The organism is Chryseobacterium sp. (assembly GCF_045629545.1).
In the GTDB taxonomy this organism is placed as follows: domain Bacteria; phylum Bacteroidota; class Bacteroidia; order Flavobacteriales; family Weeksellaceae; genus Chryseobacterium.
Window position 1 is genome coordinate 1 of record NZ_JAZQRK010000055.1, and the last position, 48318, is coordinate 48318.

The 48318-nt window shown below is 32.7% G+C and carries 49 protein-coding genes and 2 tRNA genes; 30 read left to right on the forward strand and 21 right to left on the reverse strand.

Annotation, left to right across the window (positions count from 1 at the left end):
- Positions 1-195: 195 nt before the first annotated feature.
- Both ACKI42_RS13485 and ACKI42_RS13490 read left to right on the forward strand, forming a co-directional pair.
- Positions 196-471, forward strand: coding sequence for a hypothetical protein (locus ACKI42_RS13485; protein ID WP_407406097.1), 276 nt, complete (start codon positions 196-198; stop codon positions 469-471).
- 47 nt (positions 472-518) lie between these two features.
- Entirely contained in the window at positions 519-2981 is a 2463-nt protein-coding gene (locus ACKI42_RS13490) for an NACHT domain-containing protein (protein ID WP_407406098.1), read from the forward strand.
- 32 nt (positions 2982-3013) lie between these two features.
- Here the strand turns inward: ACKI42_RS13490 and ACKI42_RS13495 are convergent, their stop codons facing one another.
- From ACKI42_RS13495 to ACKI42_RS13525, 7 genes are all read right to left on the reverse strand, one after another.
- Entirely contained in the window at positions 3014-4240 is a 1227-nt protein-coding gene (locus ACKI42_RS13495; protein WP_407406099.1) for a DUF3871 family protein, read from the reverse strand.
- Positions 4218-5225 carry an AAA family ATPase gene (locus tag ACKI42_RS13500; RefSeq protein WP_407406100.1) on the reverse strand — a complete coding sequence of 336 codons (1008 nt, stop codon included), beginning with the start codon at positions 5223-5225 and terminating at the stop codon, positions 4218-4220. The genes ACKI42_RS13495 and ACKI42_RS13500 overlap by 23 nt, the downstream gene beginning before the upstream one ends.
- Before the next feature lie 106 nt (positions 5226-5331).
- On the reverse strand, positions 5332-7569 hold the full coding sequence (locus ACKI42_RS13505) for a DEAD/DEAH box helicase (protein WP_407406101.1): 2238 nt from the start codon (positions 7567-7569) through the stop codon (positions 5332-5334).
- A 60-nt stretch (positions 7570-7629) separates the two neighbouring features.
- Entirely contained in the window at positions 7630-8823 is a 1194-nt protein-coding gene (locus ACKI42_RS13510) for a site-specific integrase (protein ID WP_407406102.1), read from the reverse strand.
- A 310-nt stretch (positions 8824-9133) separates the two neighbouring features.
- Positions 9134-9211, reverse strand: a tRNA-Val gene (locus ACKI42_RS13515).
- Between the two features lie 30 nt (positions 9212-9241).
- Positions 9242-9316, reverse strand: a tRNA-Val gene (locus tag ACKI42_RS13520).
- A 43-nt stretch (positions 9317-9359) separates the two neighbouring features.
- Positions 9360-10604 (reverse strand): bifunctional folylpolyglutamate synthase/dihydrofolate synthase, encoded by a 1245-nt coding sequence (locus ACKI42_RS13525; RefSeq protein ID WP_407406103.1) that lies wholly within the window; start codon positions 10602-10604, stop codon positions 9360-9362.
- A gap of 99 nt (positions 10605-10703) precedes the next feature.
- On the opposite strand from ACKI42_RS13525, the gene ACKI42_RS13530 reads away from it, so the two are divergent.
- From ACKI42_RS13530 to ACKI42_RS13545, 4 genes are read left to right on the forward strand one after another with little or no spacing between them, the layout of a single operon-like run.
- Positions 10704-12044, forward strand: a complete 1341-nt coding sequence (locus ACKI42_RS13530) for a TolC family protein (protein ID WP_407406104.1) — start codon at positions 10704-10706, stop codon at positions 12042-12044.
- Between the two features lie 2 nt (positions 12045-12046).
- Positions 12047-12637, forward strand: coding sequence for a SprT-like domain-containing protein (locus ACKI42_RS13535; RefSeq protein ID WP_407406105.1), 591 nt, complete (start codon positions 12047-12049; stop codon positions 12635-12637).
- Positions 12638-12639: 2 nt separating this feature from the next.
- The gene (locus tag ACKI42_RS13540) at positions 12640-13722 is read left to right on the forward strand and encodes a mannose-1-phosphate guanylyltransferase (RefSeq protein WP_407406106.1); all 1083 of its coding nucleotides are present in this window, start codon (positions 12640-12642) and stop codon (positions 13720-13722) included.
- Positions 13723-13754: 32 nt separating this feature from the next.
- Complete coding sequence (locus ACKI42_RS13545; RefSeq protein ID WP_407406107.1) at positions 13755-14417, forward strand: hypothetical protein; 663 nt, start codon at positions 13755-13757, stop codon at positions 14415-14417.
- Between the two features lie 52 nt (positions 14418-14469).
- Here the strand turns inward: ACKI42_RS13545 and bcp are convergent, their stop codons facing one another.
- Positions 14470-14922 (reverse strand): thioredoxin-dependent thiol peroxidase, encoded by a 453-nt coding sequence (bcp, locus tag ACKI42_RS13550; RefSeq protein WP_407406108.1) that lies wholly within the window; start codon positions 14920-14922, stop codon positions 14470-14472.
- 32 nt (positions 14923-14954) lie between these two features.
- Here bcp and nth point away from each other — a divergent pair, with 32 nt between their 5' ends.
- The 4 genes from nth (at position 14955) to ACKI42_RS13570 (ending at position 18426) form a co-directional block, all read left to right on the forward strand.
- Complete coding sequence (gene nth, locus ACKI42_RS13555) at positions 14955-15578, forward strand: endonuclease III domain-containing protein (RefSeq protein WP_407406109.1); 624 nt, start codon at positions 14955-14957, stop codon at positions 15576-15578.
- Positions 15579-15679: 101 nt separating this feature from the next.
- On the forward strand, positions 15680-16882 hold the full coding sequence (locus ACKI42_RS13560) for an NAD(P)/FAD-dependent oxidoreductase (protein ID WP_407406110.1): 1203 nt from the start codon (positions 15680-15682) through the stop codon (positions 16880-16882).
- A 3-nt stretch (positions 16883-16885) separates the two neighbouring features.
- On the forward strand, positions 16886-17524 hold the full coding sequence (locus ACKI42_RS13565) for a DUF2306 domain-containing protein (RefSeq protein ID WP_407406111.1): 639 nt from the start codon (positions 16886-16888) through the stop codon (positions 17522-17524).
- Positions 17521-18426, forward strand: coding sequence for a YARHG domain-containing protein (locus tag ACKI42_RS13570; RefSeq protein WP_407406112.1), 906 nt, complete (start codon positions 17521-17523; stop codon positions 18424-18426). The genes ACKI42_RS13565 and ACKI42_RS13570 overlap by 4 nt, the downstream gene beginning before the upstream one ends.
- Here ACKI42_RS13570 and ACKI42_RS13575 read toward each other — a convergent pair.
- Positions 18412-18801 carry a DUF2809 domain-containing protein gene (locus ACKI42_RS13575; RefSeq protein ID WP_407406113.1) on the reverse strand — a complete coding sequence of 130 codons (390 nt, stop codon included), beginning with the start codon at positions 18799-18801 and terminating at the stop codon, positions 18412-18414. The genes ACKI42_RS13570 and ACKI42_RS13575 overlap by 15 nt on opposite strands.
- A 242-nt stretch (positions 18802-19043) precedes the next feature.
- Between ACKI42_RS13575 and ACKI42_RS13580 the strand changes: the two genes are divergently transcribed.
- The 5 genes from ACKI42_RS13580 (at position 19044) to ACKI42_RS13600 (ending at position 23074) form a co-directional block, all read left to right on the forward strand.
- Complete coding sequence (locus ACKI42_RS13580) at positions 19044-20516, forward strand: phytoene desaturase family protein (protein WP_407406114.1); 1473 nt, start codon at positions 19044-19046, stop codon at positions 20514-20516.
- 5 nt (positions 20517-20521) lie between these two features.
- Positions 20522-21358: a phytoene/squalene synthase family protein gene (locus ACKI42_RS13585; protein ID WP_407406115.1), complete on the forward strand. Its 837-nt coding sequence runs from the start codon at positions 20522-20524 to the stop codon at positions 21356-21358.
- Positions 21359-21435: 77 nt separating this feature from the next.
- The gene (locus ACKI42_RS13590; protein ID WP_407406116.1) at positions 21436-21906 is read left to right on the forward strand and encodes an SRPBCC family protein; all 471 of its coding nucleotides are present in this window, start codon (positions 21436-21438) and stop codon (positions 21904-21906) included.
- Positions 21903-22361: a beta-carotene hydroxylase gene (locus ACKI42_RS13595; RefSeq protein WP_407406117.1), complete on the forward strand. Its 459-nt coding sequence runs from the start codon at positions 21903-21905 to the stop codon at positions 22359-22361. Before ACKI42_RS13590 ends, ACKI42_RS13595 begins: the two co-directional genes overlap by 4 nt.
- Entirely contained in the window at positions 22358-23074 is a 717-nt protein-coding gene (locus tag ACKI42_RS13600; RefSeq protein WP_407406118.1) for a lycopene cyclase domain-containing protein, read from the forward strand. The genes ACKI42_RS13595 and ACKI42_RS13600 overlap by 4 nt, the downstream gene beginning before the upstream one ends.
- A 22-nt stretch (positions 23075-23096) precedes the next feature.
- Here the strand turns inward: ACKI42_RS13600 and ACKI42_RS13605 are convergent, their stop codons facing one another.
- The 4 genes from ACKI42_RS13605 to ACKI42_RS13620 form a co-directional block, all read right to left on the reverse strand.
- Positions 23097-24110 carry a hypothetical protein gene (locus tag ACKI42_RS13605; RefSeq protein ID WP_407406119.1) on the reverse strand — a complete coding sequence of 338 codons (1014 nt, stop codon included), beginning with the start codon at positions 24108-24110 and terminating at the stop codon, positions 23097-23099.
- Between the two features lie 112 nt (positions 24111-24222).
- Positions 24223-24729, reverse strand: a complete 507-nt coding sequence (locus ACKI42_RS13610; protein WP_407406120.1) for a hypothetical protein — start codon at positions 24727-24729, stop codon at positions 24223-24225.
- Between the two features lie 7 nt (positions 24730-24736).
- On the reverse strand, positions 24737-25354 hold the full coding sequence (locus tag ACKI42_RS13615; protein WP_407406121.1) for a hypothetical protein: 618 nt from the start codon (positions 25352-25354) through the stop codon (positions 24737-24739).
- A 15-nt stretch (positions 25355-25369) separates the two neighbouring features.
- Positions 25370-25921 carry an RNA polymerase sigma factor gene (locus tag ACKI42_RS13620; protein WP_407406122.1) on the reverse strand — a complete coding sequence of 184 codons (552 nt, stop codon included), beginning with the start codon at positions 25919-25921 and terminating at the stop codon, positions 25370-25372.
- A 96-nt stretch (positions 25922-26017) separates the two neighbouring features.
- On the opposite strand from ACKI42_RS13620, the gene ACKI42_RS13625 reads away from it, so the two are divergent.
- The 4 genes from ACKI42_RS13625 (at position 26018) to ACKI42_RS13640 (ending at position 30484) form a co-directional block, all read left to right on the forward strand.
- Positions 26018-26767, forward strand: coding sequence for a Rossmann-like and DUF2520 domain-containing protein (locus tag ACKI42_RS13625; protein WP_407406144.1), 750 nt, complete (start codon positions 26018-26020; stop codon positions 26765-26767).
- Positions 26757-27275: a KdsC family phosphatase gene (locus ACKI42_RS13630; protein ID WP_407406123.1), complete on the forward strand. Its 519-nt coding sequence runs from the start codon at positions 26757-26759 to the stop codon at positions 27273-27275. Before ACKI42_RS13625 ends, ACKI42_RS13630 begins: the two co-directional genes overlap by 11 nt.
- A gap of 12 nt (positions 27276-27287) precedes the next feature.
- The gene (locus ACKI42_RS13635) at positions 27288-27842 is read left to right on the forward strand and encodes a Maf family protein (protein ID WP_407406124.1); all 555 of its coding nucleotides are present in this window, start codon (positions 27288-27290) and stop codon (positions 27840-27842) included.
- A gap of 86 nt (positions 27843-27928) precedes the next feature.
- A complete protein-coding gene (locus ACKI42_RS13640) occupies positions 27929-30484 on the forward strand; it encodes a tetratricopeptide repeat protein (RefSeq protein ID WP_407406125.1) in 2556 nt (851 codons plus the stop codon).
- 15 nt (positions 30485-30499) lie between these two features.
- On the opposite strand, the gene tsaB is transcribed toward ACKI42_RS13640, so the two are convergent.
- Both tsaB and ACKI42_RS13650 read right to left on the reverse strand, forming a co-directional pair.
- Positions 30500-31180 carry a tRNA (adenosine(37)-N6)-threonylcarbamoyltransferase complex dimerization subunit type 1 TsaB gene (gene tsaB / locus ACKI42_RS13645; RefSeq protein WP_407406126.1) on the reverse strand — a complete coding sequence of 227 codons (681 nt, stop codon included), beginning with the start codon at positions 31178-31180 and terminating at the stop codon, positions 30500-30502.
- A gap of 90 nt (positions 31181-31270) precedes the next feature.
- Positions 31271-32023, reverse strand: coding sequence for an SDR family NAD(P)-dependent oxidoreductase (locus tag ACKI42_RS13650; protein WP_407406127.1), 753 nt, complete (start codon positions 32021-32023; stop codon positions 31271-31273).
- A gap of 402 nt (positions 32024-32425) precedes the next feature.
- On the opposite strand from ACKI42_RS13650, the gene hflX reads away from it, so the two are divergent.
- The 6 genes from hflX to ACKI42_RS13680 all read left to right on the forward strand — a co-directional run bounded on the left by hflX (position 32426) and on the right by ACKI42_RS13680 (position 37763).
- The gene (hflX, locus tag ACKI42_RS13655) at positions 32426-33652 is read left to right on the forward strand and encodes a GTPase HflX (RefSeq protein WP_407406128.1); all 1227 of its coding nucleotides are present in this window, start codon (positions 32426-32428) and stop codon (positions 33650-33652) included.
- Positions 33653-33726: 74 nt separating this feature from the next.
- Positions 33727-34278, forward strand: a complete 552-nt coding sequence (locus ACKI42_RS13660; RefSeq protein ID WP_407406129.1) for a DUF4919 domain-containing protein — start codon at positions 33727-33729, stop codon at positions 34276-34278.
- A gap of 20 nt (positions 34279-34298) precedes the next feature.
- Positions 34299-35573: a cation:proton antiporter gene (locus ACKI42_RS13665; RefSeq protein WP_407406130.1), complete on the forward strand. Its 1275-nt coding sequence runs from the start codon at positions 34299-34301 to the stop codon at positions 35571-35573.
- A gap of 7 nt (positions 35574-35580) precedes the next feature.
- Positions 35581-36297: a DNA alkylation repair protein gene (locus ACKI42_RS13670; protein ID WP_407406131.1), complete on the forward strand. Its 717-nt coding sequence runs from the start codon at positions 35581-35583 to the stop codon at positions 36295-36297.
- 1 nt (position 36298) lies between these two features.
- Complete coding sequence (locus ACKI42_RS13675) at positions 36299-36628, forward strand: DUF6122 family protein (RefSeq protein WP_407406132.1); 330 nt, start codon at positions 36299-36301, stop codon at positions 36626-36628.
- A gap of 64 nt (positions 36629-36692) precedes the next feature.
- A complete protein-coding gene (locus tag ACKI42_RS13680) occupies positions 36693-37763 on the forward strand; it encodes a calcium:proton antiporter (RefSeq protein ID WP_407406133.1) in 1071 nt (356 codons plus the stop codon).
- A 13-nt stretch (positions 37764-37776) separates the two neighbouring features.
- On the opposite strand, the gene ACKI42_RS13685 is transcribed toward ACKI42_RS13680, so the two are convergent.
- Positions 37777-38157: a group III truncated hemoglobin gene (locus ACKI42_RS13685; RefSeq protein WP_407406134.1), complete on the reverse strand. Its 381-nt coding sequence runs from the start codon at positions 38155-38157 to the stop codon at positions 37777-37779.
- Between the two features lie 143 nt (positions 38158-38300).
- On the opposite strand from ACKI42_RS13685, the gene ACKI42_RS13690 reads away from it, so the two are divergent.
- Positions 38301-38789, forward strand: coding sequence for a YkgJ family cysteine cluster protein (locus ACKI42_RS13690; RefSeq protein WP_407406135.1), 489 nt, complete (start codon positions 38301-38303; stop codon positions 38787-38789).
- Between the two features lie 143 nt (positions 38790-38932).
- Here the strand turns inward: ACKI42_RS13690 and gdhA are convergent, their stop codons facing one another.
- From gdhA to ACKI42_RS13705, 3 genes are all read right to left on the reverse strand, one after another.
- Positions 38933-40291, reverse strand: coding sequence for an NADP-specific glutamate dehydrogenase (gdhA, locus tag ACKI42_RS13695; protein ID WP_407406136.1), 1359 nt, complete (start codon positions 40289-40291; stop codon positions 38933-38935).
- 186 nt (positions 40292-40477) lie between these two features.
- The gene (dprA, locus tag ACKI42_RS13700) at positions 40478-41590 is read right to left on the reverse strand and encodes a DNA-processing protein DprA (protein ID WP_407406137.1); all 1113 of its coding nucleotides are present in this window, start codon (positions 41588-41590) and stop codon (positions 40478-40480) included.
- A gap of 145 nt (positions 41591-41735) precedes the next feature.
- A complete protein-coding gene (locus tag ACKI42_RS13705) occupies positions 41736-42686 on the reverse strand; it encodes an isopenicillin N synthase family dioxygenase (protein WP_407406138.1) in 951 nt (316 codons plus the stop codon).
- A gap of 87 nt (positions 42687-42773) precedes the next feature.
- Between ACKI42_RS13705 and menD the strand changes: the two genes are divergently transcribed.
- Entirely contained in the window at positions 42774-44453 is a 1680-nt protein-coding gene (gene menD, locus ACKI42_RS13710; protein WP_407406139.1) for a 2-succinyl-5-enolpyruvyl-6-hydroxy-3-cyclohexene-1-carboxylic-acid synthase, read from the forward strand.
- A 66-nt stretch (positions 44454-44519) separates the two neighbouring features.
- On the opposite strand, the gene ACKI42_RS13715 is transcribed toward menD, so the two are convergent.
- Entirely contained in the window at positions 44520-45143 is a 624-nt protein-coding gene (locus ACKI42_RS13715) for an aminotransferase class IV (protein WP_407406140.1), read from the reverse strand.
- Positions 45127-46104, reverse strand: coding sequence for an aminodeoxychorismate synthase component I (locus ACKI42_RS13720; RefSeq protein WP_407406141.1), 978 nt, complete (start codon positions 46102-46104; stop codon positions 45127-45129). The genes ACKI42_RS13715 and ACKI42_RS13720 overlap by 17 nt, the downstream gene beginning before the upstream one ends.
- 48 nt (positions 46105-46152) lie before the next feature.
- On the opposite strand from ACKI42_RS13720, the gene ACKI42_RS13725 reads away from it, so the two are divergent.
- From ACKI42_RS13725 to ACKI42_RS13735, 3 genes are all read left to right on the forward strand, one after another.
- Positions 46153-46887 (forward strand): hypothetical protein, encoded by a 735-nt coding sequence (locus tag ACKI42_RS13725; protein ID WP_407406142.1) that lies wholly within the window; start codon positions 46153-46155, stop codon positions 46885-46887.
- 68 nt (positions 46888-46955) lie between these two features.
- The gene (locus ACKI42_RS13730; RefSeq protein WP_407406143.1) at positions 46956-48044 is read left to right on the forward strand and encodes an AI-2E family transporter; all 1089 of its coding nucleotides are present in this window, start codon (positions 46956-46958) and stop codon (positions 48042-48044) included.
- Positions 48045-48063: 19 nt separating this feature from the next.
- A complete protein-coding gene (locus ACKI42_RS13735; protein WP_407406145.1) occupies positions 48064-48318 on the forward strand; it encodes a DUF3820 family protein in 255 nt (84 codons plus the stop codon).

Genomic DNA, 48318 nt, shown 5'->3' on the forward strand with positions numbered 1-48318 from the left:
AATAAAACAATGGCTAGAAAAATATCATTATCGAAAGCATCAAGGAATTAAAAATAAACCCCAAAATAAATACACCAAAGCAGCTTAAAATCCAACTAAGAAATACTAATTTTTGGTCCAGTGAAACGAGGGTAACTTATATTTCCCACTAAATTAGTTGAAACCTATGAATTAAAAGATGAAGTTAAAAAAGTTTTGAACTTTGATGTAAGCTTAGAAAATATAAGATTGCAAATAAGGGATTTAAGATATAAAGGAATTTTAATAATTTCGAAAGCAGGGAAAAGTGGTTATAAAATAGCAGTTAATGAAGATGATATTAGTTCCTATTTTCAACACTATTTGTCATATATAATTCCTATGCTAGAAAAAGCTAATATTGCTGATGAGGCATTGAAAATAAGTTTGGATTTAGGTAACTATAATAAGATTCATAAGTTTATTAAGGCATTAAAGGAACCTGATATCTAATTTTTTTATCTATTAAATAAATTATTACAATAAACTATTAAACATTTATGATTGAAGAATTATCTATTGCAAAAATACTAATTTTTACAGGAGGGGGGATATTAACCATAACAGGTTGGATATTTAAAGATGTAATCTCAGTAAATGTAAAACCAATAATTGAAAAATATTTAAAGGTTGATACAGATAAGATTGGGAAAAAGAAAAAGTATTTTAAAACTCTTTATAATGAACTTTCAAAAATGCCTTTTGTACTACATGATTTTGAATTAGATATTGAAAGCAATTATGTTAATGTAAATGAAAGGAAAATTGACATTTCAACACTTCAGGTTGATTCCAAGACTTCTATTTATGGAGATTATAATATTAAGTCAATTGTATTAATATTGGGTAATGCTGGAATAGGAAAAACAACTTATACTAGAAACATAATCCTGAAGATTATCCACAATAAAGAAGGTGTTTTAAATTATAGTAAAAATGATCTTAAAAGAATTATTCCAATATATGTACCCTTAAAGATTGTAGATAATTCAAGAAAGAATCCAATAATAAGCTATATATTGGAAAATAACAAATACTATGAAGCTGACTACAATAAACTGTTATCTGATGTCAAAGAAAGAAAAATACTTCTTTTTTTGGATGGTTATGATGAAATAAGCACAATAGCTAATAAAAATTACATAAGAGAAGAATTGGTTTTGATACTGGGTTCTGGTTCAAACACTTATAGGCTATTGTACAATGATAACTATAATGAGTTTTATGAATCTTTGTATTTATCAAAAGTATGGTTAACATCAAGAAAGGAGTTTTATAGGTCAAATCTGCCAATACCATTAAATCATTTTACAAAATATAAAGAAAATATAGCTGGAGTAGTTTTAGAAGGTGTCTTTGATGAAAGAATTAAATTGGTTGATACCCTATTTAATAAGTACAAAAAAGACAATTCAAAATTACAGGACTTACTAAATGCAGAATATTTTATATATGAAATCAATAAATCTAAAGATCAAGAGTTAATAGCACTTTCAAATGTTCCGCTATTTCTTACAGTAATGTGTTATATATATATTAATGATGTTAAAGAAACCAATCAAATTACTATAAATTTTCTTGCTGATTATTCATTACTTATCAACAAATTTATTGAGTTACTTCTTTTAGAGCTTGATCAGGAGAAAGTCAAAAATGAGAAAATGGGGATGAGAAGTGCTTATTTAACTAGAAGAAATAATTTCACTAATGAAAAATTGCAATTCATTAAATACTTTGCTTTTAAAAATTATGATAATAAGTTAAACACCTTTACAATTGATAAATTAAAAGAAACAGCTAAAGAATTTTTTAAAAATCAAAATGATATTATTGATGATTTATCAAATGATAATATAGATATTATAGATGAAATAATTAATAATGGTATTTTCTCATTTATTGGGGTTAAAAATAAAATTGAGCAATATGATTTTCCTCACAGGAAATTTAAAGAAGTATTAGGAGTGCAATTTCTAATAGATCAAAATGATAGTAATTTTATAATTAATCAAATATGTGATGGAGAAAGCTATGAACTTTCTTTTGAGTTTCTGAAGAAGACTAATAATAAAAGAGACTTCATTAAATTACTACTTTTAAATATAAATGATTATGATAAATCAAAAAATATTTGTGTGTTCTTATATGAATATTGCATTAGTAGTGTAGAACTTAAAGAGATTATTACTGATCAGCTTGAGCAAGAGCTTACAGATTTGCTAGATAATCAGAAAGAGTTTTATGTAAGTAAAAAACTTTATCAGGATTTACAACTATCCCAAAAATTTATTTTATATCTAGTTAAAAGTACTATTAACAATATTGATGAGGAAAAAGTACCTTTTATTGCATTGATATTTTTTAATAATAACATTGAGCTAAAAGATTACTATATACAAGATAGAGATTTTATACACTTATATGATTTTTTCCAGTACACACATAATAAAGAAATAAATATAAATAATTTTTATCAAGATGAAGGTAAATTAAAAGAATATATCCTTAGTATAATTAGACATAATAAATCAATTATTGATGAGAATATTTTTGAGAATTGCTTTCTTAATATTGATTTTCATTATTTGTCAGATATATTAGATGGCACAATTAAAATTTTAAGTGATCAGTTTAAAATTTTTGAAATAATCCAACTAAAAAGACCATCAAAAATAGAAGATCTTATTTTTGACATGGAGCAATTACTTATAATGTACAAAGATTCTCCTTCTAAATTTAAATCTTATTATACATATTTTATGTCCCTATATAGCCATAATCAGAATGAACAAGATAAAAATGAGCTTATGATTTCTTTGCAAAATTTGCAAACAATTAATAAAACTGAAGTGGCTAAAGTATTAAATAATAGAATGGTAGTGCTTGGTGGTAATTTAGAACTCAATAATCATCTCTCATATGGTAGTGTTAAAATTATAAATACAAATTTTGAATTTTTTTAAAACCATCCCACAATTTTGTGGGATGGATAAAATTAACTCAAAAACCAATGATAATCAGAACTACCATTAAGTGATTTCTGAATACCTTTTGAAAACTCAAAGGCATTCAAATTTCTATCAAGAAAAGTATCTATATAACTACTTTTGTTTGCTTGTGTAAAGAAGTTATATACATTCCAAAGGTTGATCCTACCATCCTCTAATCTACAGAAATTCTTATCCTCATAATAATCCTTAGCCATTATGTTGATATGGCTGTCATTAAAATTCAATAAAGGAATATTCTGCTTCTCAGACTTTGGTAAATGCTGATATAATCTACTTCTTCCTATAAGCTGAGCAAACTGATGTTCTGAAAGATAATCTTGTGTAAGTTCTTTCATTTCCATAAGATGAAGCTCTGCATTATAATTCTGCATGGTTTCTAAAGCCTTAGAATATAAATCTTGTGAACTTCCAACTCTCATATCTTCAACAAAGCCATCACTACTCACACACAGATTCATACAAACTTGATTTTGAAAGCCTATAAAGAACTTGAACTTTTCTAAAGATTTCTTATTATAAAGATTTTCCAAATTATAACTTCGTACTCCTCCAATTGTCAGAGAAAGCTCATTATCATTCACTATAACAGTAATACTAGGTACTTTAATTATGAATGCCATTCTTTCGTAATAGATAGTTTTTTCATGGTCTAAAAGCTCTTTTACAGGCTTGTGAATAGCAGAAGGAGTTCTACCCTTAATCTGATGAGAAACCCTTATTTCAGGTTCTGTAATGCTGTGGTGGGGAAATGCTTTTTGAACAGCATTATAAGCCATTTCAATGAATTCCTGATGAGCAATAGTTTTCTCATTATCTTTACTGAACACAGGTATAATACAATCATTCTGTAAATGGCTTAATGAAGATTCAGTGGTATTGGCTAAAATAAAAGGATTGGAAGATTCCTCTTGAGGTGGAGCTAGATTTCTAAGGGGTTGTTTAGTTTCTTGCAATAAAAAAGGCTGAACATTATTTTTAATGTCAGCCTCTTTATGCTCTAGTACATTCTGAGAGAAATAATTCATTTTACTAGGGTAAAATATTTCTGCATCTTCAAAATTATCTTCACTCAAAAATATATCTTGTAAAGATTTTCTTTCTAATAAATGGTTATTACTAACTTTTCTTAACTGTAAAGTATCATCAGAGGGAACTAAGCTATTATTTATATCTATTATGTTGGGAGTTTTACTGTATTTGTGAGTGTCCATTTTTACTAAAATTATTTGGGTTATTCAAGTGTGTGAGTAGAGTTTTCTTTGCTTCGAAATCAGGCTTCAAACTTTCTTGATATTGTGGAAACTGCCTGTACAATACTAAAAGTTCAGTGACAGATTTGCTATTTTGAATAGCTTCAAAAACCTCTTTCTCTGTGATATGAATAAGGTTTTGACTTGGAGTGTTCTCAAAGATGTTAGTGCCAGATATGCCTTCAAATGCCTCTCTTGGGTTTATTTTAGGCAGTTTAGTCCCTTCTGAAAGATTTTGAGTAGGGCTTTGGATTGAGTTTGCTTTTGAGCCTGAATTACACCAATCCAATATCATCTTTCCTGTATCAGTAGTTATTACAAACTCTGGCTTATTCATAAATAATCCTGTTCTATCCTTAGAAGCTTTAGCTAAATGATTTTCATTTATAAGTTCAAAGTTGATAGTTAATTCATATTCAAAGCCATCTCTTGTGATTTCCTTAGTTCCATGCTTTACAACTTGAGTTTTTCCATTGCTTCCAACATCCAAAGAATAATCTATTTTTCTTCTCGTAGTAGTTATGATGTGACAGCTAGATTGTAAAATCTTATTGATAAAGGCTTGATGTCTTGGAGTAACATTTGCCCAATCTTGGAATCTGCCACCTAATTTCTCATGAATATCAAGACACCCACCTGTACCATTCCATTCATGAGATACACTATCAAGAATTACAACTGAGATTCCTGATTTCTCACATAGCTCAATGGCTTGAATATATCTTTCAGGAGAATAAGGAGCTTGTAAGTCCAATACATTGTAATTACCTAAATCTGAATATAAAGAAGCTGAGGAGTTTTCTGTATCTATTACAGCTATTTTACTCCAGTCCTGTGTCATTCCATAGGCTAATAATAAAGCAGATTTAGTCTTTCCAAATCCTGATGCTCCAGATAATCCTAATCTGAGCTTGACTTGTTGTCTTTGTGATTGTTTTAATTGCATAAATAAAATTTTTTAAAATTTGGACATAAAAAAACCTAGTATAAACTAGGTTGTAAATCATTGTTTTTTGTTCTTCTACTATATCATTGTGACGAAAAACAAGGTCTTAAAATATTCTAATTATTTTATGAAAATATCCTGTAATACCATTTACACTTCTTTGTTGTAGATTGGTTTCTGCTGAAATTGCAATTATAAATTCATAAAATTTCTTTTCAACTTGCTGATCTGTTGAGCTACTATAATTATCAAAAAAGTTTGTAAAGTCCTTATCTAGAGGATAAAATTCCTTTAAGCTTGAAATGATATATCTAATTGCTATAGCTTGATTTGAAAATATTGGAAACTGGTTATAAGGCTTATAAAATCTTTCTTCTCCTCTTTCTTCTATGTTTTGATTTGCTAATGATTTAAATCTAATGATTTGATTTTCCAAGCTTCCTCTTATTTCATTTCTAAATCTATCAAAATAGGACATAACAAATTTATATGCGCTCGTAATTTCTATTTCTCTTAGGTCTTCAATATTAGATTGTTTTTGAATCACATAATTAAAGATTGCCTGTTTTGCTGTTCTCTTTTGAGAAGTACTCATTGCTGATAAATCAACAGATCTTTCTATGCTTGAAAAAACTTCAGAAATATTATTACTTTCTATGCTGTCATATATGTTTTCAAGATGAGCTTGTAAATTTTCAAGAGTAACAACTTCTGGCAGGAAAAAATCTTCAAGTTTGGCATTGAAAAATTGATTCGTTAAAGCAGAATAAACTACGAATCCTGCTATGTCTTTTCCAAGAAAGTTTGTTTTAGTTGTACATTTCTCCCCATTAGTTATTACAAAACCATCATAGGGTGGTAATTTTACATTTAGATTAAGTACCATAGGCATTTTATATCGTTCTTTTAGTATTTCCCACCATTTATCAACTTCATCAATATGCTTTGAAAATGGAATATACGAAGTTTTTAAAACTTCAACATTATTTGATGTTTGTACATCAGTTGTTGGTATTGAAACTTTTGTAAAAACTTCTTCAAATTCTTGTTTTTGGCTTTCAGACATATACTCAGGTAAAGATTCAAAATCCATAATGATTGGCTTAGGTAGTATTACATGAATTTCTCCTGTAGTTCTTTGCCTCGCTAAAGCCTGTATAACAGAATTTGGACCTTCTGAAAATATGCCATTAAAACTTGAGTAAGTGCTTCGTGCAATAGCAGGAGGTAAAACAATTATAAATGCATGATTTTCCTTTTTTATATTTACACCTGATTTAAAGTTTGTTCCAATGTTACAAAAGTTATTATCAAATCTATTTCTTGTTAAATCCTCATCATTATCTCCTTCATTATTCTTTATAGTAGATACGCATGCTCTTAGATTACCAAAAGCACTTTGTAATGTCCTTCCTGGTTCATTAGATAAATTCAATAAATTTTGGCATAATTTTTTTGAGAAGCTTAAAACATCAATTTTTTTTCCTTCTCCAACAAGTCTTAATATCAAATCTGTAATTGCAGAATACTTACTTGATGAATATTCATTATTGAAATGAAGGAAAAGTTTGCTTTGAGGTTTTGTAACAACTCTATCTGCTTCTAACAGTCTAATTTTATTATTGGTATGATGGGATAATAACTTTATAACAGGTATAGATTGTACATTATAAGTTGCACTTAATAAAATATTTTTTAATATAACTGATGAAATGTGAGAAAGGTGTGCAACACCTGTTTCATTAAAATTTCTTATTGCTTCATGGATTTCATCATAGACAATAATTAATTTTTTTCCATGAGTACTTAATTCTTCTGCAAAAGCTTTAACATAATTATACTTTCTATTGGATTGCATAATTGCATGCTCGCCAGCATTACCCAAAAGAGTATTTACTGTGACAATATGAATTTTACATCCAATATTTAGATATGATTGACCACTTTCAGGAACATTGTCTGCAATGTTATCGTAAACAAATATCTGATTTTCATCATACCCCATATTAAGAAGATCATTCTTATATTGGGTAACTAAACTAACTAAAGGAACAGCAATAACAAAATAAGTGTCAATGCTGTCCTCTGTATTTAAGTATTCTTTTATGGAATGTAAAATTGCGTGTGTTTTTCCTTGCCCAACTGCACAATTGACAATGGTAGTGTCTTTTTCATCAAAGTTTATTTTTTTAAATAAAGAGTTACCAATAAAGCCTTCTTCAAGCTCTAAGTCCTCTTCAGTGAAAAAGTATTTTTTTTCAAAAGAATTTGAAGGGTTAAAGTTCTCATTACTAAAAGTAAAAAAATCTATTGGGAATCCAGTAAAACTGTCATTTACAGCCATAAAACTTATTATTTAATTTTTGTTAAGAATGAAATTTAAAGATATTAATATTTAACTGAATTATTTTAGCTTAGAATTTAACCTACTCATCTCCTCACTAACCCTCTCTTTCACAATCTTAGCATAATGCTGTTGAGTAATCCCAATTTCAGAATGACCCAATAATTCAGATACTATCTCCATAGGAACATCATTGTAAAGTAGAATAGTAGAGGCAAAGGTCTTTCTTGCTATGTGGTGGGTAAGAACTTTGCTGATACCTACAATCTCTGCTATCTCTTTTAGATAAGAATTGAATCTTTGATTAGAAACTATAGGTAATAACTGGTCTTCTGTTTTGTACTTATCTAAGATATCAAAAGCTTTTGTTAGCAGAGGAACTTCATAACTTTTCTTAGTTTTCTGTCTTCTAATATAAAGCCATTTATTATCATCAAATCCAGTCTGAATATTACTTTCCTTTAGTGTTGCCATCTCTGTATAAGCTAAACCTGTATAACAACAGAAAATAAACATATCAGCTACTTGCTGTAGTCTTTCAGATGCAAATTGGTGTTGTTCAAGATTCCACAACTCATTTTTAGAAAGGAATACAATCTCTTTTTTAGGCTTTTTGCTCTTGTAAAGTAGGAAAGGGTCTTTAGGCAAATAATCTAATGCTACAGATAGCTTCACAATTTGCCTAAACCTTTGTAAAGTCTTGTAGATTGTATTCTGCATAAATCTCTTTTCAGTTTTCAAGTAAAACTCAAACTCTGTAATAAATGCCATAGTCATATCTTTTAACAGGTAGTTTGACTTATTGTATTTTTTCTTAATGAAGGATAATACATGAGCTTGTGTCTGATAGAACTTTGCCACAGATACTTTCGTTGTTGATATTCCTATTAGTTTCTCCTGTTTAGAAATATGTAGATGAAACATTTCTTTAATGGATTTATCAAGCTTTGCATTCTCTCCTTTAAACTGACTGTAAATATCATCTACACTAAATTCCTTTTCCTGAACTTGTAGGAACAAAAAAGCCTGATTAATTTCTTGTTTAATCAGGCTTAGTTGGGTATTGACTTGGTTATTTCCTTTATTTGGAGGATGTGCTTTTTGTTTTGAAGCATTCCAAGATTCTGGGTTGATAAATATCCCAGTTGAGAAAGGTTTTCTTTGCTTGTCTAAAGTAATTCTACATTCAATTGCACAGACACCTTTTTCATTAGTTCTGTTTCTTCTTAATAAAAATAGTATTGATAGTTTCATTGTATTCATGGGGGTTTAGATTGGTAACCTAGATTTTTGTTGGTAACCTGATTGGTAACCTGAGATTAAAATCTTTTGACATTAAAAAGTGGAATTTTGCTCCTTAGTTTTGGACTAAAATGAAGATAAAATTGCTTGAAAATTAAAGTTGGTAACCTGAAGAAAATATTGGTAACCTAAAAGTATGCCTTAAATTATAGTAAGAAGTAAAAAAATTACCCTTTTAAGAAATTATAAGAAATATCAAAACCTCTGTAAACTCCCATGAATAGGTATAAAATAAAAAACTCTCAGATTTATCTGAGAGTTTTGGTGGGCCCTGAGGGATTCGAACCCCCGACCCTCTGGGTGTAAGCCAGATGCTCTGAACCAACTGAGCTAAGAGCCCTGAATTTTTTAAAAGTTTCAGTAAACTTTGTGGGCCCTGAGGGATTCGAACCCCCGACCCTCTGGGTGTAAGCCAGATGCTCTGAACCAACTGAGCTAAGAGCCCTTCGTCACGATCTCTCGTTTTAAGGTGGTGCAAATATACAGACTTAATCCTTACGACGCAAGTTTTTTTGAAAAAAATCTCCAACAATAAAGTTGCTTCCGCCTATGAAAATTAAATCTTCGTCTGTAGCTGATTGTTTTGCAGAAAGATACGCATCCTGAACAGTTTCGAAAATTTTATAAAAAATTTTCGCATTGATGAGTAAATCTTCGTACTCTTGGGGATTTCTTCCTCTATCTACCGATGGTTTGGTAAAATAATAGGTAACATCTTTGGGTAAAAGTGCCAAAACTTCATCAATTTTTTTGTCATTTACAAAACCAAGTACCATATGTTTGTGTTTTTTGATGGTATTTAATTGAGAGAAAACTTGCTCAAGACCTGCTTGGTTGTGTGCCGTATCGCAAATCGTCAGTGGTTTCTGAGAAAATTCGAACCATCTACCGATAAAATTGGTGTTTTTATAAACGTTTAATAAACCCTTTTTAAGGTCCTCTTCGGAAATGTTTAAGTTTTGTTTTCTTAATTCTTCAACTAAAGCTACTACAACCTTGATGTTTTTTTGCTGATAATAACCTTTAAGGTCAGAAAGTAGAGGAGTTAAAATTAGTGATGCATCTGTAAAAGGGCTATTTTCTTGTTTTGCTTTTTCTTCAATGATATTTTTCACGATTTCGTTTTCATCTCCAGTAATAATAGAAATTCCGCTTTTTACAATTCCCGCTTTTTCTCTTGCAATCTCTTCAATTGTATTTCCTAAAATATTTTGATGATCTAGCTGTACATTAGTAATTGCGGAAACTAGAGGCTTTATAATGTTGGTAGAATCTAGCCTTCCACCCAAACCAACTTCTATAATGGCGTAATCTACTTTTTGCTGTAGAAAATATTCAAAAGCCATAATAGTGGTAAACTCAAAGAAAGAAGGTAAAATATCGGAGGGAATAGTTTTTAGTTTTTTTATAAATTCAAATACAAATTCCTTATCGCAGTTATCGCCATTTACCTTTATTCTTTCTGTGAAATCTATAAGGTGAGGAGAATTGTACAATCCTACTTTGTAGCCAGATTCTTGCAGTACAGACGCCAGCATATTGCTAGTAGATCCTTTGCCATTGGTACCACCAATATGGATGCACTTTATTTTGTCTTGAGGATTATCAAAAAAAGCACAAAGTTTGGTAATATTATCCAACCCTGGTTTGTACGCTTTTATGCCTTCAATTTGATAATTGGGAGCCTGTACGAAAAGCCATTCTACAGCTTCTTGGTATTCTGCATTTGTCATGGTGCAAAATTCTCAAAAGTTTTATTAAAATGAAACAATATTTTTCTAAAATTGTAACTTTTTTGTAATCTTTACGTCTAATGTTTTAAAAAAGCAGAAATGAAAAAAGTTTTGGGTTTATTTTTAGGATTATCATCTTTGGGTTTAAGTGCCCAAAAAGTATGGTCGTTGAGAGAATGTGTAGATTATGCAGTATCTCACAATTTGCAAGTAATTCAGAATCAGTATTCAAAACAAATACAAGATGCTAATTTAAAGATTGCCAAAAACAATTATCTTCCTTCCGTATCTGCTTCGGTGGGAAATAATGTAAGTTTTGGGCAGGCTTCTTTGGGAACAGGAAGTATTAGAGACGATAGATTTAGTAATAATGCTAATCTTTCTGCTGATATTTTGGTTTATAATAATGGAAGATTGGAGAAAAACGTTAGAAAAACCCAGTTTGACGTTGAGGCGAGCCAATATGATATAGAAACCATTAAAAATGATATTTCGCTTCAGATTGCTCAGCAATATTTAACGATTTTATTAAATAAAGAGATTGTAAAAATTGCCGAAAGTGCTACTGAAAATGCGAAAAAACAATTAGATAGAGCCAAAATAACAACTGAAGTGGGTACAACAGCACAAACTGTACAAGCGGAAGCTGAGGCGGCTTGGGCTAGAGAAAAACAAAACCTGAAAACGGCGCAAATCAATGTAGAAAGAAGCCAGTTTGCGATGGCTCAGCTTTTACAATTGCCAGATTACAAAGATTTCGATGTAGAAAATGTAGCAGTAGGAGATCAACTTTCACCTCAGTTATATACCATCAATGAAGTGTTGGAGACCGCATACGGTAACCAACCTCAAATAAAAGCAGCGGAATGTAGAATAAAATCTTCTGAAACTCAAACTGAAATTTCGAGAACGGCATTTTGGCCAACAATTACAGCAAGTGTCGGTATCGGTACTTTTTATAATAATCTATTGAATACCAATAATGTTGGTACCAAAGAATTTTATATAAAGGAGAGCGGTTTTTTTCAACAGTATAAAGATAATTTTGGGCAGCAAGGTGGAGTTTCCTTGAACATTCCTATTTTCAATAAAGGTATTACCAAAATTCAGGTGGAACAATCTAAAATCAATGAAAGTATCGCCAAAAATACTTTAGATCAACAAAAATTAGCTGTAAAGCAAAATGTTCAGAAAGCTCAGTTTGATGTAGAGGCAAATTATGAAATATATTCAGCTGCAATAGAAGCTAGAAAAAGCACACAATTGGCGATGGATTTTGCTGATAAAAGCTATGCTGCAGGCAGAACAACGATCTATGATCTAAATATTGCGAGAAATAACTACGCCAATGCACAAGGTTCTGTGGAACAAGCAAAATATAATTATTTGTTTAGTTTAAAATTACTTAATTTCTACGCTGGAGTTCCGCTAAGTTTGTAAGAATGTCTATTCAATCTTTAGAAAAATATCTTCCTGAAAATACTTTGCCTTATCTGAAGAAATGGTTTTCAGATTATTATATTCATATCAAAGTTACCAAAAACAGAAATTCTAAGCTAGGAGATTATAGGAAACTGCGGGATCAAACTCATGAGATTACACTCAATTGCACACTTGAGCCACAACTCTTTTTTTTCGTTCTTACACACGAGCTGGCACATCTTATTGCCTTTGAAGAATATGGTAGAGGAATTGCGCCTCATGGAAAAGAGTGGAAAACTACTTTCGGAAGGATGATCATAGAAAGTCTAGACATCTATGTGAACGAACTAAGACCGATATTGCAAAAATTCTCGTTAGCCCCAAAAGCCAACTTTATGGCAAGCCCAGATCTGGTAAAGTTTTTTCGGGCTGATAATCATAGTGATAACACGCAGTATATAGAAGAATTGGAGAGAGGGCAGCACTTTGTCTACAATAATGAAAAATATAAGATGGAGGGTCTTATTAAAAAAAACTACCTTTGTGTAAATTTGGCTAGTGGTAGAAGGTATTCTTTCCGTCCATTGGCAAGAGTAAAAAAATGCACGTAAACATGTCAACATCAGATAAATACTGTGTAATTATGGCAGGGGGAATTGGGAGTAGATTCTGGCCACTAAGTACACAAAAATTTCCAAAGCAATTTCAAGATATTTTAGGAACAGGTAGAACGATGATTCAGCAAACTTATGATCGTATAAGCAAGCTGATTCCTAAAGAAAATATATTCGTCATTACCAATAAAGAATACGTAGATCTTTCTGTAGAACAATTACCAGAAGTGCCTGTGGAGAATATTGTAGGCGAGCCATTATTGAAAAATACTGCTGCTTGTAATCTCTATATGGCGAATAAAATTTCTGAGATCAATCCTAATGCTACTATGGTGGTATTGCCGGCAGATCATTTAATTTTAAAAGAAAATATATTTTTAGAAAAATTAGATTTAGCGTTTGAGTTGGCTGCTAAAAATGAATATTTGGTTACTTTGGGGATTACTCCTACGAGACCAGATACAGGATATGGATATATTCAGTTTGTAGATCACAAAGATTCTGATTATTTCAAGGTAAAAACATTTACAGAAAAACCGATTTTAGAAATTGCGAAAACTTTTTTAGAAAGTGGGGACTTCCTTTGGAATGCGGGTATTTTTATATGGAATGTACAATCTATCCATCATGCATTTGAACTCTATCTTTCCGATATGGTTCAAGAATTTACTATGTGCGATTACAATGCCAATAATGAAAAAGATTGTATAGAACTAATCTATCCAAAAGTTCAAAAAATATCCATTGATAATGGGATTTTAGAAAAAGCTCAAAATGTTTATGTTATACCCGCAGATTTGGGTTGGAGCGATCTTGGTACTTGGACTTCAATCTATGAAAACTCAGGAAAAGATGAAAATCTAAACTCGCAGAATACCAAAAATATACTTTCTTATCGATCTACAGGAAATATTATTCATCAGAAAAATAAACAAAAGGCAATGGTAATAGATGGTTTAGAAAATTATATCGTTGTAGATACTGATAATGTTTTGCTTATTTGTCCTAGAGAGAATGATCAATTGATCAAAGAGTTCGTATTGGATATAAAAAATCTAAAAAAAGGAGAAAATTATATCTAGAAAATGGTACAATTTCTGCCTATTTTTACACTATGAGATTGATATTAAAATTAAATATACTGACGTTCTTGTTTTTAGGAAGTATTTTCTATTCGCAAGAAAAGAAAAAATTTGTGAATACTCAAAGTGTTTTAGCGAAGATTATTCCTAATAATAAAGTTGATTTTTGGACTCTTGTACATAGTGATTATGGTAGAGATAAAGAAATTGTGACTTCTGGTAACAAAAAACAATATCTTTCTCAATCCTCAGGTTTTAATATTGCACCAGCGGATGACAGTTTTTATTATATTGTCTATGCTAAGGGGGGAAGTGTAGAATACCTCACGGAACTTAGTAGTCTAAAGGATTTTATAGGAAAGATTGACAATGCAGAAGAAGCGGCTCTTTCGGCTGTATTAGAAGGTTATATTATAGACGAACAATTTGTAGACGTTGCTGCAAACTATTACGAGGATAAAGCGAACTATTATCTAGATCTTGGAAAAGTGACTTCCAAAGAATGTCCTTATCAAAAAACGCATTATACACTTACCATAAGTAAGACTACAGGAGCCATTTCTTCTGTAAAGGATAATGGTACTTATATTGAGGTTTATACCAAAAAATGTCCTAATAATCCACGTTTACAAAAGATTGAGAAAATTGAGGAGCCTGTGATAGACCCGAAAAAGAAGCCAATCAGGAAGAAATAGAAGTAAGTTGATTCATTATTTTACAACTGAGTCAACTTACTTTTTTTATAATTCAAATTTGTTCTAAAATTTGTTCTGCGGCAGTTTTGGAAGTTACTTTTTCTATCACTCTCGTACAAATTCCTTCTTCATTGAAGATAAAAGTCGTTCTCACAGTTCCCATATAAGTTTTCCCAAAATTTTTTTTCTCTCTCCAAATTCCAAAATTTTCAATGATGACATGGTTTTCATCAGCCAGTAAAGGATAGGGAAAGTGGTGTTTTGCATGGAATTTCTTTTGTTTCTGAACCCCATCTCCGCTTATTCCTAAAATTTGATACCCCTCTTTTACCAAAGCATCGTAATGATCTCTAATATTGCAAGCCTCTACCGTACAAGTGGGTGTACCTGCCTGCGGATAAAAGAAAATAACGAGTTTTTTGCCTAAAAAATCTGTAGATTTTATCGTTTTACCATCCTGATTGAGTTCTTCAAAACTTGGTAAATGATCTCCAACTTGTAACATATTGCTTATTTTTGCTCAAATTTAGTAGTAAAATGACAAAAAAGCAAAGAGCAGAATTGGTAAGAGCAGAGCTTTCGAAATTATATCCAGAGGTACCCATTCCTTTAGATCATTCAGATCCTTTTACTTTAACAGTTGCGGTGGCACTTTCGGCTCAAACAACCGATAAAAAAGTAAATCAGGTAACGCCTTATCTTTTTGAAGTGGCAGGAACTCCAGAAAAAATGGCTCAGCTTGAAGTAGCAGAAATTAAAGAATTAATAAAAGAAATCGGGCTTTCTAATACCAAAGCCAAAAATCTGAAAGCTATGGCAGAACTGCTTTTACGAAAATATAATGGGATTATTCCGCAAACGTATGAAGAATTGGAGGAACTCCCTGGAGTAGGGCACAAAACAGCTTCTGTCGTAATGAGTCAGGCTTTTGGATTTCCTGCATTTCCTGTAGACACCCACATCCACCGATTAATGACGCAATGGAAATTGACTTCAGGAAAAAATGTAGTAGAAACCGAAAGGGATGCAAAGAAACTTTGGAAAAAAGAGCATTGGAATGATCTTCATCTTCAAATTATTTTTTATGGAAGAGAATATTCTCCAGCAAGAGGAAAAAAAGATAAAGACTTTATCACAGCAATGCTTTTTGACCCCAAATAACGAATTCACTTTTCCCGCGATATAGAAATAGAAAATCTTTGCTCTATGATAATTATTGTACTTTTGGCAAAAATAATCTTGGTTAATAGATGAGTAAGAATATGAAGCAAATTATCATTATTGGAGGGGGAGCAGCTGGTTTTTTCTGTGCAGCAAATTTGGAGGAAAAAAAATATAAAATCACCATTTTAGAACAAAACTCTGACGTTTTACAAAAAGTAAAAATCTCTGGTGGAGGTCGTTGCAACGTATCTCATGCGTGTTTTGATCCTAAAGAATTGGTGCAATTCTATCCTCGCGGTAACAAAGAATTATTAAGTGTATTTACCAAATTTCAACCAGGCGATACGATGGATTGGTTTGATCAACGTAAGGTTTCGTTAAAGATTGAAAAAGATAATAGAGTTTTCCCAGAAAGCAATTCCTCTCGAACAATTATCAATACTTTTCTTGCAGAAATACAAAAAAAGAATGTGGATGTGAAAACGAAATGTTCTGTAAAAGAAATTGAAAAAGCGGATGATAAATACATTGTAAAAACAAGTCTTGGAGATTTTCAGGCTGATTTTGTGGTTTATTCTACAGGAAGTTCGCCGAAATCTTTAAAAATGATTCAGAACCTAGGTCATAAAGTTATAGATCTAGTACCTTCTCTTTTCACCTTTAACATCAAAGATGACTTACTAAAAGATTTGGCAGGTACAAGTTTTGAAAATGCAGAAACTTCTATTCCTACCTTAAAAACTGAAGAAAGTGGACCATTATTAATTACTCATTGGGGACTTTCTGGTCCTGCTATTCTTAAAATATCTGCTTGGGAAGCCATAAATTTGGCAAAAGTAAAATACAATTTTGATATTGAAGTTAATTTTACTTCGATGGAATGGGAAGATGCAGAGGAACAATTTCAAAATTTTAAAATTTCAAATCCGAAAAAATCAATCGGTCAATCTAAAATATTTGATGTTACCAACAGATTTTGGCAACGAATTTTGGAAGTTTCTAAAGTGGATCTAAACAAGCAAATCGCTAATTTATCTGGAAAAGAAATGGAAACGATTTTGACTAATTTGTGCAAGAAAAATTTTAAAGTTACTGGTAAATCAACTTTCAAAGACGAATTTGTAACTGCAGGTGGAGTAGATTTGAAAGAAATTAATTTCAAAAATATGACTTCAAAACTCCTACCCAATTTCTACATTGCAGGTGAAGTTCTGAATATTGATGCCGTAACGGGTGGTTTCAATTTTCAGGCATGTTGGAGTGAAGCTTGGCTTATTGCGCAAGATTTAAACTCAAAATAAATCATGATTTTTGCTAAAAAAAATAAGCTTAATCTTCTGAAATCCTTTTTGATAGTAGGGTTTGTTTATTTTTTTGGGCTCATGTTTAAAATTACTTTGGAGTATATTCCGTTGGATAAAAACGTAAGTTTTTTGATGATTAAGCAAACGGAAGTAGGAGAGAGACCAGAATATCTCTGGCTTTTTTACACCCACGTCTACACCAGTATTTTCGTGATGATTGCTGGATTTTTTGCCATTCTAAGAAAAGATTTTGGCATTAGAAATTTACATAAAAATGTAGGCAAGCTTTATTTATTTCTTTTATTATTGTTTTCCGCACCTTCCGGAATTTATATGGGCTTCTATGCCAATGGAGGATTTTTTTCTAAATTTTCATTCGTTATATTGGGATTTTTTTGGTGGTTTTCTTCGTATAAAGCTTATAAATACGCCAAAATCAAACAATTTTCATTGCACAAACAATGGATGTGGAGAAGTTTTGCACTTACTTTATCTGCACTAACGTTGAGAATGTGGAAGGTTTTTATTGTATATTTATTCCACCCAAATCCACTAGATGTTTACCAAATTATAGCTTGGCTAGGTTGGGTACCGAACATACTTTTGATAGAATATTTAATAAGAAAAAAACACCTATGAGAATAGTAAAATTAGCCTTCGTAAGCTTATTTGCAATAGCTTTAGTAAGTTGTAAAAAAGAAAAACCAGAAAAAAGTAGCACAAATGCTTCCAAAGATTCTGTGAAGGTTGCAGAAACTCATCAAGAATATTATGGCTTGTATACTGGCGATTTTATTGGGACAGAAAACGTTTATAGCGAAGAATCGCAAGAATATTATGATGATGTTCAAACAAAACATATTACCCTGAAAATCAATAGAATTTCCAATGATAGCGTATACGGACAAAGTATAACCAATGGTACACAAAGGCCTTTCAGAGGGATATTTAATTCAACTGCAAAATCTTTTATATTAGATGAGCCTGGTGATGATAAAACCGATGGTAGATTTGAAGTGAAACTGAAAAATGATAGTTTGGTTGGAAATTGGATGGCTTTCAAGAAAACCGCAGTAAAAATACCTAACAAAAAACTCAAATTGATCAAAAAGGATTTTGTCTATAATCCTAATTTTATGTTGGATGAAAATTCTGAATTGATAGATTGGAGTAATTCTAAAGATTTTATTGAGAAATATACTGATAATGAGGGGAAAACTGAAACGTATACTTTGTCTAAGAATAGAGTAGCTTCAGATGGAGTTTTCACCCTTAATGCCTCCAAGCAAAAGATCACAGAAAAGGACGTAAAGAATCTTAGAAAATTGGACTTAGAAATCATCAAAAACTCAGTATTTGCGAGACATGGTTATTCTTTTAAAAAGGAAACTTATCGTAATTTTTTCGAGAGTACAGATTGGTATATTCCGGTTTCTAATAACGTAGATAGCGAACTTACTCCGCTAGAAAAAGAAAATATAGTAGTTCTGAATCGTTTTATACAGTATGCAGAAGATAAATACGACTCATTCGGGAGATAATGTAATTTTTGGAGCAAGATTGATGATCCACAAAATAATGCATCCCACACCATAACACAAAATATCAATCCAAGAGAAAGAATTTCCGATAACGATATACATTAGGCTTCCTGGTTGGAAGCCTAATTTTGTTGCAATATGAAAGTATTGCGCAAATTCTATCGTACATGAGAAAACAAACAATCCAATAATTAGCTTTTTGTTATCAACTATTACAAAACTCTTCACCAAAGTATAAAGAAAAACAACCACAATTACATCGCCCAAATAGGCTCTGACAAAGAAAATATCTTTCCAAATAGTTGCTATTAAAACTTCAATGATGAAAAACAATAGGGTGCGCAAAAGATATTGTAAGCTGAATTTTATTTTCATGTTTTTTTGAATTCCGATTTATAAATATACCTCTATTTGTCTAATTTAATTAATTTTTGTTAAAATATAAAAGTGTAATATTTTTAACCTATATTTATATAAATTAATAACTAAATTCCTTATTTTTAAAATAAAAAATAGGATTTTATAAGATAGGTTAACATCCATATAATTTTCGTTATTCTGTTTTGATAGATTAAAAACAATAAAAACACGAAAAATATAAAAAAATAGAAATCTAAATGAGTAAAAAAATTGCCATTATTGGTTCTGGTTTTTCAGGTTTATCTGCTGCTGCTTTTGCTGCAAAAGCTGGCTACGACGTGCATGTTTTCGAAAAACATAGTCAAGCAGGCGGAAGAGCGAGACAATTTTCTACAGACCAAAGATATACCTTTGACATGGGACCAAGCTGGTATTGGATGCCCGATATTATGGATGGTTTTTTTGCTGATTTTGGATATAAAACATCAGATTTTTACACTCTTATTTCACTTAATCCTCAATTTGAAATGATTTTTTCTGAGGAAAAGATGGAGGTTCCTGAAAATATGGAAGAGCTAAAAACTGTTTTCGAGACTATTGAAAAAGGTGCTGGTTTGCAGTTGGAAAAATTTATGAAATCTGCCAAATTTAAGTATGAAGTAGGCATGAAAGATTTTGTAAACAAACCTTCTTACAATTGGTTAGAATTCGCATCTCCTACCATTGCTAGAAGTGCTTTGAAGCTGGATTTGCTAAGTAATTTTAGAACGTATGTAGCGCAATATTTTAAGGATAAAAAACTAAGAACTTTAATGGAATTTCCTGTTATATTTCTTGGTGCATCACCCAAAAATATTCCTGCAATGTACAGTTTAATGAATTACGGAGGCTATGCGCTAGGAACCCATTATCCTTTGGGTGGTTTTTATCAATTGGTTTTGGCAATGAAAGATGTGGCAGAAAAACAAGGCGCGCACTTTCATTTTAATAAAAATGTTGAAAAAATAAATGTTTACAACGAGAAAGTAAATTCGCTTACCATCAATGGAGAAAATATAGAATTTGACGCTATTATCGCATCTTCAGATTATCACCATACAGAATCCTTGTTGGATAAAGACTATAGAAATTACAATGAAGAATATTGGGAAAGCAGAACTTTTGCACCTTCTTGTTTAATCTATTATTTGGGGATCAATGAAACAATTCCGAATTTAAAACATCATACTTTATTTTTCGAAAATGATCTTGATGAGCATATAGATTGCATTTATGGAAATAAAAAATGGCCAGAAAAACCTTTGTTTTATGCTTGTTGTCCTTCCAAAACAGACGATAATGTAGCTCCGAAAGGTAAGGAGAATCTTTTTCTATTGATGCCTTTGGCTATTGGTATTTCGGATGATGAAGAAACACGAGAAAAATATTTAATTGAAATGCTTTCAAGAGTTGAAAAACTTACGGGCACTTCAAATTTACTTTTGAAAATAGAATACAAAAGAAGCTACTGTGTAAGTGATTTTGTAGAAGATTATAATGCTTATGGTGGTAACGCCTACGGTTTGGCAAATACTCTTTCTCAAACTGCAGTTCTGAAACCTAAGCTTAGAAATAAGAAACTTGTTAATCTTCTGTATATGGGTCAGCTTACAGTGCCCGGCCCTGGCGTACCGCCTTCTATTATTTCGGGTAAAATTGCTGCCCGAGAATTGTGTAAAATAAAATTCTAAAACGTATGAAACAACTATTTGATGATCTTTCTTACTCGGTAAGTAAGATTACTACAGAAAAATACAGCACCAGTTTTTCATTAGGGATTTTGGCACTCAGGCCATCTATTCGCAAGGCGATCTATGCCATCTATGGATATGTAAGACTAGCCGATGAGATTGTAGATAGTTTCCATGATTATGATAAAGAAAAATTATTAGCTAGGCTAAAGATAGAGACGTATACAGCGTTAGAAGAAAAGATATCACTAAATCCTCTTATGCAATCTTTTCAGCACACTGTGCACTATTATAAGATTGATGTAGCGCTTATCGATAGGTTTTTGCATAGTATGGAGATGGATCTTCAAAAGATAGATTACAATTCAGATTTGTATAAAGAATATATTTTCGGTTCGGCAGAAGTGGTAGGTTTGATGTGTTTGCAGGTTTTCACCGAGGGGGATGAAAAGCAATATAAAAAACTCAAGCCTTATGCCATGAAATTGGGATCTGCATTCCAGAAAATTAATTTTTTGCGAGATCTAAAAGATGATTATCAAACTTTGGGACGTTCTTATTTTCCTAATATCGATATGGATGTATTTGATAATCGGGTGAAAGCAGAAATAGAGAAAGAGATAGAGGCAGAATTCAAAGAAGCACTACTTGGGATACAGCTGTTGCCCAATTCAGCAAAATTTGGGGTTTATTTAGCTTACAAATATTATCTATCCTTATTTCATAAGATCAAAAAAAAATCTTCTCTGGATATATTGGCAAATAGAGTACGGGTGGCCAATTCTCAGAAAGCATTTGTAGCCGTAAAAAGCTATATTAGATACAAAACTGCCTATTTGTAGTAGAATATTTTTCAAATTCTTATTTTTATATTTAAATGAAAAATACAGTCGAAAATTTTAATTAAAATTAAAAAGAAATGAGATACCAACTCTACAGAGAACAGCAAGTGAATTGCGATTTGGATACCGCTTGGGAGTTTTTTTCTAACCCAGGAAATCTTGCTAAAATAACGCCAGACGACATGGGTTTTATAGTACTTTCGGATACTAATGATGTTCCTATTTTTGAAGGAATGATTATAGATTATACCGTTTCTCCTATTTTAAAAATTCCGCTTAAATGGAGAACAAAAATAACCCAAGTAGATTGGATGAAAAGTTTTACAGATTTTCAGGAAAAAGGACCGTATGCTTATTGGCATCACTTTCATGAGTTTATCCCCAACGAGAAGGGGGTATTGGTAAAAGATACCGTGGATTATGAACTTCCAATGGGAATTTTAGGCGATTGGGTACATGGTTTATTCGTGAAAAAGAAATTAGAAGGCATTTTCAATTTCCGAAGATTGGTTTTGGATGAAAAATTTAATCATAAACAACAAGCATGAATTTCTTTATTGCTTTGGCTACATTTATCTTAATGGAAGGTGCTACATGGCTCATTCATAAATATATAATGCACGGATTTCTATGGTTTTTACACAAAGATCACCATGATCATAGCAACGAAGGAAATTTGGAGAAAAATGATTACTTCTTCGTTATATTCGCCATTCCTACTATTGCTTTGATGTATTTTGGCTCCTTAGAAAACTTCAATTATGTCTTCTATATTGGTTTGGGAATTATGGTGTATGGCATGGCATATTTTTTTGTACACGATATTTTTATTCACCAAAGATTGAAGGTTTTTTCTAAAACTAAAAAGCCATATTTTCTGGCTCTTAGAAGAGCTCACAAACAGCATCATAAGCATATTACTAAGGATAAGGGAGAATGTTTTGGGTTTTTATATGTACCCATGAAATATTATAAAATGTATTTTAATACCGAGAAAAAATGATATCTTACACCTACGCACTTGTACTATTTTTCACAGTTATCATTTGTTTTATAGCTTCATTCGACAAAAGAATACGGTTTGATCATCATATTTTATCCTTCCTGAAAGCCTCAATATTGGTGGCAGTTCCTTTTATCATATGGGATATTTGGTTTACCTCAAAAGGTGTTTGGTGGTTTGATACTCAATATACACTTGGTTTTTCCCTATTTGGATTGCCCGTAGAAGAATGGTTGTTTTTTATATGTATTCCTTTTTCTAGTCAGTTCACCTATTTTTGTATCACTAAGTTTTTCAAATTAAATTGGTTACAAGGATTTAATAATATCATTGCTTTTGTCACAATTATTGTCTGTTCGGTAGTTGCGTTATTACACTACGATAAAATTTATACTTTGGTAACAGCATTGGTAACTATTTTCACGGTTATTTATCTTCATTTTGTAGCGCGTGTAAGCTGGTTGGGCAAGGCTTCTTGGGTGTATACCATTTTGATGCTTGGCTTTTTTCCGGTGAATGGTATTCTTACAGGTACGGGTTTGCCTTCTCCTATTGTCAATTATAATCCTAAAGATTTTTTAGGTATCAGAATGCTCACAATTCCTATAGAAGATGCAGTGTATGGATATTCTCAGTTTCTGTTGGTGCTTTATTTTTTTATTAAATTTAAATCTAAAAAAGAAAAAATCGTTGAGTCTCACATCCAACGATAATTTACATTGATCTTCTATTTTTTTATTTATCAAAAACGAAATCTCCAGTGAAAGTGTCTAGGTATACATTATAGAGATTTTCTCCCTCGGCTTTTCTCTTTTTTGCCATTGCACTATTGATGATAATACCTGCTACAGCGCCACCAATACCTCCGAAAGCAGCACCAACAATAATGGCTGAGTTGTTGTTCTTTGGAAACAATTCTTCTTTAGAAGAGATAATATAAAATCCACGTCCATCCCTCATCATTTCCATAAAACCAACTGCTGTTACTTTATACGGAATTCCATCTTCTACATAGGCATATATTTTAGAACTAGATACTTTATAATCTTCATCATCTCTAAAACTTGTCACTTCGCCTTTCTTATTCTTTTTTAATTTTAATTCTGCATTTGGCACTTGTTTGGAAAAGGTTTCGTAAGTCTCATAAATGCCATCTACTAAAGTAGGAGCCTGAATTGCCACATTTTGTTTCTTGAAAACTTCTTCATAATTATTGAGGTCCGAAAATTCTAAGGGTAGCTTTTCTTCTACATGCTCATAAGAATCTGTAATAATTTTGCTCATTGCAACCCCAATTTTATAGGCAGTAAGCTTGTGTATCTCGCTATTGGGATGCAAGCTAGAAGACAATATTTTCTGGGTTCTTTCTACAAAATAATATTTATCATTTTTCTTCAAGAAACTCGCAAACTCCAAATTTATTTTTGCTGTACGTGTTTTACCCGTTATTTCATCATACGCTTTCAATTTTTTTATCACGAGTACAATGTCTTTGTATCCAAGTGTTTTATTGTCTTCCAAAAACCATTTTTCTACCAAATGCGCAATACTATCATTTTCAAATTTTATGTCATACAATTCTTTATTGTGGGTTATAGCACCAATAGTTTTATCTGCTCTAAGATCTAAAACCGTTAAAGATTTTGCGGTCTTTTTTTTATCTTTAATACTTTGCTTTAAAGGAATTGTTTGAGTTTTTTGAGCGCTCAATACACAAGAAAGCATCAATAAGAATAAAATTTTTTTCATTAAAATGATTTTCTCCAAAAATATAACTTTTATACCATAGGTTTATTATAAACCAAACGACTCTTACAAAATAATTTGTAAGAGTCGTTCAAACATTAAAAAAAATAAACTATTATGGGGATTTTCTCGCAGTGGTATTTTTACCATCGTGAGGTTTTCTTTCATTCATTTTATCTCTCATCATCGCCTCAGTATTAAAAAGCTTTAAAACTTTTTGCGACGGGATAATCTGCTGCATTTTCTCAGCATATTTTTTTCTATTATCAAGCAACTTTTGCCCTATGTCAAAACTCTGTATTAATTTTTGCTTGGCTTCATCCTCGGATAATGCATCTGCATTAAAATGAGGATTAAATTCGCTTTTTATCTTTTTTTGGTTGGCTAGATATTCATTGTAGATCGCCGTAAATTCTGTTTTGTTTTTACCATCGATATCCAAACTTTCTAACACCATATTGTTTCTAAATTGCATAAGAAGATTTTTTCTTTCTTCTGGTGAAAAAGTACTTAGTGCTTCCTGGCGCTGCTTGAAACTCATATTTTTCCAATCATAGTTTATCTTTTGTGCTTGTAGCGCAAAACCTGTTAGGATAAGAAAACCAAATAATAATTTTTTCATTTTTGTATTAATTATATAAATCCAAATAGACATCTTGAGTAGAATTGGTAGCCAAATCTTCAATTTCAGAACTGGTAAAAGAATCTAAATATTCTACCATCTGAGCTTCTGTCTGCTTCAACACTGGTTTCAGTGCTATTTTTTTTACTTCTTTCTTCTCAGGAATAGAGGCAATTGTATTGATGCTGCCATTTTCTTCTTTATGATTATTATTTTCAACTGAAGTTAAATCGTTTTCCAATGTTTCTAAGGCAACTTCACTTTCCGTTTTATCATTGGTGGTTACAGCATAGGCTTTGGCATTATACAGTCCATTGGTATCATTGGTATTATACAAATATGCAGATCCAAATAGTAGCGCCAAAGATGCAGCTACAGCATACGTCCACTTCAAATTAAAAATCGGAGCTTTCTTCTCTACTTTTATTTCCTTCAACACATTATTCTGTATTTCCTCAAATAAATTGTGAGACTTCTTATATATATTTTTACGCTCTATACAGTCGATATCTAAGCTAGAAGAATTATTATCTAATACTTTAGCCTGAATATTTTCGAACATATCATCAGAAACTTTAAAAATATTTTTGCGTTCTAAATTGTCTAAATCAAAATCTTTCATCATTATTTACTCAAAAAATTATTTCTCATAATTTGCTTTTATGTACTCTTCTATCTTTTGCTTTGCGTAATGATAATTGGTCTTCAAAGTTCCTACAGACATATCTACAATTTTAGATATTTCTTCGTAAGGCAAATCATCATAATATCGCATTGTAAATACTAGTTTCTGCTTTTCTGGCAGACTTTGTATTGCTTTTTGCAAAATAATCTGTATTTCTTCGGCATCACTTACTGCATTATCTGCCACTAGATTTTGCATATAATAATCTGGATCTTCATCAGTTTTTTGCATTTTTTTTAACTTATTTATTTGTTGCAATGCTTCATTAGTCGCAATTCTGTATAACCAAGTATACAGCTGACTATCATTTTTAAATTGATGAAAATTTTGATATGCTTTAATAAAAGTTTCTTGTGTAGTATCTTGGGCGAGATTGCCATCTACCACAATTCTTCTAATATGCCAATACAGCCTACTTTGGTATGCATCCATCATCGCCCGAGTCCCTTTTTCAAGAGTTCGTGGGTTTTGCATAAGAGCAATAATCTCTACGTCATTAGTCTTCATAAGATGCTTTCATTGGTTTTGATTACAAAAATATCTAAAAGTTAAAAATGTTATTCAATTTTGAGTCCAAATATCATAATATCTTATCTTTGTGAGATGCAAATTGTTATCATAGGTTCGGGAAATGTGGCGTATCATCTCGCGAAAGCTTTCAATCAAAAAAAAATTCCCATAGCACAGATATTCGGGAGAAATAAGGGAGATTTAGAAAAAATAAATCAAGAATTATCCATTCCTTATTCTACAGATCAATTAGAAGATGCAGATTTATATATCATCTGTGTAAGCGATCAATCTGTAGACCTAGTTTCAACGCTTATTACTAAAAAAGATTGCTTGGTAGCGCATACTTCTGGTTCTTTACCCAAAGAAGTATTGGTAGGAGCGTACCGTAAAGCAAGTTTTTACCCGCTTCAAACCTTTTCTAAACAAAAAGAATTAGACTACGAAAAAATTCCATTTTTTGTAGAAACTGAAGATAATCAGGATAAAAAAACGCTATTAGATTTAGCTTCAAAAGTATCTTCTAATGTAATGGAAAGTACGCATGAAAAAAGGAAATACATCCATCTTACCGCTGTTTTTGCTTGCAATTTTGTAAATCATCTTTTCACCAAAGCAAAAGAAATATCTGATGGACAAGAAATACCTTTCAATTATTTTTTACCATTAATAGACGAAACGGTAAAGAAAATCCACGAAATAGAACCCAAAGTGGCACAGACTGGTCCTGCTGTGAGAAACGATGAACGTGTGCTACAACTTCATCAGCAACTTCTAGAAGATGAAAGTTTGAAAATATATAATACAATGAATCGCTCTATAAAAACAATGTATGAGTTATAAAGAAAAATTGAAGGATATAAAAGCCTTTGTATTTGATGTAGATGGCGTTTTTACAGACGGAAGTGTATATCTAATGCCTAGAGGACATATGAGCCGCGTCATGAATGTATTAGACGGATATGCAGTGGTAAAAGCTATAAAAAATGGTTATACCATTGGTGTGATAACTGGTGGTAATGACGAAATGGTGAAACATAGAATCAACTATCTAGGAATAACAGATTATTATGCAAAATCACCAAACAAAATGTTGGATTTTGAAGATTTTAAAGCAAAACATCATTTAAAAAACGAAGAAATTCTTACCATGGGAGACGATCTCCCAGATTTGCATATTATGAATAGTTCTGCCATCGGTGCATGCCCCGAAAATGCAGTACCAGAGATAAAAGCGATTGCAGATTATATTTCTCCCACCAAAGGTGGAAGTGGAGCCGTGAGAGATGTAATAGAACAAGTAATGAAGGTGCAAGGAAAATGGCACGATGATAATACACAATCTGTATAATTTAAAATAAAAATGAAGATACTTTTAGCCTCACAATCGCCAAGAAGAAAAGAATTATTAGCAAGTCTAGGATTCGAGTTTGAAGTGGTAAAAATCGACTGTGAAGAAATATTACCCGAAGAAATAAGCATAGAAGATGCAGCTGCTTATCTGTCTTTATTAAAATCCAATGCCTACGGAACATTCAACCAAGATGAGGTTCTTTTGACGTCGGATACGGTAGTTGCAATAGATAATACAGTACTAGGGAAACCAAAAGATGAAGCAGACGCCAAAGCAATGTTGAAAAAACTATCGGGTACTACACACCAAGTATACACAGGAATTACCATTAGGACTACACAAAAAACAATCACAGAAACAGATGTTGCCCATGTAGAGTTGGATATACTTTCTGATGAAGAAATGAATTTTTATATAGAAAACTACAAACCTTATGATAAAGCAGGTAGCTATGGAGTGCAAGAATGGCTGGGGATGGCAAAAATTAAAAAAATAGCTGGCAGTTACTACACCATTATGGGATTGCCTACCCACTTGGTTTACAAAATTTTAAAAGAAATATAAATAATTACCCCACAAAATTTTGTTATTTTTACAAAATCATCAATCTTCTTTACAATAAAAAGTAGATTAGCAAGTTATATTGAATAATGAAAAAAAATATTCTATTCCTCTTAGCTGCAATCATTGTTGTTTCTTGTGGTACAAAAGTAAAGAAACCTGAACAACGATCTAAGTTTCTAAAAGGCTTTTCTACCTACTACAACACATTATTTAATGCAAAAGATGCACTGAATAGCGAGTTCACGAGTAGAGATGTTGCACATAAAGACAATTTCTATGCACCCTATATTCCTATTCTAACCTATGAGGATCAACCTTTGGGAAGTGATCTGGGTCAGTCTTCAGCATTTGCAGAAAATTCTGTAAAAATGGGAGAAATCAATCGTCAACCTGCCAATAACAAAGGAGGTATGCCTTCTACACCCTTTGCACAAGCTAATGCTAATGGAGTTCCTTCTAACCCTAATGATGAGGTTAATAAAGGGGCAACAGCATTAGAGATAGCAGAAGCAAAAGCTTTAAAGGCCATCGGAAAATATTCGGTTATAAAAAAAGGATCTGAGAAAAATAAAACCATATTTGATGCTTACATGATTTTGGCACAAGCAAGAATCTACCAAGGCAAATCTCTACAAGCAATAGACGCGCTGAACTATGTATTTACTCATATGAAGGATGACAAAAGAATTCCTTTGGCTAGAGTATATGAGGGATTAGCCTATTCTCAAATAAAAAATTACCACAAATCTGATGAAATTTTTGCTAAACTAAAAAGCGATGGGATAAGCAAAACGCATGAAAAATTGTTAAGCATCTACTATGCAGAATCTCTATTAGATGCTGGTAAGAAGGAGGAAGCTGTACGAGAATTGAGCCGTGCTTTTGAGATTAATAACAATAGAAAACTAAAAAGTAGAATTGCGTTTTTAAGAGGGCAAATTTATCAGGAACAAAACAAGAATGAGCTTGCAAGAGAAAGCTTTGTAGATGCATATAAGTATGCCAATGATTTTGAATTTGAAGTAAAATCTCAAATCGAAATTGCTAAAACCTTTAATGGCAGGGGAAACTATGACGGAGCCAAGGATTATTTAGAAAATATAAGCAAGAAGGGAACTTATGGATCTCGAAAAAATGAATTTTATTACGCCTTAGGTCTTATGGCGGGTAAAGCAGGGAAAACAGCAGAGTCTCAAGAGTATTTTCAAAAATCTTTATTAGAAAAAGTTTCAGACCCACAAGTAAGAGGGCTTACATATTATGAAATAGGAAGAAATTACCTCGCGAAAAACGACTATATTGGTGCAGGAGCCTACTATGATTCTGCATTGGTTGTAATGACGTATGAGCCATCTAAAATCTTACTAAAAAATCAATCTGAAAATATCAAGAAGATATCTACGAACTATTATTTGATAAAAAAAAATGATAGCATCTTGAATCTAGCAAAAATGTCTGAGCCTCAGAAAAATGATTTTTTTGCAAAATATATAGAAAAAATTAAAGCTAAAGAAGCGAAGGAAGAGCTAGAAAGAAAAAGAGAAGAAAGAAGTAAAGGCTTTGATACAGGTGATTACAATTCGAATTCATTATTTGCAAATAGCTCTACCGCTTTTGAAGATTTTGGCACTACAGCCAAAGGTTTCTATTTTGGAAATACGGGTACTGTCAGCAAAGGTTCTTCTACCTTTAAGCAAGTATGGGGCGATAGAGCGCTAATAGACAACTGGCGTTACTCCAAAAAAATGACCTCTATTGTTGATGCTAAAAATGCGGCTTTGGGCATCAGTACAGCGCCAAATCCTCGTCGTTTTGAGCCGAGTTATTATATAGAGCAGATCCCTACAGATGTGGCAAAATTATCTCAATTAAAAAAAGACAGAGATACTGCATCTTTGGGGCTGGGAATAATGTATCAAAATTATTTTACCAATACACCTTTAGCGACAAAAACGTTATATGAACTAGTGGATGTAAAGCCAGAGGAAAAAGTCATGTTGCAAGCTTTATATGAAATTTTTGCGATGAACTATCTGAAAAATCCTCAAGTGGCAGAAAGAGCAAAACAAATTTTATTATCAGAATACCCGTATACATCCTACGCAGAGTTTGCTAGAAACCCTAAAAACAGTACGTTTGTAAAATCTTCTGTAGAGGTTGAAAGTGAGTATAAAAGAGCATTTAGTTTATTCGAATCTGAAAAATTTGCAGAAAGTCAAGAGGTGATTAATCAAACTCTTGAAAAGTTTCCTAAAGATGCCTTGGTACCGAAACTAAATTTACTTAATGCCTTCAATACAGGAAAAATAAGTGGTAAGGAAGTGATGATTCTGCAATTGGAACAAATTGTACTCAACTATTCTAAAACTCCAGAAGGAGTAAAAGCTAAAGAGATGCTGAATTATCTAAAGAGTGAAATAGGATTTCAAACGACGGACAATAATGGAAATGTTGTGCAACAGAATGCTCCAAATATACCGAGCCAGCCTTTAAAACAAAATCAAGCAAGCCCAATTAACCAGATAAACAACAATCCGCCTGCTTCTCTGCAGAATAATAATGGAATGCCTACTAAGCCGGTATTTAACGAGGTGCAAGGTACAACGCTCGCACCGCTACAAGCACCTGCAAACAAAAAGTAAACAAAAAAGCGAAGACTATTCTTCGCTTTTCTTTTTCTTTACTCCATGAAACTCTTTTAGATAAAAGGGTTCGAAGTAAGCAATATCCTCAAATTCTTTGTTCTCTATCTTTTCTAAGGTTTTCTTTACCAAATATTGCGCTGATGGGTAAACTATTGCATTATATTCTGCATTAGGCAGTTGTACTATTTCTTTAGTTTTGGTTGCGCCATCACCCACAAAGAGCACTTTTTTATCTGCCAATTCTGCAAAAGAGGTTTCGTCTAAAACTTTTGCTTCAGTGGAGCTAATCTCTTCTCCTGTTTCACCATCATACATTGCGGTGTAGACTTCCATTCTTCTTGCGTCTACTAATGGTACAATATAGTCATATCCTTTTCCCAAGAAAGGTTCTATCATACTATCTAGAGAATTTACGGCAATCAGAGGAATTTTCAGTCCATAGCAAAATCCTTTTGCAGAAGCAGAGCCTATTCTAAGTCCTGTGTAAGAACCAGGCCCTTTTCCTAGTGACACCGCATCGAGGTCTTGTAAGGTAATCTCTGCGCCTTCCAACGCCCATTCTACGAATGTATGTAGGCTTTCAGATTGTTTATAGTTTTCCGAAACTTCTTCAGATACACATAATAACATATCATTATCAAAGATGGCTACAGAACAATTTTTAGAGGAAGTTTCTAGATATAAAATTTTCATTTCTTATTTTTAAATATTGCAATCTTGTTGCAGTTGCAAATTTATGGCTTTTTTAGTGAGTTATAAAAGTTCTTAAAATGTGATATTCCTTTATATTTTTTTATGTATAGTTCTAGGTTCGCTTTGTGCGCTAGGATATATGGTCATATCTGAAATTGTAACATGCTTTGGAGCACTGATGCAGTAGGTAATGGCATCAGCAACATCGTTTGCTTTCAATGGTTCATATCCTGCATATACGGTTGCGGCGCGCTCTTGATCTCCTTTAAATCTTATTAAAGAAAAATCTGTTTCTACAGCTCCTGGTTGGATGTTGGTTACTCTAATGCCAAATTCTGTAAGTTCTAGACGCATCCCTTCTGAGATTACATCTACTGCTTTTTTAGATGCACAATACACCACACCATTGGCGTAGGTTTGCCTAGCAGCAACAGAACTAATATTGATGATGTGCCCATTATTAAGATCCTTCATCATTGGGATTATCATTTTGGATACGTATAATAGCCCTTTTACATTACCGTCCAGCATTGCATCCCAATTTTCAGTTTTGCCTTCCGATAGAGGTTCTAGACCATGAGCATTACCAGCGTTATTAATTAAAACATCAATTTTTTTCCAGTTTGCAGGGAGAGAATTTATCGCATTTTCCACTTCCAGTAGATTTCTGACGTCAAATTGTAAGGTGACCACCTCTGTAATGGTAGAAAGTTGCGTTGATAACACAAGTAGTGCGTCTGCTCTTCTTCCACAGATGATTATTCTGTTTCCTTGTGCTGCTAAGAGTTCTGCGGTAGATTCTCCTATTCCGGAAGTTGCGCCTGTAATTAGTATTGTTTTCATTTTGGTCTTAAAAAAAAGAGTTTGTAAATCCATTACAAATATAAAGGACAACTAGGGATTTTGGGTTATTCTTACCTCCATTTTTTAGTAAATTCTATAGTGAGGAAGGCAATACAATTTGCAACAATGCGTTGCCTTCGTACTATTTAAAATTAAGTAAATAAGCCTCTTTATTTATTTTAATTTAAATCCTAATCAAAAGTGTCTATTTTGTGATTGGTAAAAAGCTAAAATAACTTAGAAATAACAATATTGTATATAAATCGGAAAAGATAGGATTTTGATGATAAAAATCTAATTTTAGATGATTTTTATAATAAATATTGTTCACATTCGCGCTCGAAGTTGGATTTTTAATTTAAAAATGGTAACTTGTAAATCTCATAAATTATAAAGAATTTAATGTTAGAAAAGAAGCAACATAATTACGAAAGAGCAATTCTTGTGGGCGTTATTACTCAATTGCAAGATGAGGAAAAGCTACTAGAATATATGGACGAGCTAGAATTTCTTGCTTTCACTGCTGGGGCAACGATAGAAAAACGCTTTACACAAAAACTTACTCAACCCGACTCCAAGACCTTTGTAGGAAGTGGAAAGGTACAAGAAATAAAAGAGTATGTGAAGGAAAATGGGATAGGAACCATTATTTTTGACGATGAATTATCTCCCTCACAGCTAAAAAATCTTGAAAGAGAAATTGAAGTAAAAATCTTAGACAGAACTAATCTTATTCTTGATATTTTTGCACAAAGAGCACAAACTTCTTATGCAAGAACACAGGTAGAATTAGCACAATATCAATATTTATTACCTAGACTAAGCAAAATGTGGTCCCACCTAGATAAGCAAAAAGGGGGAATTGGGATGCGTGGTCCTGGGGAAACAGAAATTGAAACGGATAGAAGGATCATTAGAGATCGAATTAGTTTGCTGAAGGATAAATTAAAGATTATCGATAAGCAGATGGCTACTCAACGTAACAATCGTGGTAAGGTAGTGCGTGCAGCCTTGGTAGGATACACCAACGTAGGGAAGTCTACATTGATGAATGCGATTTCGAAGTCAGATGTTTTTGCAGAAAATAAATTATTTGCAACACTTGATACTACGGTAAGAAAAGTAGTGATAGGAAATCTACCATTCTTACTTACTGATACTGTAGGGTTCATCAGAAAACTTCCTACGCAATTGGTAGAGTCATTTAAGTCTACATTGGATGAGGTACGTGAAGCAGATCTCTTAATCCACGTGGTAGATATTTCTCATGAAAGTTTTGAAGATCATATAGAGTCTGTAAACAAGATTTTGATGGAAATCAATGCACATCAGAAACCAATGATCATGGTTTTTAATAAGATTGATGACTTCAGCTATGAGAAAAAAGACGAAGACGACCTTACTCCTGGATCTCATAAGAATGTCTCCTTAGCTGAATGGAAAAACACTTGGATGGCAAAATCTAAATATCCTACGGTATTTATATCTGCACTTACAAAGGAAAATTTCCCAGAAATGAAAAAACTAATCTACGATGAAGTGATGAAAATTCACATCTCTAGATTTCCTTACAACGATTTTCTATTTGAGTATTTTGATAACGACGAAGAATCTCCTTCTAAAGAATAATGAGGCACTTAGTCTATTCTCTTCTTTTATTGCTTCCGTTATTTGGTTTTAGCCAGATAACAAAATCGGAATTAATGATCGTATCTAAAAATCTAAAGGATTCAACATCTCTGTATTTCCGTGAAAGGCTTATTTTTAAGTATAAAATGATGCCCAAATCGTTGGATAGCATTGAGGCAAAACATCTGTACTATGGAAGAAATTTTATGGTAGATAAAGTGGCAACCGATAGTGATGATTTTATTAAACTAGCAGATGCCTTCAAAGCGGGTGAATTTGAAAAGTGTATTCAGATTGCAAAGAAAGTATATGCACAAGATCCTACGAATTTAGATGTTATTTTGATTTTACTTAGATCTTACGATTTTCTGAAGGATGCTAATAACTTTTCTCATCATATCACACAATTAAGGCTTCTTATCGACGCCATAAAGGCTTCTGGAGATGGTAAAACAGAAGAAAGCGCATATGTGGTAAACAGCGTTGATGACGAATACATATTTCTCAACATTCTGAATGTGGGTAAGGATTTTACCAGAAAAACCAAGCCCTTAGCAGAAGATATAATGGATGTTTGGGAAAAAGACAACAACAAAATATATATTAAAATAATTTATTTAAACTAATTCATAAAACACACACTTCATTGGAACTATATTATTCATTTTCCGTTCTTATCGTTTTAGCAGCCATTTTTGCTTATATTAACCATCGATTTCTAAAATTACCAAGTACCATTGGAATTATGGTAATTGCCATTGTTACCTCTATTTTACTGATTCTATTTGGCGAAACGGTACTTCCAAAAACATATGGTAGACTTCATAATCTAATGACAGGTATAGATTTTACAGAAGTCCTAATGGGCGCAATGCTAAACTTCTTACTTTTTGCAGGAGCTATACATATCAACTTAAAAGACTTGAAAGAGCAATTCCGACCTGTATTGATATTTTCTACTGTTGGGGTTATAATTTCCACCTTTATTGTAGGTTTTGCAATGTACTATATTTTACCTTTAGTTGGTTTTCAACTTTCGTTACTTTATTGTCTTGTATTTGGTGCCTTAATATCGCCTACAGATCCTGTAGCAGTATTGAGTATCCTAAAAAATGCCAATGTATCTAAAGAATTGGAGACAAAAGTAGCAGGAGAGTCTTTGTTTAATGATGGTATGGCAGTAGTAGTATTTGCTGTTATTCTTCAATTGGCAACAGGTAAGGAGGTAGATCTAAGTGGTGAAAATATTATCTCATTACTCGCTCATGAAGCAGGTGGTGGACTTCTACTGGGAGTTCTATTAGGATGGACTTCATCTAGATTGATGCGTCATGTAGATGATTATATAATATCTGTTTTAGTAACATTGTCTGTGGTAATGGGAGGATATCTTATTGCTAGACAATTCCACATTTCTGGTCCTTTAACGATGGTAGCAGCTGGATTATTTATGGGGAACTTTAATAGAAATTTCAGTATGAAATCTGAAACTCAAGATTACCTTATTAAATTTTGGGAACTGATAGATGAAATTTTGAACTCAGTTTTATTCCTATTTATCGGTTTTGAATTATTAATGATAAAAGACCTTAGCAAATTTGCTATTCCAGGTTTAATCGCAATTCTTGTTGTATTATTTGCACGTTTTATTTCTATTTGGGGACCTACCAAGTTTATGTCATTCAGAACGCGATTCAACCCACAAACAGTAAAAGTGTTGGTGTGGGGAGGCATCCGTGGAGGAGTATCTATTGCTTTGGCAATGTCTATCCCAAAAGGGCATAATTCTGACGTTATTATGAGTATTACCTACTTTGTTGTTGTATTTTCTATTATTGTACAAGGGCTTACAATTGCTAAAGTAGCGAATCCTAAAAAGATTGCTCATGAAGAATCTGAGCGTGAAAAAAAATTAGCTTAAGTTATTAATGAAAATAGTACATCAAATAATTGTGGCAATTGATACTTTAGCCATCCCTGAAAAAGCAGAGTTTTTTCCTCGATTTTTTAAAACGGGTGTGGGTGAATACGGCGAAGGCGATGTTTTTATTGGTGTTAAAGTTCCTGACCAAAGATTGGTTGCTAAAGAATTCTTTGCCAAGATTAGCTTAGCAGACCTTAGTATACTGCTAGCTTCCCCCATCCATGAGCATAGATCTACTGCCTTATTTATGCTAGTTTACAAATTTGAAAGAGCAAAAGATTTTAATATAAAAGAAGAAATTGTTCAGTTTTACCTAGACCATCTCGAATTTGTAAACAATTGGGATTTAGTAGATGGAAGCTGCAGCAAGATATTGGGTCGTTTCGCTTTTGATAATAACAGAGAAGATATTCTAAGAAAACTATCAACTTCCGAAGTCATGTGGCACAACCGAATTGCGATTGTGGGAACGATGTATTTTGTGAAAAATGGAAAATATAATCTTACTAAAGATTTTATTACCAAAAATCTACATCATACACACGATTTGATGCATAAAGCTAATGGCTGGTTATTAAGAGAAATCGGTAATAAAAATCAAGAAGAATTAATTGCTTATCTCAATGTTTATTACAACCAAATGCCAAGAACTTGCTTGCGCTATGCTGTAGAGAAATTGGATGAAGAGGTGAGGCAATTTTACTTAAAAGGAAAAGTATAGGATGGATTGTTTTTTTTGGAAGACATTTGTGCATTATTTTTTGCATTTTGTTTTCCCAGGTTTTATAGCATTTATTTTTTATAGAAAGGAATGGATTAAAGTGTATGGTATTTTTATCGGTACAATGGTAATAGATTTGGATCATCTGATGGCAACACCTATTTTTGATTCCACTAGAAATAGTATAGGATTTCATTATTTTCATACCTATTATGCAATTGCGGTGTATTTTTTGTTGCTGTTTTTTAAAGGAAATTTCCGGATAATAGGTCTAGGTCTATTATTTCATATTATTACTGATTATCAGGATTTTGTATTTTGGTGCAAATGATATATTATTAATTTTTCCTTTCGATATTGGATTACTCATAGATTTTTTGTATTTTAACCCAATTATGAAACTAAAAGAATTTTTACATTATACTTACATTTTTCCCATTCTCTCTGTATTGTATTATTTTACAGGATTTATGGGGCATAGCCCACTCTTCGATGGAATTGCAGGTATATTGCTCACGGCAAGTGTATTGTCTGCCGTACATCATGCAGAAGTAGTGGCGCATAAAGTAGGCGAACCATATGGCACGATCATTCTCGCATTGTGTATCACTATTATTGAAGTAGCGCTAATTATTTCTTTGATGGTCGCTGGAGGTAAAGAAGCCATGACACTCGCTCGAGATACCGTATTTGCTGCTGTGATGATCATTCTAAACGGAATTTTAGGAATATGTATATTGGTGGGCGGCGTAAAGTATTTTGAGCAATATTTTGCTAGAACTTCTGCTACAACGTATCTAGTAAGTATTGTTTCTATATTGATCATTACATTAGTATTACCCAATTTTACCTCTAGTATCAACGGTCCTTTTTATAATGAAGCGCAACTTGCCTTTGTATCAATAGCCTGTTTGGTAATTTACGGCGTCTTTTTAATGGTACAAACAGTAAGACATCGCAGTTATTTTGTAAGTGTTGATGAGAATGCAGGTATACATTTTGTACCAAATAATAAGCAAACTATTGTCAGTTTTATCTTTCTAATCATTTGTCTGATTATCGTAGTTATGATGGCAAAAGGTCTATCGGGAACTATAGAAAATATGGTACAAAGTGTGGGTGCTCCAAAATCATTGGTAGGCGTTATCATTGCCGCAGTAATTTTGTTACCAGAAGGATTGGCAGCAATACGAGCAGCGAGAAATAACCAAATACAGGCGAGTCTAAACTTGGCATTGGGTTCTGCTTTGGCTAGTATTGGTCTTAGTATTCCTGCAGTTGCAGTGGTGTGTATTATCTATGATATTCCTTTGGTCTTAGGGCTTGATAAGAAAGATATTATATTGCTTTCGCTTACGGTATTTATCGTAATGTTGTCGCTGAGCAGAGGTAAAACCAATGTCCTCTATGGGACTGTTTTATTGGTAAATCTTGCGGCCTATATTTTTACCGTTATCGTACCTTAATTTTTTTTTTAAATTAATTCTTTCTCGCCATTTCCATTTTATAAGCCATAAGATTTGCGATGTTTTCTGATTTTGTAATGGCCATTGTTGCATTGAATCCAATAAAATTCTCTTCAATAGTGGTTCTCCAAAGCAAAAGCCATCTTTCGAAGTGTATCTTTTCCATTGCTTGCATTTGGTTGATGGGGAAGTGCTTCTGCATTGGGTTTCCTTTGTAGCTCATCTGCCCAAATAAGATACTTTCCCAGAAAGAGTACATCATAGGCAAATGCTTGTCCCAATCTACATTAACAACGTCCTTAAAGAAGAATCCTATCAGGTCATCTTTTATTATTTTGGTATAGAATGTATTCACAAGTAATTCTATATCTTTTCTGGTTTCTAGATTTTTCATACATCAAATTTAGATTAAATATAAATGTACATGAAGATTGTTGGAATTGATAAATTTCACATCAACAATAATTTATCTTTGCAAAAGATTTTAAAATGAATTAAAATTAAAATGACCTTTCCATTTTAAGGAAAAAATGATCAATGGATTCAAGAATTGAAAAGAAGAAAGCTTTAGAAAAGCAAAAAGAATATAAAAAATTTCTAGATAGTTTTAAGAAAAAACCACCCAAAAATCTAGATTATGTGGTACAAGAGACGCACGATGAAGTTTTTGAGAAAATAGACTGTATGCAATGTGCCAACTGTTGTAAAACTACAGGCCCAATGTACACCGATAAAGATGTGGATCGTATATCTAAGCATCTAAAAATGAAATCTGCAGACTTTGAGGCACAATTTTTAAGGATTGATGAGGATAATGATTTGGTACTGAAAGAATTACCTTGTTATTTCCTAAACGAAGATAACTCGTGTAATATCTATGATGTACGTCCAAAGGCATGCAGAGAATATCCACATACGGATAGAAAAAAAATATTTCAGATCACAGATATCATGGTAAAAAATACAGAAATCTGTCCTGCAGCATTAGATTTTGTAGAAAAATTGATGGTGAATATCAATAAGTAGATTAGATATCAAAATTATTTAAGCATAAAAAAAAGCATTGATAGACATCAATGCTTTTCCCTTTTTACAATTACTTTTCTCCATTAATCCCGGAAACAGGAATATGATAAAAGGCCGAATATTGCACTCGGCCTTACATTTATTTATACTACACCTTGAGCAAGCATTGCTTCAGCTACTTTTACGAAACCTGCAATATTAGCACCTTTTACATAGTTTACATAGCCGTCTTCGTCTTTACCATAGTCTCTACAAGCTTTGTGGATACCGATCATAATTTCTTTTAATCTAGCATCTACTTCTTCAGATGTCCAGTTTAGACGGATAGAGTTTTGTGTCATTTCTAGACCAGAAGTAGCTACACCACCAGCGTTAGACGCTTTACCAGGTGAGAACAATACTTTTTTCTCTACAAAATAGTTGATGGCGTCTAGTGTAGAAGGCATGTTAGCAGCTTCAGTTACACACAGACATCCGTTTTCAACCAATACTTTTGCATCAGATTCGTCTAGTTCGTTCTGAGTAGCAGATGGGATGGCAACATCACATTTTACTTCCCAAGGGCGCTTACCAGCATGGAATTCTGCAGATGGAAATTTTTTAGCATAGTCTTCAGCTCTGTTGTTACCAGAAGATCTTAGTTCTAATAAATAATCTATTTTATCACCAAATATTCCGTCTTTATCATAGATGTATCCGTCTGGTCCAGAGATCGTAACTACTTTGCCTCCCAATTCGTGTACTTTCTTGATAACTCCCCAAGCTACGTTTCCGAATCCTGATACAGTAACCACTTTATCTTTAAAAGTTTGTCCTATAGTTTTTAGCATTTGCTCAGCAAAGTAAACTACACCGTATCCTGTAGCTTCAGGACGGATAAGAGAACCACCGTAAGCAATACCTTTTCCTGTAAGAACACCTGTAAATTCGTTTCTTATTTTCTTGTATTGTCCGAATAAGTAACCGATTTCTCTTGCTCCTACTCCGATATCACCAGCAGGTACATCAGTCTCAGGACCAATGTGCTTGCACATCTCTGTCATAAAAGCTTGGCAAAAACGCATTACTTCAATATCACTTTTTCCTTGTGGGTCAAAATCTGATCCTCCTTTTCCACCACCCATAGGAAGTGTCGTAAGAGAGTTTTTAAATACTTGCTCGAATGCTAAGAATTTAAGCACAGATAAGTTAACAGTAGGATGAAAACGAATTCCTCCTTTGTAAGGTCCGATAGCGGAGTTCATCTGAATTCTAAAACCTCTGTTTACTTGGATTTCTCCTTTGTCATCAACCCATGGAACTCTGAAAATGATTACTCTTTCAGGTTCAGCCATTCTCTCGAGAAGCTTCATCCCGGTGTATTCTTTTTTAGTCAGAATAAACGGTATTACTGTAATAGCAACTTCTTTTACCGCTTGTAAAAATTCTGGCTCATTAGGGTTTTTTGCCTCAATTTTGGCTATAAACTCCTGAATTTTCTGGTCAATATTATATTGTTCCATATAGTTAGGTTGAATATTATGGCAACAAATTTAATTTTTTTTTCAAGATTCACAATAGCATATTTGTTATTTGTTGAAAATTTAATAATAATGTGGGAAATTATTGTTAAAATGATAATTTTAATCTAAAAATTAGTAAAAATTAAATTTTAATCTTAAATACATGCAAAATTAATAAATCGTTAATTATGCATTGACTATAAATTGTCTCCCCGAAAACGATTTTATTTTCCCCAAAAGCTCCAATTCCAAAAGTAGAGGTAAAATTTGGTGTGACGCCATTGAAATTCTCTCTATCAAGTCATCCAACGTGATATGAGGATTTTCTTGAACAGTCTCGAATATTAGTTGTTGATTTTCTGATAATTCTACCTGAATAGTGCTTTCTGGGAAGAATTCTCCTATTTTTTCGGATGCTTGATAAAAGCCCAAATTCTCGTGCAAATCTTGGATGGTGGAGATTGCTGTAGCTTTGTTCTGATAAATCAAGTGATTGCAACCTTGGCTATATTTATCGCATATTTTGCCAGGTAATGCAAATACATCTCTATTGTAGTTGTTGGCAAAGGAAGCTGTGCTTATAGAACCACCACCAAATGCTGTTTCTACTACAATTGTGGATGGCGAAATGCCTGCAACGATTCTATTTCTTTGGATGAAATTTTCCCTATCTGGTTTTCTTCGAGAATTAAATTCTGTGAGTAAGCTCCCCTTATTAGCAATTATTTTTTCTGATAGTAACCTATTTTTAGAAGGATATAATGTATGAAATCCATGTGCTAAAACTGCAACTGTAGGGATTTTATGTTGTAGGGATTGCTCGTGTACTTCCTTGTCCACACCCAATGCCAAACCACTAATACTGAGAAAAGGATAGTTTTTGGAGTCATCGAAAAAATCTTCAAGAAATTTTTTGCCATAGGAGGTCATATTTCGTGTTCCAACGATACTTAGTGGCTTCAACGTAGAATTGAAGTTTCCTTTTTGATATAATATAGAAGGCGCATCTTCACATTCCTTCAGTAAAAAAGGCAGCTGATTTTGATGTCTAAGGTTGATGGTGATATTATTCTTTTCGCAAAATTGAATTTCATTTTCTGCAAATTGCAGGTGCGCGGGGTTTCCGATGTCAGAAACTATTTTTCTTCCTATTCCATCGATTTTACTCAGTTCTCTTAACGGTGTTTCCCAAATAGTTTTTGCACTCCCGAAGGCTCGTACTAATTTGTAAAAATTCATATCACCAATGTATTTACATTCGCGAAGTGCGATAGAGTAGAGTTGTTCTTCAGTATACATCTTAATGTGCTTGTAATTACGAATTTACTATTATTTTAAATTAAATAAATAAAATATTCGTTAAGATTGCTGAGATACCTTTAATAAATAAAATTCCCTCAAGAAGCAAAGCTTCTTGAGGGAATAAAATAATAGTTGATTAAGATTATTTCTTAATTAATCCTAGCTCTACTAATCTTTCGTAAAGGAAGTTTCCTGCTGTAGTATCTTCATACAATTTTGGATGTTCTTCATCGATACAGTTTTCTAACGCATTCAGAGACATTTCGCTCACGGGATGCATAAAGAAAGGAATAGAGTATCTTGAAGTTCCCCACAATTCTCTAGGCGGATTTACCACTCTGTGGATGGTAGATTTTAGCTTGTTATTGGTATGTCTAGATAACATATCTCCTACATTGATCACCAATTCGTCTGGTTCTGCAATTGCATCTATCCATTCTCCATCATGATTTTGTACCTGAAGACCTTTCCCCTGAGAACCCATCAATAGAGTAATAAGATTGATGTCACCGTGCGCAGCTGCTCTTACAGCATCATCTGGCTCTTGGGTAATGGGTGGATAATGGATTGGTCTTAGGATAGAATTACCTTCAGCAATTTTATCATCAAAATAAAATTCGTCTAAACCTAAATAGATTGCCAAAGCTTGTAAAACTGATTTCCCAGTTTTCTCTAGCATCTTGTACGTTTGTTCTCCAACTTCATTAAATTTGGGAAGCTCTTCTACGAATACATTGTCAGGATATTCCTGTTTGTATTTGGAGTCTTCATCTACATATTGTCCGAAGTGCCAAAATTCTTTTAAGTCTCCTTTTTTAAAACCTTTTGCAGTCTCTCGCCCGAATCCTACGTAGCCTCTTTGGCCACCAATTCCTGGGATTTCATACTTTCTTTTGGTTTCTACAGGAAGATCAAAAAAGTTTTTTACCTCTCCATACAACTCCTCTACTAACTCATCACTCAGGTAATGGCCTTTAAGGGCAACAAAACCAATTTCTTCGTAAGCTTTTCCGATTTCATTTACAAATTTCTGTTTGCGTTCCGGGTTACCCGAAAGGAAATCACGCAGGTCTACACTAGGTATTTTATCCATTTTATAGAAATTTTACGTTCTGCAAAATTACGCTTTTTTTAAATTAAATGATTTCAGAATTAATAATTTATAAACTAAATTTGCTTTATGAAAAAATATTCTTCCAAACGTAGCATTCAGGTGCTAGCTAATCTTTTTCAGCAGTACAATGTATTAGATATTATAGTCTCTCCAGGATCTCGTAATGCGCCCTTGGCTATTCATTTTTCAGAGATAGATGCCTTTAATTGTTATAGTATTGTAGACGAAAGAAGTGCTGCTTTTGTAGGTTTGGGAATGGCAAAGAGCGAAAAAAAACCTGTAGCAATTACTTGCACCAGTGGTTCTGCCGCTGCCAACTATTATCCTGCGATTACAGAAGCTTTTTATGCTAATATACCATTGCTTATCGTTACTGCAGATCGTCCAACCGATTTTGTAGATATTTTTGATGGGCAAACGATCAGGCAGAATAATCTTTTTCATCAGCATTCTTACGGAGATTTTCAGTTGTTAGAAGACAGCAAAGAAAATTCTGAAGAAACCAATTCTTCCATTATCAAGAAAGCGATAGAGCTTTGTATAGAAAAACAAGGTCCCGTACATATCAATATTCCGTTGGAAGAACCTTTATACGATTTAGTTTCAGAATTACCTACTTTCCCAGAAGTAGAAAAGACGATAAAAATTAAAGATTTCGAAATTTCTTCAAATATCATCGCAGAGTGGAACACTTCTCAGCGCATTATGATTCTTGTAGGAACTCGCGATTACAGTGCAGAATTGGAAAGCCAACTTTCGCAATTGGTAAAAAATCACTCGGTTGTAATTTTATCAGAAGCCAATTCTAATCTTCATCACGAGAAATTTTTCAGGCATATTGATCGTTATATTTTCAATTTCACAGATGAAGATTATCTTCAGTATGCTCCAGATTTATTAATCACGGTGGGACAGAATGTAGTTTCCAAAAAAGTAAAACAATTCCTAAGAAAAGCAAAACCAAAGCAACATTGGCATTTGGATGAGGTTTGGCAGCCTGATACCTACTATTGCTTAACCCAAAAATTGGAGGTGAAACCAGAAGTGTTTTTCTCCAAATTGCTAAATTCTATCAATCTAGAACCAAGACCTTATTACAATTTGTGGGACGTTTTGCGAGATAAAAAAGATGCGAAACATCAATCTTTCCTTAATTTGGTAGAGTTTTCGGATTTTTATTTCTTTAATACCGTTTCTAGAAGAATTCCAGAAAATTATAATATTCATTTTAGCAATAGTTCGGCGATACGATATGCACAACTTTTCGAGCTTGGAAAAAGAAGAATCTATTGCAATAGAGGAACAAGCGGAATAGACGGTTCTACTTCTACAGCAATGGGATTTGCCATAAAAAATACAAATCCTACACTTTTGATTACCGGAGATCTTAGTTTCTTCTATGACATCAACGGACTTTGGAATCAGTATATTCCACCTTTTACAAGAATTATTATCTTTAATAATGGAGAAGGAAATATCTTTAAAATAATTCCTGGTCCAGGAAATGCCAATACTAATACGGTAGACGAGTTTATTGCAACGCAGCATCACAAAAATGCCGAAATGATGGCGAAACATTTTGGTTTCTCTTATATAAAAGTGGAAGATGATGGTACATTAGATCGCGTTTTGGATAATTTCTTTAAGGCAGACATACAACCTAAAATCATGGAGGTTTCTACCCAAGGCAAAAATAATGCAGAGATACAAAAAGCATATTTTAATTATTTAAAATCAAAATTTTAGTCTAAAAATAACAAATCCTTTTACATCAACAGTAGAAGGATTTTTTTATCAATATAAACAAAACAATTAGTTTTTATAAATGCTCTTTTCAGGTAGATTATTAATTTTGTCGATAGAATAAATGAACATATCATCGAAATCATTCATCGCATTGATAAGCTGAAAATGTGAATATTCTTTGATGTTCTGCAATGTAATATCGGCTTCTTTTATTTTTTTCTTTTTCAAAAGATATTGCCTTTGTACACCATTCAGAAGATAAGTTTTTGGCGTGTACCAATCTTTACCTTTCAAAAACAAAAGATTAGAAAAAGAAGTGTCTGTAATGTGGTTATTTTTCACGATGATAATTTCTCCCGCTCGAGATTTCATCTTCATTTTTTCTAATTCTTTGCGGTCTTCAAACTTAAAAGAATAGTCGAAACTATTATTTTCCACCAATTGAAAATCCAAGATTTCGGGGATTGCATACGGAATCATTTGCGTACGGACGCGCTTATCCAGATCATAGATTATTTTAAACTTATAAAGTCCGTCTTCATCATGTTCTAGTTTTTTGAAGATTTTCTCCAAATCTATCGAGCCTTCCTTCCCAAAATGAGTGAAAGTTTGATCTACACGTTTCTGATGATATTCTAGCAGGAATAATTCCTGATCTTCTATTTTGATACTTTCAATAAATTGGGACATAGATTTTATTTTTCATTTCCTGATACTCATCTTCTAACGCACTCATGTGGGTAATACCGCCACCGCTCTTAAAATATAATTGATTATTTTCTTTCTCTATAAACCGTATCATTACTGCGCTATCTAGATTTTCGCCATCAAACCAACCACATACTCCAGTGTAAAATCCTCTATTAAAACCTTCGGCATCCAATACAATTTCTAGCGTTTTTTTCTTCGGCGCTCCCAAAATAGAACCTGCTGGCAACAATTTTTGCATAATGCTTCCTATTTTACCCTGAAATTCGGGTTTCAAATCGCCAGATATTTTAGAACTCATCGCAAGCAAGTTCTTTTGTTGAGTTTTTAAAAAATCAATCCTCTGAAAATCGTTTACATTTACCTCATCAGCAATTCTACTCAGATCATTTCTCAAAAGATCAACTACGGTATAATGTTCTGCTTTTTCTTTTTTATCGTTTTTCAAAATTTCTTCTGCATTATCTATAGATGCATCTATTGTCCCTTTCATCGGATAAGTAAAGATTTTGTTGTCGATAATTTTAACAAAAATTTCAGGTGAAAAAAATACGAATTTATCCTGATATAAAACTTTGTATTTTGCATGAGATCGATAAAAAATTTCCTCTAGAGACAAATTGGTTTCAATCTTTGTTTTTCTGGTGTAGTTGGCGAGGTAGGAATTGCCAAGTTTAAGCTGATTTTGCACTTTTACAAAGCCTTCTCTGAAGCTTTCTAGCGTTTCTGGATAAGCATTCCAAACAATATCCTTGGTAATTGGATGTTCTATTTTTTTAGTTTTAAAATTTTCAAAATCTATTTGTAAACCGTTTTTTTCAATTTCTGGTTCTGTGAAAATTTCAATTTGGTTCACTAAAAAGTCGATGATGAAGAAAAAAGGAACTTTCTGCTGAGAAAGCTCATCCATTTGAGTAAATTTTTGATGATTTGCCGAAAACATTTCGCAAAAGTAGTTATTGATGTTTACTTTTGCATAAAATATTTTTTAATGCAGCAGAATTATCCACAAAAACCTACCATCGAATTGATCCTAAAGCAGGCTTTCTATTATTGGAACAAAACTTTGCTTTACCAACTGTTATTTTCTATTGTTTATCTTGGTATTTTCTTTAGTGTCTTTTTGTTTTTCTCTGGAAAATATGATATTATGAACCAATTTTTGGCAGCGGCTAATACTTATATGCAAGTGGGACCATCTGGGATGGATGCTTACAAAACAGAGATAGCCACTATTATGGCAACGCCAGGGTTTGAGAATTTTTATCTAGCAATTGTTGGAGTCAGTGTATTTTTATATCCCCTAAACATTGGTTTCTTCGAAATCTATAGGAAAATAGACGCTATAGAACCTATAATAATGGGAGATTTGTTTGCGGGATACAATGGTCTGACGTTTTTCAAGTTTATTAGTTATTATATTTTTTGGTTTTTTCTTTATTCTATGATTGTTCAGACGCTTATACTCCCTTTTATTTGGGTATTATGTACTTTGCTTGTTGCTCCATTGATGTACTTTCAGAATAGAAGAATTTTTGAGGCAATTTCTATCAATTTTTCAGTTCTGAAAGCTCATTTTTTACCCATTTTTGTTTGTGTAATTGTCGCTTTTTTGTTTAAATATATCGGTTTTGCTTTATGTATAGTGGGGGCATTATTTACCTTCCCAATTTGGAATGCGATAATATATTCATTGTATAAGTCTATTTTCAATGAGAAAAGTTAAAATTGATATTGCATGATGCATTGTTCTCAGAAAAAAATTACATTTGAGAACCAGTAAAATCATAAATTATGTCGAATAACGAAAATCAAATCAGTGGAGTTGCCATAAAGCAAGTAGCCTTGATAGCCATTATCCTCATTTCATTGGGGCTAATATGCTATCATCTAGCTCTATTTGTGCCCTCTGTATTAGGGGCTATTACCATCTATGTAGTCTGTAGAAAGTATAATTTTTATCTGCAAGAAGAAAAGAAGTGGAAACCCTGGGCAGCCTCGTTGTTCCTTATGTTGGCAAGTTTATTAATCATTATTCTTCCTGTCTATTTTATTGCAGATCTTTTGATAGAAAAATTAGGAAATGCGCAGGCATACATGGAGAAGTTTAATGTTTTTGTAGATAAAATTCATGATTTTATTTATTCTAAAACAAATTTTGATATTCTAAGTAAAGAAAATTTAGACAAACTGAAATCATCTGCGGGTAGATTTTCAACTTCTGCCGTGAGTGGTACTTTTAATACCCTTACTGTAATAATATCGATGTATTTTATTCTTTATTTCTTATTTGAAAAAGGAAGATTATTCGAACGTATACTTACCAGTTCTGCTCCTCTAAAGAGAGCGAATATTTCTTTGATTGGTGAGAAAATGAGAAAATTGATCATCGCTAATGCCATTGGAATACCAGTAGTTGCACTGGGGCAAGGTCTAGTAGCAATGGTGGGTTATTTTATTTTTGGTGCTCCGAGTCCTATTTTATTATTTGCACTTACCGCAGCTGCTTCTATGATTCCTATTGTAGGCGCTGCCATTATCTATGTGCCTATCTGTATTTTTATGATAGCGGAAGGGAATAATGGACAAGGGATAGGATTGGCAATTTATTGCTTGATAGTGGTAGGTCTTACGGATAATCTTTTACGATTTACTTTACTTAAAAAACTAGAAGATATACATCCCCTGAATACGGTTTTCGGAATTATTATGGGGATGAATTTATTCGGATTCATGGGGTTGGTGTTTGGTCCTATCTTAATATCGCTCACTCTATTACTAATACAAGTGTACAGAGATGAGTTTTCTGATGACGATACTCCAGAACTTACACTTAATCATAAGGATGATGTGCCAGAAAAAAAAGTTGACTTAATATTATAATCTTAAAATGGAACAAGGTATAAATCCTGAAGTATTAAAAGAAATATGCATCATAGAAATGCCTTTTGGGAAACACAAAGGGATGTTGCTGGTAGATTTGCCAGTGAGTTATCTAGAGTGGTTTCACAGACAAGGTATGCCTCCCGGAAAATTGGGAATGCAACTTTCTACAATCTACGAAATACAAATAAATGGACTAATGGATCTTCTGACGCCTTTGCGTACCAAGACAGATCCTCAAAAACCTAATAAACCTAGAGTTTATAAATTCTAA

Bases quoted from the DNA above. Each gene is read 5' to 3' on its own strand.
- ACKI42_RS13490 (WP_407406098.1), top strand. From the start codon at position 519: ATGATTGAAGAATTATCTATTGCAAAAATACTAATTTTTACAGGAGGG.
- ACKI42_RS13495 (WP_407406099.1), bottom strand. From the start codon at position 4,240: ATGGACACTCACAAATACAGTAAAACTCCCAACATAATAGATATAAAT.
- ACKI42_RS13500 (WP_407406100.1), bottom strand. From the start codon at position 5,225: ATGCAATTAAAACAATCACAAAGACAACAAGTCAAGCTCAGATTAGGA.
- ACKI42_RS13505 (WP_407406101.1), bottom strand. From the start codon at position 7,569: ATGGCTGTAAATGACAGTTTTACTGGATTCCCAATAGATTTTTTTACT.
- ACKI42_RS13510 (WP_407406102.1), bottom strand. From the start codon at position 8,823: ATGAAACTATCAATACTATTTTTATTAAGAAGAAACAGAACTAATGAA.
- ACKI42_RS13525 (WP_407406103.1), bottom strand. From the start codon at position 10,604: ATGACAAATGCAGAATACCAAGAAGCTGTAGAATGGCTTTTCGTACAG.
- ACKI42_RS13530 (WP_407406104.1), top strand. From the start codon at position 10,704: ATGAAAAAAGTTTTGGGTTTATTTTTAGGATTATCATCTTTGGGTTTA.
- ACKI42_RS13535 (WP_407406105.1), top strand. From the start codon at position 12,047: ATGTCTATTCAATCTTTAGAAAAATATCTTCCTGAAAATACTTTGCCT.
- ACKI42_RS13540 (WP_407406106.1), top strand. From the start codon at position 12,640: ATGTCAACATCAGATAAATACTGTGTAATTATGGCAGGGGGAATTGGG.
- ACKI42_RS13545 (WP_407406107.1), top strand. From the start codon at position 13,755: ATGAGATTGATATTAAAATTAAATATACTGACGTTCTTGTTTTTAGGA.
- bcp (WP_407406108.1), bottom strand. From the start codon at position 14,922: ATGTTACAAGTTGGAGATCATTTACCAAGTTTTGAAGAACTCAATCAG.
- nth (WP_407406109.1), top strand. From the start codon at position 14,955: ATGACAAAAAAGCAAAGAGCAGAATTGGTAAGAGCAGAGCTTTCGAAA.
- ACKI42_RS13560 (WP_407406110.1), top strand. From the start codon at position 15,680: ATGAAGCAAATTATCATTATTGGAGGGGGAGCAGCTGGTTTTTTCTGT.
- ACKI42_RS13565 (WP_407406111.1), top strand. From the start codon at position 16,886: ATGATTTTTGCTAAAAAAAATAAGCTTAATCTTCTGAAATCCTTTTTG.
- ACKI42_RS13570 (WP_407406112.1), top strand. From the start codon at position 17,521: ATGAGAATAGTAAAATTAGCCTTCGTAAGCTTATTTGCAATAGCTTTA.
- ACKI42_RS13575 (WP_407406113.1), bottom strand. From the start codon at position 18,801: ATGAAAATAAAATTCAGCTTACAATATCTTTTGCGCACCCTATTGTTT.
- ACKI42_RS13580 (WP_407406114.1), top strand. From the start codon at position 19,044: ATGAGTAAAAAAATTGCCATTATTGGTTCTGGTTTTTCAGGTTTATCT.
- ACKI42_RS13585 (WP_407406115.1), top strand. From the start codon at position 20,522: ATGAAACAACTATTTGATGATCTTTCTTACTCGGTAAGTAAGATTACT.
- ACKI42_RS13590 (WP_407406116.1), top strand. From the start codon at position 21,436: ATGAGATACCAACTCTACAGAGAACAGCAAGTGAATTGCGATTTGGAT.
- ACKI42_RS13595 (WP_407406117.1), top strand. From the start codon at position 21,903: ATGAATTTCTTTATTGCTTTGGCTACATTTATCTTAATGGAAGGTGCT.
- ACKI42_RS13600 (WP_407406118.1), top strand. From the start codon at position 22,358: ATGATATCTTACACCTACGCACTTGTACTATTTTTCACAGTTATCATT.
- ACKI42_RS13605 (WP_407406119.1), bottom strand. From the start codon at position 24,110: ATGAAAAAAATTTTATTCTTATTGATGCTTTCTTGTGTATTGAGCGCT.
- ACKI42_RS13610 (WP_407406120.1), bottom strand. From the start codon at position 24,729: ATGAAAAAATTATTATTTGGTTTTCTTATCCTAACAGGTTTTGCGCTA.
- ACKI42_RS13615 (WP_407406121.1), bottom strand. From the start codon at position 25,354: ATGATGAAAGATTTTGATTTAGACAATTTAGAACGCAAAAATATTTTT.
- ACKI42_RS13620 (WP_407406122.1), bottom strand. From the start codon at position 25,921: ATGAAGACTAATGACGTAGAGATTATTGCTCTTATGCAAAACCCACGA.
- ACKI42_RS13625 (WP_407406144.1), top strand. From the start codon at position 26,018: ATGCAAATTGTTATCATAGGTTCGGGAAATGTGGCGTATCATCTCGCG.
- ACKI42_RS13630 (WP_407406123.1), top strand. From the start codon at position 26,757: ATGAGTTATAAAGAAAAATTGAAGGATATAAAAGCCTTTGTATTTGAT.
- ACKI42_RS13635 (WP_407406124.1), top strand. From the start codon at position 27,288: ATGAAGATACTTTTAGCCTCACAATCGCCAAGAAGAAAAGAATTATTA.
- ACKI42_RS13640 (WP_407406125.1), top strand. From the start codon at position 27,929: ATGAAAAAAAATATTCTATTCCTCTTAGCTGCAATCATTGTTGTTTCT.
- tsaB (WP_407406126.1), bottom strand. From the start codon at position 31,180: ATGAAAATTTTATATCTAGAAACTTCCTCTAAAAATTGTTCTGTAGCC.
- ACKI42_RS13650 (WP_407406127.1), bottom strand. From the start codon at position 32,023: ATGAAAACAATACTAATTACAGGCGCAACTTCCGGAATAGGAGAATCT.
- hflX (WP_407406128.1), top strand. From the start codon at position 32,426: ATGTTAGAAAAGAAGCAACATAATTACGAAAGAGCAATTCTTGTGGGC.
- ACKI42_RS13660 (WP_407406129.1), top strand. From the start codon at position 33,727: ATGATCGTATCTAAAAATCTAAAGGATTCAACATCTCTGTATTTCCGT.
- ACKI42_RS13670 (WP_407406131.1), top strand. From the start codon at position 35,581: ATGAAAATAGTACATCAAATAATTGTGGCAATTGATACTTTAGCCATC.
- ACKI42_RS13675 (WP_407406132.1), top strand. From the start codon at position 36,299: ATGGATTGTTTTTTTTGGAAGACATTTGTGCATTATTTTTTGCATTTT.
- ACKI42_RS13680 (WP_407406133.1), top strand. From the start codon at position 36,693: ATGAAACTAAAAGAATTTTTACATTATACTTACATTTTTCCCATTCTC.
- ACKI42_RS13685 (WP_407406134.1), bottom strand. From the start codon at position 38,157: ATGAAAAATCTAGAAACCAGAAAAGATATAGAATTACTTGTGAATACA.
- ACKI42_RS13690 (WP_407406135.1), top strand. From the start codon at position 38,301: ATGGATTCAAGAATTGAAAAGAAGAAAGCTTTAGAAAAGCAAAAAGAA.
- gdhA (WP_407406136.1), bottom strand. From the start codon at position 40,291: ATGGAACAATATAATATTGACCAGAAAATTCAGGAGTTTATAGCCAAA.
- dprA (WP_407406137.1), bottom strand. From the start codon at position 41,590: ATGTATACTGAAGAACAACTCTACTCTATCGCACTTCGCGAATGTAAA.
- ACKI42_RS13705 (WP_407406138.1), bottom strand. From the start codon at position 42,686: ATGGATAAAATACCTAGTGTAGACCTGCGTGATTTCCTTTCGGGTAAC.
- menD (WP_407406139.1), top strand. From the start codon at position 42,774: ATGAAAAAATATTCTTCCAAACGTAGCATTCAGGTGCTAGCTAATCTT.
- ACKI42_RS13715 (WP_407406140.1), bottom strand. From the start codon at position 45,143: ATGTCCCAATTTATTGAAAGTATCAAAATAGAAGATCAGGAATTATTC.
- ACKI42_RS13720 (WP_407406141.1), bottom strand. From the start codon at position 46,104: ATGTTTTCGGCAAATCATCAAAAATTTACTCAAATGGATGAGCTTTCT.
- ACKI42_RS13725 (WP_407406142.1), top strand. From the start codon at position 46,153: ATGCAGCAGAATTATCCACAAAAACCTACCATCGAATTGATCCTAAAG.
- ACKI42_RS13730 (WP_407406143.1), top strand. From the start codon at position 46,956: ATGTCGAATAACGAAAATCAAATCAGTGGAGTTGCCATAAAGCAAGTA.